50 protein-coding genes (1 of these 50 running past the window's edge) are annotated in these 57,398 nt (G+C 63.2%); 31 read left to right on the top strand and 19 right to left on the bottom strand.

Annotation, left to right across the window (positions count from 1 at the left end; genetic code table 11):
* Positions 1–310: the final stretch of a TonB-dependent receptor gene (locus tag INT12_RS22675; RefSeq protein ID WP_226926281.1), read on the top strand. The gene continues 1,778 nt to the left of window position 1, outside the view; only the last 310 of its 2,088 coding nucleotides appear in the window; the start codon falls outside the window, past its left edge; the stop codon is at positions 308–310.
* Positions 311–340: 30 nt separating this feature from the next.
* Here the strand turns inward: INT12_RS22675 and INT12_RS22670 are convergent, their stop codons facing one another.
* Positions 341–1,675 carry a sensor histidine kinase gene (locus INT12_RS22670; RefSeq protein WP_102617272.1) on the bottom strand — a complete coding sequence of 445 codons (1,335 nt, stop codon included), beginning with the start codon at positions 1,673–1,675 and terminating at the stop codon, positions 341–343.
* Complete coding sequence (locus INT12_RS22665; RefSeq protein WP_017848219.1) at positions 1,672–2,331, bottom strand: response regulator transcription factor; 660 nt, start codon at positions 2,329–2,331, stop codon at positions 1,672–1,674. The genes INT12_RS22670 and INT12_RS22665 overlap by 4 nt, the downstream gene beginning before the upstream one ends.
* A gap of 131 nt (positions 2,332–2,462) precedes the next feature.
* On the opposite strand from INT12_RS22665, the gene INT12_RS22660 reads away from it, so the two are divergent.
* The 5 genes from INT12_RS22660 (at position 2,463) to INT12_RS22640 (ending at position 7,239) form a co-directional block, all read left to right on the top strand.
* Positions 2,463–2,786, top strand: coding sequence for a PepSY domain-containing protein (locus INT12_RS22660; protein ID WP_017848220.1), 324 nt, complete (start codon positions 2,463–2,465; stop codon positions 2,784–2,786).
* A gap of 82 nt (positions 2,787–2,868) precedes the next feature.
* Positions 2,869–3,339 carry a DUF2271 domain-containing protein gene (locus tag INT12_RS22655; RefSeq protein WP_017848221.1) on the top strand — a complete coding sequence of 157 codons (471 nt, stop codon included), beginning with the start codon at positions 2,869–2,871 and terminating at the stop codon, positions 3,337–3,339.
* A gap of 25 nt (positions 3,340–3,364) precedes the next feature.
* Positions 3,365–5,545 carry a PepSY domain-containing protein gene (locus INT12_RS22650; protein WP_193039808.1) on the top strand — a complete coding sequence of 727 codons (2,181 nt, stop codon included), beginning with the start codon at positions 3,365–3,367 and terminating at the stop codon, positions 5,543–5,545.
* Positions 5,535–6,524, top strand: coding sequence for an FAD:protein FMN transferase (locus INT12_RS22645; RefSeq protein WP_193059022.1), 990 nt, complete (start codon positions 5,535–5,537; stop codon positions 6,522–6,524). Before INT12_RS22650 ends, INT12_RS22645 begins: the two co-directional genes overlap by 11 nt.
* Positions 6,525–6,537: 13 nt before the next feature.
* Positions 6,538–7,239 (top strand): VIT family protein, encoded by a 702-nt coding sequence (locus tag INT12_RS22640; RefSeq protein WP_193039822.1) that lies wholly within the window; start codon positions 6,538–6,540, stop codon positions 7,237–7,239.
* 43 nt (positions 7,240–7,282) lie between these two features.
* Here INT12_RS22640 and INT12_RS22635 read toward each other — a convergent pair whose 3' ends face one another.
* A complete protein-coding gene (locus INT12_RS22635; protein WP_193039809.1) occupies positions 7,283–7,945 on the bottom strand; it encodes a C39 family peptidase in 663 nt (220 codons plus the stop codon).
* Between the two features lie 211 nt (positions 7,946–8,156).
* Here INT12_RS22635 and INT12_RS22630 point away from each other — a divergent pair, with 211 nt between their 5' ends.
* On the top strand, positions 8,157–8,318 hold the full coding sequence (locus INT12_RS22630; protein ID WP_193039810.1) for a hypothetical protein: 162 nt from the start codon (positions 8,157–8,159) through the stop codon (positions 8,316–8,318).
* On the opposite strand, the gene INT12_RS22625 is transcribed toward INT12_RS22630, so the two are convergent.
* The gene (locus tag INT12_RS22625) at positions 8,315–8,725 is read right to left on the bottom strand and encodes a hypothetical protein (RefSeq protein WP_017848227.1); all 411 of its coding nucleotides are present in this window, start codon (positions 8,723–8,725) and stop codon (positions 8,315–8,317) included. The genes INT12_RS22630 and INT12_RS22625 overlap by 4 nt on opposite strands.
* Before the next feature lie 209 nt (positions 8,726–8,934).
* Here INT12_RS22625 and INT12_RS22620 point away from each other — a divergent pair, with 209 nt between their 5' ends.
* The 4 genes from INT12_RS22620 (at position 8,935) to INT12_RS22605 (ending at position 15,712) form a co-directional block, all read left to right on the top strand.
* The gene (locus INT12_RS22620; protein WP_128191756.1) at positions 8,935–12,156 is read left to right on the top strand and encodes an efflux RND transporter permease subunit; all 3,222 of its coding nucleotides are present in this window, start codon (positions 8,935–8,937) and stop codon (positions 12,154–12,156) included.
* A complete protein-coding gene (locus tag INT12_RS22615) occupies positions 12,146–13,315 on the top strand; it encodes an efflux RND transporter periplasmic adaptor subunit (RefSeq protein WP_017848229.1) in 1,170 nt (389 codons plus the stop codon). The genes INT12_RS22620 and INT12_RS22615 overlap by 11 nt, the downstream gene beginning before the upstream one ends.
* A complete protein-coding gene (locus INT12_RS22610; protein ID WP_057004475.1) occupies positions 13,299–14,717 on the top strand; it encodes an efflux transporter outer membrane subunit in 1,419 nt (472 codons plus the stop codon). Before INT12_RS22615 ends, INT12_RS22610 begins: the two co-directional genes overlap by 17 nt.
* 536 nt (positions 14,718–15,253) lie before the next feature.
* Positions 15,254–15,712: an REP-associated tyrosine transposase gene (locus tag INT12_RS22605; protein ID WP_046485627.1), complete on the top strand. Its 459-nt coding sequence runs from the start codon at positions 15,254–15,256 to the stop codon at positions 15,710–15,712.
* A 374-nt stretch (positions 15,713–16,086) separates the two neighbouring features.
* Here INT12_RS22605 and INT12_RS22600 read toward each other — a convergent pair whose 3' ends face one another.
* Together INT12_RS22600 and INT12_RS22595 are read right to left on the bottom strand one after the other, a co-directional pair.
* Positions 16,087–17,370, bottom strand: a complete 1,284-nt coding sequence (locus tag INT12_RS22600; protein ID WP_046382831.1) for a Zn-dependent hydrolase — start codon at positions 17,368–17,370, stop codon at positions 16,087–16,089.
* Positions 17,371–17,502: 132 nt separating this feature from the next.
* Positions 17,503–18,990: an NCS1 family nucleobase:cation symporter-1 gene (locus tag INT12_RS22595; RefSeq protein WP_046485631.1), complete on the bottom strand. Its 1,488-nt coding sequence runs from the start codon at positions 18,988–18,990 to the stop codon at positions 17,503–17,505.
* A 602-nt stretch (positions 18,991–19,592) separates the two neighbouring features.
* Here INT12_RS22595 and hydA point away from each other — a divergent pair.
* From hydA to preA, 3 genes are all read left to right on the top strand, one after another.
* Complete coding sequence (gene hydA / locus INT12_RS22590) at positions 19,593–21,032, top strand: dihydropyrimidinase (RefSeq protein ID WP_193039811.1); 1,440 nt, start codon at positions 19,593–19,595, stop codon at positions 21,030–21,032.
* 158 nt (positions 21,033–21,190) lie between these two features.
* Entirely contained in the window at positions 21,191–22,558 is a 1,368-nt protein-coding gene (locus INT12_RS22585) for an NAD(P)-dependent oxidoreductase (RefSeq protein WP_104904530.1), read from the top strand.
* A complete protein-coding gene (gene preA / locus INT12_RS22580; RefSeq protein ID WP_017847462.1) occupies positions 22,558–23,832 on the top strand; it encodes an NAD-dependent dihydropyrimidine dehydrogenase subunit PreA in 1,275 nt (424 codons plus the stop codon). The genes INT12_RS22585 and preA overlap by 1 nt, the downstream gene beginning before the upstream one ends.
* 766 nt (positions 23,833–24,598) lie before the next feature.
* On the opposite strand, the gene INT12_RS22575 is transcribed toward preA, so the two are convergent.
* Positions 24,599–25,219: a TetR/AcrR family transcriptional regulator gene (locus INT12_RS22575; RefSeq protein WP_017847463.1), complete on the bottom strand. Its 621-nt coding sequence runs from the start codon at positions 25,217–25,219 to the stop codon at positions 24,599–24,601.
* A gap of 115 nt (positions 25,220–25,334) precedes the next feature.
* Here INT12_RS22575 and copC point away from each other — a divergent pair, with 115 nt between their 5' ends.
* From copC to INT12_RS22530, 9 genes are all read left to right on the top strand, one after another.
* Positions 25,335–25,700 (top strand): copper homeostasis periplasmic binding protein CopC, encoded by a 366-nt coding sequence (gene copC / locus INT12_RS22570; RefSeq protein ID WP_017847464.1) that lies wholly within the window; start codon positions 25,335–25,337, stop codon positions 25,698–25,700.
* Positions 25,701–25,703: 3 nt separating this feature from the next.
* On the top strand, positions 25,704–26,561 hold the full coding sequence (gene copD, locus INT12_RS22565) for a copper homeostasis membrane protein CopD (protein ID WP_193039812.1): 858 nt from the start codon (positions 25,704–25,706) through the stop codon (positions 26,559–26,561).
* Between the two features lie 177 nt (positions 26,562–26,738).
* Positions 26,739–28,001: an OprD family porin gene (locus INT12_RS22560; protein WP_046485642.1), complete on the top strand. Its 1,263-nt coding sequence runs from the start codon at positions 26,739–26,741 to the stop codon at positions 27,999–28,001.
* A gap of 186 nt (positions 28,002–28,187) precedes the next feature.
* Entirely contained in the window at positions 28,188–29,009 is an 822-nt protein-coding gene (locus tag INT12_RS22555) for an NAD-dependent epimerase/dehydratase family protein (protein ID WP_193039813.1), read from the top strand.
* Positions 29,010–29,039: 30 nt separating this feature from the next.
* A complete protein-coding gene (locus INT12_RS22550) occupies positions 29,040–29,915 on the top strand; it encodes an SMP-30/gluconolactonase/LRE family protein (RefSeq protein ID WP_017847468.1) in 876 nt (291 codons plus the stop codon).
* Between the two features lie 51 nt (positions 29,916–29,966).
* Entirely contained in the window at positions 29,967–30,929 is a 963-nt protein-coding gene (locus tag INT12_RS22545) for a TRAP transporter substrate-binding protein (protein WP_193039815.1), read from the top strand.
* A gap of 66 nt (positions 30,930–30,995) precedes the next feature.
* A complete protein-coding gene (locus INT12_RS22540; RefSeq protein WP_046382821.1) occupies positions 30,996–31,523 on the top strand; it encodes a TRAP transporter small permease in 528 nt (175 codons plus the stop codon).
* Between the two features lies 1 nt (position 31,524).
* A complete protein-coding gene (locus tag INT12_RS22535; protein WP_193039816.1) occupies positions 31,525–32,805 on the top strand; it encodes a TRAP transporter large permease in 1,281 nt (426 codons plus the stop codon).
* Positions 32,805–33,713, top strand: coding sequence for an aldose 1-epimerase (locus INT12_RS22530; protein WP_193039817.1), 909 nt, complete (start codon positions 32,805–32,807; stop codon positions 33,711–33,713). Before INT12_RS22535 ends, INT12_RS22530 begins: the two co-directional genes overlap by 1 nt.
* A 500-nt stretch (positions 33,714–34,213) precedes the next feature.
* Here the strand turns inward: INT12_RS22530 and INT12_RS22525 are convergent, their stop codons facing one another.
* The 10 genes from INT12_RS22525 to pedF all read right to left on the bottom strand — a co-directional run bounded on the left by INT12_RS22525 (position 34,214) and on the right by pedF (position 46,171).
* Entirely contained in the window at positions 34,214–35,692 is a 1,479-nt protein-coding gene (locus INT12_RS22525; protein WP_017847473.1) for a DASS family sodium-coupled anion symporter, read from the bottom strand.
* Positions 35,693–35,772: 80 nt separating this feature from the next.
* Positions 35,773–37,143 carry a hybrid sensor histidine kinase/response regulator gene (locus INT12_RS22520; protein ID WP_017847474.1) on the bottom strand — a complete coding sequence of 457 codons (1,371 nt, stop codon included), beginning with the start codon at positions 37,141–37,143 and terminating at the stop codon, positions 35,773–35,775.
* Entirely contained in the window at positions 37,127–38,290 is a 1,164-nt protein-coding gene (ercA, locus tag INT12_RS22515; RefSeq protein ID WP_193039818.1) for an alcohol dehydrogenase-like regulatory protein ErcA, read from the bottom strand. Before ercA ends, INT12_RS22520 begins: the two co-directional genes overlap by 17 nt.
* A gap of 127 nt (positions 38,291–38,417) precedes the next feature.
* The gene (pqqA, locus tag INT12_RS22510) at positions 38,418–38,489 is read right to left on the bottom strand and encodes a pyrroloquinoline quinone precursor peptide PqqA (RefSeq protein WP_010209364.1); all 72 of its coding nucleotides are present in this window, start codon (positions 38,487–38,489) and stop codon (positions 38,418–38,420) included.
* A 1,067-nt stretch (positions 38,490–39,556) separates the two neighbouring features.
* On the bottom strand, positions 39,557–41,077 hold the full coding sequence (locus tag INT12_RS22505; RefSeq protein ID WP_193059021.1) for an aldehyde dehydrogenase family protein: 1,521 nt from the start codon (positions 41,075–41,077) through the stop codon (positions 39,557–39,559).
* 121 nt (positions 41,078–41,198) lie between these two features.
* Positions 41,199–42,974, bottom strand: a complete 1,776-nt coding sequence (locus INT12_RS22500) for a PQQ-dependent methanol/ethanol family dehydrogenase (RefSeq protein WP_017847477.1) — start codon at positions 42,972–42,974, stop codon at positions 41,199–41,201.
* A gap of 136 nt (positions 42,975–43,110) precedes the next feature.
* Positions 43,111–44,043, bottom strand: a complete 933-nt coding sequence (locus INT12_RS22495) for a quinoprotein relay system zinc metallohydrolase 1 (RefSeq protein ID WP_193041067.1) — start codon at positions 44,041–44,043, stop codon at positions 43,111–43,113.
* A 16-nt stretch (positions 44,044–44,059) separates the two neighbouring features.
* The gene (locus tag INT12_RS22490) at positions 44,060–44,821 is read right to left on the bottom strand and encodes a quinoprotein dehydrogenase-associated SoxYZ-like carrier (protein WP_057004484.1); all 762 of its coding nucleotides are present in this window, start codon (positions 44,819–44,821) and stop codon (positions 44,060–44,062) included.
* Positions 44,822–44,830: 9 nt separating this feature from the next.
* On the bottom strand, positions 44,831–45,706 hold the full coding sequence (locus INT12_RS22485; protein WP_046382816.1) for a substrate-binding periplasmic protein: 876 nt from the start codon (positions 45,704–45,706) through the stop codon (positions 44,831–44,833).
* 3 nt (positions 45,707–45,709) lie between these two features.
* A complete protein-coding gene (gene pedF / locus INT12_RS22480; RefSeq protein WP_017847481.1) occupies positions 45,710–46,171 on the bottom strand; it encodes a cytochrome c-550 PedF in 462 nt (153 codons plus the stop codon).
* Between the two features lie 255 nt (positions 46,172–46,426).
* On the opposite strand from pedF, the gene exaA reads away from it, so the two are divergent.
* Positions 46,427–48,334 carry a quinoprotein ethanol dehydrogenase gene (exaA, locus tag INT12_RS22475; RefSeq protein WP_079444253.1) on the top strand — a complete coding sequence of 636 codons (1,908 nt, stop codon included), beginning with the start codon at positions 46,427–46,429 and terminating at the stop codon, positions 48,332–48,334.
* Positions 48,335–48,412: 78 nt separating this feature from the next.
* On the top strand, positions 48,413–49,060 hold the full coding sequence (locus tag INT12_RS22470) for a pentapeptide repeat-containing protein (protein WP_177030490.1): 648 nt from the start codon (positions 48,413–48,415) through the stop codon (positions 49,058–49,060).
* 1,024 nt (positions 49,061–50,084) lie between these two features.
* On the opposite strand, the gene INT12_RS22465 is transcribed toward INT12_RS22470, so the two are convergent.
* Both INT12_RS22465 and INT12_RS22460 read right to left on the bottom strand, forming a co-directional pair.
* Positions 50,085–50,711: a response regulator transcription factor gene (locus INT12_RS22465; RefSeq protein ID WP_193041071.1), complete on the bottom strand. Its 627-nt coding sequence runs from the start codon at positions 50,709–50,711 to the stop codon at positions 50,085–50,087.
* Positions 50,708–51,970 carry a histidine kinase gene (locus INT12_RS22460; protein WP_079444256.1) on the bottom strand — a complete coding sequence of 421 codons (1,263 nt, stop codon included), beginning with the start codon at positions 51,968–51,970 and terminating at the stop codon, positions 50,708–50,710. Before INT12_RS22460 ends, INT12_RS22465 begins: the two co-directional genes overlap by 4 nt.
* A gap of 279 nt (positions 51,971–52,249) precedes the next feature.
* Between INT12_RS22460 and INT12_RS22455 the strand changes: the two genes are divergently transcribed.
* The 6 genes from INT12_RS22455 to INT12_RS22430 all read left to right on the top strand — a co-directional run bounded on the left by INT12_RS22455 (position 52,250) and on the right by INT12_RS22430 (position 57,291).
* On the top strand, positions 52,250–53,434 hold the full coding sequence (locus INT12_RS22455) for an ABC transporter substrate-binding protein (protein WP_193041072.1): 1,185 nt from the start codon (positions 52,250–52,252) through the stop codon (positions 53,432–53,434).
* A 34-nt stretch (positions 53,435–53,468) separates the two neighbouring features.
* Positions 53,469–54,428: a YVTN family beta-propeller repeat protein gene (locus tag INT12_RS22450; protein ID WP_046487263.1), complete on the top strand. Its 960-nt coding sequence runs from the start codon at positions 53,469–53,471 to the stop codon at positions 54,426–54,428.
* On the top strand, positions 54,425–55,165 hold the full coding sequence (locus INT12_RS22445; protein WP_017847489.1) for an ABC transporter ATP-binding protein: 741 nt from the start codon (positions 54,425–54,427) through the stop codon (positions 55,163–55,165). The genes INT12_RS22450 and INT12_RS22445 overlap by 4 nt, the downstream gene beginning before the upstream one ends.
* Positions 55,162–55,953 (top strand): ABC transporter permease, encoded by a 792-nt coding sequence (locus INT12_RS22440; RefSeq protein ID WP_017847490.1) that lies wholly within the window; start codon positions 55,162–55,164, stop codon positions 55,951–55,953. The genes INT12_RS22445 and INT12_RS22440 overlap by 4 nt, the downstream gene beginning before the upstream one ends.
* Before the next feature lie 108 nt (positions 55,954–56,061).
* On the top strand, positions 56,062–56,601 hold the full coding sequence (locus INT12_RS22435) for a PQQ-dependent catabolism-associated CXXCW motif protein (RefSeq protein ID WP_193041073.1): 540 nt from the start codon (positions 56,062–56,064) through the stop codon (positions 56,599–56,601).
* Positions 56,602–56,625: 24 nt separating this feature from the next.
* Entirely contained in the window at positions 56,626–57,291 is a 666-nt protein-coding gene (locus tag INT12_RS22430) for a response regulator transcription factor (protein WP_017847492.1), read from the top strand.
* Positions 57,292–57,398: the final 107 nt, after the last annotated feature.

Raw genomic sequence — 57,398 nt, 5'->3', positions numbered from 1 at the left:
GCATCACCTGTACAACGCTGGCGTCAGCTACAAGGCCACGCGGGCCCTGCAGTTGACGGCGTGGATGAACGGCCAGACGAATTACTACCTGGAACGCGAGAACACCAAGGGCACTTACGGCGGCTACGTCTTGATGAACCTCGGCGCGACTTACCAGGTGACCGAATCGGTCAGTGTCGACCTGCAGTTGAAAAACCTCACCAACCGCTACTACGAATACGTCTGGTATGACCCGGACGGCGCCCAGGCCTCGCTGCACTCACCCGGCGACGGGCGCGCGCTGTACACCGGCGTCACCGTCGACTTCTGATCGGCAGCGCCGCCGGGGCGCGATGAACGTTCAGGCCGGCAAGCGCAAAAACTGAACGTTCACTTCAAACCCGTCGTCCCGGCCTGTGGCCGGCGACGCCAGGGTCATGTGCGCCTTGACCCCATGGACGATGGTCTTGGCAATCGCCAGGCCCAACCCGCTGCCGCTGGCTTCGCTGCTGCCGCGCACGAAGCGTTCGGTCAGGCGCTGCAACACCGGCGCCGGCACGGCCGGTCCGCCGTTGACCACCCGCAGCAACGCATCGTCCGTGAGGCTGACGTCGACCGGTTGATCCGCCGCGCCGTACTTCAACGCATTCTCGATCAAGTTGCGCAGCAGGATGCCGAACGCGTCCGGGTCGATCGCGCAATACACGCTGCCCTCGCTCGGCAGTTGCAAGCGGATGCGCTGCCCGCTGCTGCGGTTCCACTCATCGACCCCATGGGCCAGTAAGGGAATCAGGTCCTGGGGTGCCTCGGACAACAGCCCGCCGCCCTCGGCCTTGGCCAGTTGCATGAGTTTTTCCGAAAGCCGCGCCAGTTCGCGCAAGGCGTGTTCGATCTTCGCTGCACGCACGCGCAACGGGCCTTCCGGCGCTTCCTGGCGCAAACGCTGGATCTGCGCCAGCGTCGCCGCCAATGGTGTGCGCAACTCGTGGGCGCTGTTGGCGGTGAAGCTGCGCTCGGCCTCCAAGGCCTTGCGCAAGCGCTCCAGCAGGTGGTTGACCGCGTCGGCCAACGGGTCGATTTCAGCCGGCAGCCGTGCCACGCTGATCGGCGACAAATCCCCCACACCACGGGCTTCCACGGCACGGCGATAAGCCAATACGCTGCGCAGGCTGAAGCGCACAAACAACCATGTGCCCAACAGGCTGATGGGGATCAGCGCCAATAACGGCATCAACAGGGCCAACAAGGCTTCCCGTGCCGCCTCACGGCGATGCCCCAGCGGCTCGGCGATCTCAATGAACAGCGTATCGCGCAGCGCACTCGCACCATACAGCCGGTATTTTCGGGTGGTGGAAAACCCTTCGCTCGGGTGTTCGCTGAAGATCTTCGGGTTGGCGTCATGGGACTGCATCAGAATCTGGCCCTGGGCATCGCGCACCAGGTACGTCAGGTATTCCTTGTGCATCTTCAGGGTGGCGACGTGCTGGGCAGTGCGCGGCTCTTCGCGGTTGCTGATTTCCAGCACGGCCAGGGGCAGGATGCGTTGCGCGGTCTCTTCCAGGGCGCTGTCGAACGCCTCGTTCAATTCGTGTTGCACCATCAGCCAGGCGCCGACAGTCGCCCCCAGCCAGAGCAAGGTCATGCCCAGGGTCAACCCGAGGCCGAGGCGCTTTTGCAGGCTGATCGGCGACTTCATCCGGCCATCAACCGATAACCCATGCCACGCACGGTTTCCAGCAGGTCGCGCCCGAGTTTTTTGCGCAGGCGGCTGATATAGACCTCGATGGTGTTGCTCTCGATTTCCGCACCGAAGGCGTACAGGCGCTCTTCGAGCTGCGACTTCGACAACAACGCCGTGGGGCGCTGCACGAACGCCTCGAACAGCGCCCATTCGCGCGCCGTCAGGTCGACGGTGATGCCGGCACGCTGCACGGTGCGCGCGTTCATATCGATCTGCAACTCGCCGAGTTTGATCTGCGGGTTGGGGTTACCGCTGTAACGGCGGGCCACGGCGGCCACCCGGGCCGACAGCTCGAACAGGTCGAACGGTTTGACCAGGTAATCGTCGGCCCCGGCGTTGAGGCCGGCGATACGATCGGATATCTGGTCCTGGGCGGTGAGGATGATCACCGGGGTCACATTGCCGGCCGAACGCTGCTGGCGCAGAAAGTCCAGCCCGCGACCGTCGGGCAGCATCAGGTCCAGCAGGATCAGGTCATACGGCGTGCTGCGCACGCTGTTGTTCGCATGCTCCAGGCGCTGCACCCAATCGACCGCATGGCCGTCGTCGGCAATCTGTTCGCGCACCGCCTCGCCCAGCCCGGGTGCATCCTCGACCAATAAAACCCGCATCTGGCACCTCCTGTGGTGGTTGTCGTGCCGCACCTTACCGCGCTTACCTGACGTGAATCTGAAGATTCAGCTGGTTGTCAGGAATGCTCGTTAGGGTAAGCCGCAAATGCCAATCCGGCCGGAGACAGATCATGAAATCAGCTTTTATTGTCAGCACCGCATTGCTGGGCGTCCTGCTCGGCGCAAACGCCTTGGCCGACGACGACTGCAGCGAGCCGGTCAGCGACTGGCAACCACGCGAAACCCTGCGCCAGCAAGTGGAACAGCAATACGGCTGGAGCGTGCAACGCATCAAGGTCGACGACGGCTGCTATGAACTCAGGGGCACCGACCGCAAAGGCAATGCGATCGAAGCCAGCTACGCACCCGCCTCGCTTCGTCTGCGCAAACTGGAAATCCATTTTGGCGCCAACGGCGACGCCCGGGATTACCTCAACCGCCCTGGATCGGAATGATCAGCGGTTTTTCCACGGCTTTCAGGTTGCTGTCAGCCAGCAGGTCCAGGCTCTCGCCATAACGTTCAACCAGGACATCATCATGAAAAAGATCATTGCTGCAACCTGCCTCGCCGGCGCCATTGCCCTGCCGGGGCTGGCCCAGGCCCGCGAAGTGACCCTGACCACCCAACTCAAGGACTACAGCGGCAACGGCGCGTACCTGGCGATCTATGTCACCGACGCCAACGGCCAGTACCAGAAAACCCTCTGGGTCGCCGGCAAAAAGGCCAAGTACTACCGGCACCTGAGCGACTGGGCGCGTGGCAGCGCCATGAAGCCGAGCGAGTTTGACGGCCTCAGCGGCGCCAGTGTCGGCAGCGGCCGCAGCCTCACCGTCAGCGTGGAACTGGCCGACACCTTGATCGACGCCGGGTATCAGATCCGTATCGACAGCGCCGTGGAAGACAAGCGCGACAGCCGCGCCGACGTCAGTGTCCCGCTGACATCGGCCGGGTCGGGCAAGCCGGTCAGCGGCAGCACTTATGTCGAGTCCTTTACCTACGACCTGTAACACCTGCGACTTCTGGAGGCTGAACATGCTTCGCCAGTTCCATTCACTGCCCGGTCTGATCGCCGCCCTGTTGGTCATGATATTGGCCATCAGCGGCGCAGTGCTGTCCGTCAATCCGGCTTTGGAACGCCTGCACGGCACGTCAACCGCGACTGGGCAGCTCAATGTCGGCCAGTTGGCGGGACGCATCGCCAACCACTTTCCGGGGGTGGAGCAGATCCAGCGCAGCGCCTCCGGAACAGTGATCATCTACTACAACCAGGACGGCCAGGCGGGTGCGCAAACCGTCGATCCACTGACCGGCCAGGGCCTCGGGCCCTATGAGCCATCCGCCGTTTCGCGCTGGGTAAAAGACCTGCACCGCTCGCTGTTCATGGGTACCACCGGGCATGGGATCGCAGGCGTCGGCGCACTCTTCATGTTGATGCTTTGCGTGTCCGGCGCGCTGTTGCTGGCGCGCCGCCTGGGTGGCCTGCGCAACCTGTTGCGGCCGCTGCGCGGCTCGTTCAGCCAGCGCTGGCACGCCGAAGTCGGGCGCCTTGCCGTGCTCGGGCTGCTGCTGTCGGCCTTGACTGGGCTGTACATGTGCGCCACGACCTTCGGTTTGATCGCCGACGGCAGTCAGGCTGAGCCGGCCTTCCCCGCGCATATCAGCGTCGGCGCGGCGCAGCCGGTGGCCAACCTGCAAGCCTTGCAGGCCATCGATCTGAACGACCTGCGCGAACTGGTTTACCCGAGCCCCGGTAACCCCGAGGACGTGTTTTCCCTGCGCACCGCCCAGGGTGACGGCTACGTGGACCCGGTCAGCGGCACGCTGTTGTCGTATCAGGCCCACGATTCAATGCACAACCTGTATCAACTGATCTATCAATTGCACACCGGCGAAGGCCTCTGGTGGCTGGGCTTGATCCTCGGGGTTTGCGCCCTCAGCGTGCCGTTGATGAGCGTGACCGGCATCCTGCTGTGGTGGCGCCGCCGCAAAGCCGCGCCGAAGATTCGCCATAACAGCCCGGCCCACACTGCCGACAGCGTGATTCTGGTGGGCAGTGAAACCAACAGCACCTGGGGTTTTGCCAATACCTTGCACGCGGCGTTGCACCGGGCCGGGCACCGGGTTCACAGCGCCGCGATGAGCGATTGGAAGGGCGAGTACCGCGCTGCCCAGCGCCTGTTCATCCTCACCGCCACCCACGGCGACGGCGATGCACCGGCGTCGGCCGCGCAGTTCCTGGCACGGCTGCAGCAAGTGGGCCTCAAACCCGGCCTGCCCTTTGCGGTACTCGGGTTTGGCGACCGGCAGTTTCCACGATTCTGTCAGTACGCCCATCAGGTGCAGGACGCGATGGTACAAGCCGGCGGCACGCCATTGCTGGGGCTGGAAACCGTGAACCGTCAATCCTCGCAGGAATTTGCGCGCTGGGGCGATGCGTTGGCGGCGCCACTGGGCCACGAGCTGCCGCTGATCCACACGGCGCAGCGCCCGCGCAGCCGTCGTCTGGAATTGACCGAGCGCATCGTCTATGGCGAAGCCGTGAACGCACCGACCCACGTCCTGCGCTTCAAGGCCGCGGGCGCGCTACCGAGCTTCCAGGCCGGCGATCTGGTCGGCATTTTGCCGCCGGACAACCCGGTGCCGCGCTTTTACTCGCTGGCCAGTTCCTCTGAAGACGGCACGCTGGAAATCTGCGTGCGCAAACACGAAGGTGGCCTATGCTCGGGGTTCCTGCATGAGCTGAAGATCGGCGGGTCGGTCGAAGCGTTCATCCAGCCCAATCCGCAATTTCGTCCGGCGTCGGGCGCGCACCCGGTGATTCTGATCGGTGCCGGCACCGGTATCGGGCCCCTGGCCGGTTTTATTCGCCATAACACCGCCAAACACCCGATGCACCTGTATTGGGGCGGACGCAACCCGGCTTCGGATTTTCTCTATGAACCGGAGCTCAAGCGTTACCTGGCCGACCGCCGCCTGACCGCATTGTGCGCGGCGTTCTCCCAGGTTCAGGAGCGCAGCTATGTGCAAGACCGGTTGCTCGGCGATGCCCTGGCGTTGCGCGCCCTGATCGAAAACGGCGCCCAAGTGCTGGTGTGCGGCAGCCGCGAGATGGCCAAAGGCGTGATGCAAGCGCTGGATAACGTGTTGGCCCCGCTGCACCTGAGTGTGCTGGCCCTGAAAGCACAAGGACGCTACCGTGAAGATGTCTACTGAGCCCCAACGCTACAGCCTGAACGGCGAGACCATGGGCACGCGCTATACCGCCGTGTTCTATGCCGAGGCCGGCGTCGACACCGACGCGATCAACCGCGGCCTGGCCCAGGCCGTGGGCCGGGTGGACCAGCAGATGTCCACCTGGAAGGCCGATTCCGACCTCAACCGCCTCAACGCCGGCCCCGAGCAAACATGGTTGCCGGTGCCCCAGGAACTGGCCACGGTGTTGGCCGCCGCGTTGCGGGTCAGCCAGCAATCCGGCGGGGCTTTCGACGTCGCCGTCGGTGATCTGGTGGACGCCTGGGGCTTCGGCCCCGGCACCCCCTCGGTCACCGAACAGACCATCGACGCCCTGCCGTCACGCAGCGGTCTGTCGGCCACTGCGGCGTTGACGGTGGACACGCAACGCCACCAAGTGCGCAAACGCGCGCCGCTGCACCTCAACCTCAACGGGATCGCCAAAGGCTTTGGCGTCGACGAACTGGCGCGCTGCCTGGACGGCTTCGGGCTGACCCGCTACCTGGTCGGCATCGATGGCGAAATGCGTGCCCGCGGCGTCAAGCCGGCTGCTCAACCGTGGGTCGTGGCCATTGAAAAACCAAGCCGTGGCCAGCGTGAAGTGATGGGGGTCATGGAACTCAGCGACGCCGCCATCGCCACCTCCGGCGACTACCGACACTGGATTGACGTGAAAGACCGACACTATGCTCACACCATGAACCCGGCCACCGGCGCCCCGCTGTGCAATACCGTCGCCGCCGTCACGGTGGTGGCCGCCTCGTGCATGCTCGCCGATGCCTGGGCCACGGCGTTGATGGTGCTGGGCGAAATCGAAGGCCCACGCCTGGCGCAGGCACGCGGGATGGACGCGTTGTTCGTGCTGCGCGAGGGTGAACAACTCAAAGAAATATCGATTGTCGGCGGTATTCTGCAGGCGCAGATTGAAAGCCGTCCGCCCCAACCCCGTCCACGAACGTGAGTCCCGCACACCGATGAAATTCATGCACCGGCACACCGAATCCCACCGCAGTGACCGTATCGGCTGGCTGCGCGCCGCGGTCCTGGGCGCCAATGACGGCATCGTCTCCACCGCCAGCCTGTTGATCGGTGTCGCCGCCGCCAACGCCAGCCACGCCTCGCTGATCGTCACCGGCATGGCCGGGCTGGTGGCGGGGGCGATGTCGATGGCGGCCGGCGAATACGTTTCGGTGCATTCCCAGGCCGATACCGAGCACGCCGATCTGGCCCGAGAGCGAGCGGAACTGGCGAGTAACCCGAAAGCCGAACACCGCGAACTTGCCAACATCTACATGCAGCGTGGTGTATCACCCGAATTGGCTCATCAGGTCGCCGACCAATTGATGGCGCACGACGCCTTGGGGGCTCACGCCCGGGACGAGCTGGGCATCAGCGAAGCCCTCGCCGCCAAACCGCTGCAAGCGGCGCTGGCCTCGGCGGCGAGTTTCGTGGTCGGTGCCGCGTTGCCGCTGGCGGTGACGCTCATCGCGCCAGAGCACAGCGTGGTGCCGTGGATCTGCGGCATGTCCCTGCTGTTTCTTGCCAGCCTTGGCGCCGTGGCGGCCAGGGCCGGCGGGGCGAAAGTCTTCGTCGGCGCCTGGCGCGTAACCCTGTGGGGCGTGCTGGCCATGGGCATTACGGCCAGCGTCGGGGCATTGTTCGGCGCTGTGGCGTAGCGCGAAAACACACCGCGCTCCAACGTGGCGGGCGCGGTGTGTCTTACTTTCTTTCGGCCAATACCTTGAGTGCCTGCGCCGCAGCCTGCTCTTGCCCGGCCTGCGCGGTGGCATTGGCCGCTTCGCGCCAGCGCTGCGTGTCCACATTGGCCGGCAACTGGCTCGGGCGCTGGGTGAGGATTGCCCAGTGACCGGCGCTGCTCCACTTCGACTCAAAGTCACTGAAGCTCATCAACAACCGCCGATCCATGCCTGAGCGCAGCAGCACCGTGCTTTTCTGCTGGTTGAAACCCACCACGACCACGTAGTGCGTGCTGGACAACAGGCCGCCGCCGATCCGCGCCATCACCGGGTAACCCGCGCTCACCTGCGCCAGCACCGAGGTGAGCTTGGCGTCGAGCGGATACACCATCAACCCGTATTCACGGGCCAGCACCTGCATGTTGCGCTCCAGGTTCGCTTCGTCGCCCGGCAAGTGCAGCGGCTTATCCAGCAACCCCGGTGTCATGACAATGCCTTGTTGCGACAGCATGCTGGCTAACGCCGTGGGACCGCTTTGATAAGCGTCGCTGCGAAACGTCGGCACGCCATTGAGCTCGACACGCTCCGGCAGGCCCGGCAGTTTCGACGGCTGCCCGGAACAGGCCGCGAGCCCCAGGGTGCAGGCCAGCAGCAAGGACCTTGTAACGTTGGACCGTAACCGCAATTTTCTACCCTCTTGATCAACTGCCGGTAAGGGCCCTGATCATAGGACGCTCTTCCGCTCGGGTATAGCCTTGAACCGCAGTAAAACGCCCAGGATAGAGCAAAGAAGTTGGATCGACACGACCATTGGTCAATAGCAGGCAACCGTCATCTGACTAGACTGTCCATTGAGAAGACTGTGTGTGCGCCCTGCTGGGCGAAAGGAGGCCAGAATGAGCCTTGCAACGACGATTGTCCTGTTGATCTGCGGTTGGCTCGCGGTGGCCGCCGCCATGTTGTGGGGGGTGTTGCGCATTACCCGTCGGCACCATCACCCCCACGTCAAACCGGCTGCATCCGCCAAGCCGCACAAGACGACGGTGCATCACGCCTAGCCAGGCATGCAATTGAAGTCCTGCGTTGCCGCGACTTCCTTACCGTGACCATCCAAGAGCGATGCGCGCACGGTGGTGCCCAGGCTGGATTCGATCAGGGTGTAGTGTTCACCCGCCTTGAAGTCTTTGTACTCCACGCGGCCCTGGCAGTCCTGCTGGTTTTCGTCGCCCGGCTCTTCCTCGAACAACGTCACATCCAAACGATGGGCTCCCGGCGGCACTTCGAAAAAGCGCCCGTCATCCACGCGTTTGCCGTCGACGCGCTCGGCCATCAGGTCATTCGGCGCTTCTTCTTTCAATCCGATCCAGGCTTCGCTGGGGTCGGCTTTGGGCATCGGGCCGGCGCAGGCCGACAGTAACAACACAGCGCTCAAGGCGGGAATCAGCAATAAAGGTTTGAGTGACATGGCAGAACTCCAAAGGATTTCAGTTAAAAGACGCATCGCATCCGATGGGTCACAAGCTTGGAGAGCCGCCCTTTGTAGAACAAATGAATACACATGAAACGATCTTCAGCCCATACCTAAATCTTCCTTCACCTGGCTGAAAGGTGCGTGTTAGGTGGGTCGGGCAAGACTGCCGGGGTTTGCAATCCTGCTCCCTCGGAGGTTCACGCATGCTCGGGCTGGTAAAGACCGCACTGCAAAAGCCGTACACGTTTATCGTGTTGGCCATATTCATCTGCATCATCGGGCCGATGGCGGCCCTGCGAACCCCCACTGATGTATTCCCCGATATCGGCATCCCCGTCGTTGCAGTGGTCTGGCAGTACAACGGCCTGTCGCCGGACGCCATGGCCGGGCGGGTGATCTACACCTACGAACGCTCCCTGAGCACCACCGTCAACGACATCGAACACATCGAATCGCAATCCCTGCCGGGCATGGGCATCGTCAAGATCTTCTTCCAGCCCGGCGTCGACATCCGCACCGCCAACGCCCAGGTGACAGCGGTGTCACAAACCGTGCTCAAGCAAATGCCCCCCGGCATCACGCCGCCGCTGATCCTCAATTACAGCGCATCGACGGTGCCGATCCTGCAAATGGCGTTCTCCAGCCCGACACTGTCGGAAGCCAAGATCCGCGACCTGGTGCAGAACAATATCCGCCTGCCCCTCAGCGCCCTGCCCGGCCTGGCCATGCCCACGCCCATGGGTGGCAAGCAGCGGCAGATCACCCTCGACCTCGACCCGCAGGCGCTGGCCGCCAAAGGCTTGTCGGCGCAGGACGTGGGCAATGCCCTGGCGTTGCAGAACCAGATCATCCCGGTGGGCACCGCCAAGCTCGGCCCCAACGAATACACGATCCTGCTCAACAACAGCCCCAAGGCCATCGATGAACTCAACGACCTGCCGATCAAGACCGTCGACGGTGCGCTGATCACCATCGGCCAGGTGGCCCACGTGCGTGACGGTTCGCCACCGCAGACCAACATCGTGCGCGTCGACGGCCATCGCGCGGTGCTGATGCCGGCGTTGAAAAACGGCAGCATCTCCACCCTGTCGATCATCGACGGCATCCGCCAGATGCTGCCGCGCATCAACGAAACCCTGCCGCCGTCGCTGAAGACCTCATTGCTCGGCGATGCGTCGGTGTTCGTCAAACAATCGGTGGGCAGCGTGGCCCAGGAAGGCATCATCGCCGCGCTGCTGACCAGCGCGATGATCCTGCTGTTCCTCGGCAGCTGGCGCTCGACGCTGATCATCGCCGCCTCGATCCCCCTGGCGGTGCTGTCGGCCATCGCGCTGCTGGCGGTCAGCGGGCAAACCCTCAACGTGATGACCCTCGGCGGGCTGGCGTTGGCCGTAGGGATTCTGGTGGACGACGCCACGGTGACCATCGAAAACATCAACTGGCACCTGGAACAGGGCAAGACGGTGAAGGCTGCGATCCTCGACGGCGCCGCGCAGATCGTCGGCCCGGCGTTCGTCTCGCTGCTGTGCATCTGCATCGTGTTCGTGCCGATGTTCTTGCTGCAAGGCATCGCCGGGTACCTGTTCCGGCCGATGGCCCTGGCGGTGATCTTCGCCATGGCCAGCTCGTTCATCCTCTCGCGCACCCTGGTGCCGACATTGGCGATGTACCTGCTCAAGCCGCACGCGCCGGAACCGGGCACCGGCCACCACCCAGAAGATGCGTTCATCAACCACCACGAAGGCGAGCAGCACACCAAACCACGCAATGCCGTGCTGCAGTCGGTGCTGAATTTCCAGCAGGGTTTCGAGCGGCACTTCTCGAACATCCGCGACACCTACCATGGCCTGCTGACGTTGGCCCTGGGCAATCGCAAGCGCTTCATCGTCGGCTTTTTAGCCTGTGTGCTCGCCTCGTTTTTGCTGCTGCCCAGCCTGGGCCAGGATTTCTTCCCGGCCACCGACGCCGGGGCGCTGGCGCTGCATGTGCGTTTGCCGCTGGGTACGCGGATCGAGGAAAGCGCTGCGGCGTTCGACCGGATCGAGGCGCGGATACGCGAAGTGATCCCGGCCGACGAACTCGACACCATCGTCGACAATATCGGCATTCCGCTGAGCGGCATCGACATGGCCTACAGCAGCAGCGGCACCATCGGCCCGCAGGACGGCGATATCCAGGTCAGCCTGAAACAACACCACGCGCCCACCGCCGACTACGTGAAAAAACTGCGTGAGGCGTTGCCGCAAAGTTTCCCTGGCAGCCACTTTGCGTTCCTGCCGGCGGACATCAGCAGCCAGATCCTCAACTTCGGCGCGCCGGCGCCGCTGGACGTGAAAATCTCCGGGCGCAGCGATGCCGAAAACCGCGCCTACGCCGTGGAACTGGAACGCCGTCTGCAACACGTACCGGGCATCGCCGACCTGCGCATCCAGCAGTCCACCGGCTACCCGTCGCTGCAAGTGAATGTCGACCGCCTGCGCGCCAACGGCCTGGGCATCACCGAGCGCGATGTGACCAACAGCATGGTCGCGTCGCTGGCCGGCAGCTCGCAAACCGCGCCGACGTTCTGGCTCAACCCGGCCAACGGCGTGTCCTATTCCATCGTCGCCGCCACCCCGCAATACCGCCTCGACAGCCTGCCGGCGCTGGAAGCGCTGCCGGTGACCGGTGCCGATGGTCAATCGCAAATCCTCGGCGGCGTGGCCAGCATCTCCCGCGTGCAAAGCCCGGCGGTGGTGACCCACTACAACATCGAGCCGACCCTGGACCTCTACGCCAACGTGCAAGGCCGCGACCTCGGTGGCGTGGCCCGCGACGTGCAGAAAGTGCTGGACGACACCGCGTCCATGCGCCCCAAAGGCGCGACGATCAGCCTGCACGGGCAGATCGATGCGCTGCATGAAGCCTTCAGCGGTTTGAGCGTCGGCCTGCTCGGCGCGGTGGTGCTGATCTACCTGCTGATCGTGGTCAACTTCCAGTCGTGGGTCGACCCGTTCGTGATCATCACCGCATTGCCGGCGGCATTGGCGGGGATCGTGTGGATGCTGTTCCTCAGCGGCACGTCGTTGTCGGTGCCGGCGTTGACCGGGGCCATCCTGTGCATGGGCGTGGCCACCGCCAACTCGATCCTGGTGGTGAGCTTCTGCCGGGAACGCCTGGCCGAACATGGCGATGCGCTCAAGGCCGCACTGGAAGCCGGCTACACGCGCTTTCGTCCGGTGTGCATGACCGCCCTGGCGATGATCATCGGCATGCTGCCGCTGGCCTTGTCCGAGGAGCAGAACGCGCCGCTCGGCCGCGCCGTGATCGGGGGCCTGATCCTCGCCACCACCGCCACCCTGTTATTTGTTCCCGTGGTCTTCAGCCTGGTCCACGGTCGTCAGCCTACTCGCGCAACTGTTGGAGAAACGCCCCATGTCGTCTGATCACAAACCCTCGCGCAAGCGTCTGATGCTCATGGGTGTCGGCGGCCTGACCCTGGCCGCCCTGCTGGTCGCCAACGGCCTGTACGCCCGCACAATGCACGAACGCGCCGTCACCGCCTGGACCGAAACCGCCGCCGTGCCGCAGGTGATGGTGTTCCAGCCGCTGCAGAACGTGGCCGGTGACACCCTGCGCCTGCCCGCTCACCTTGAAGCCTGGAGCAAGGCGCCGATCCATGCGCGGGTCAGCGGCTACTTGAAGGACTGGAAAGTCGACATCGGCAGCCAGGTCAAAGCCGGGCAAATCCTCGCCGAAATCGACAGCCCCGATCTCGATCAACAACTGGCGCAGACCCATGCGCGCCTGGTGCAGCAACAGGCCAATGCGCGGCTGGCTGCCACCACCGCGACACGTTGGCAAAACCTGCTGGCCAGCCATTCGGTGTCGCGCCAGGAGGCCGATGAAAAAACCTCCAACGCCGCAGCGGCCAAAGCCAACGCCGAAGCCGCCGCTGCCGATTACGCACGCTTATCGGCGCTGGAAAGCTACAAGACTATCCGCGCGCCGTTCGCCGGCACCATCACTGCGCGCAACACCGACATCGGCCAGTTGATCAAGGCCGACACCGACAGCGACCCGGAGCTGTTCAACATCGCCGACACCCACCAGTTGCGCCTCTACGTGCCGGTGCCGCAGAACTACGCGGCCGTCATCCACCCCGGGCTTGAAGCCGAGCTGAGTGTTCCCGAGCACCCCGGCGAACACTTCAAGGCGCACCTGATCGGCGACTCCACCGCCATCGACCGTCGCTCCGGCACCCTGCTCGCGCAGTTTGTCGCCGACAACCCCAACGGCGAGTTGCTGCCGGGCGATTACGCCGAAGCGACCCTGCCGATTCCGGCAGACACCCATGGCGTGAGTATCCCAGCCAGCGCGCTGATCTTCCGTGCCCAAGGCACCCAGGTCGCGGTGCTGGATGCGCAAAACCACATACACCTGCAGGCCATCCATATCGGCCTGGACCTGGGCGAACGCCTGGTGATCGACCAGGGCCTGAAACCCGCCGACCGCGTGGTCGACAACCCACCCGACGCCCTGCGCGAAGGCGACCCCGTGCAACTGGCCGACGCCTCCGGAGGTGCCCATGCGCCCAAGGCTTAAACCACTTGCCGCGGTGATGCTGCTGGCGTTGCAAGGTTGCTCGCTGGCACCGACCTACAACGTGCCGGCGATCGACCTGCCGGCCAACTATCGCGAACAGACCAGCGATGGCCCCTGGCACAGCGCGCAGCCGTCCGACCAACTGGCGCCGCAGTGGTGGACGCTCTACCGCGAACCGCGCCTGGATCAGTTGCAACAGCAATTGCTCAAGGCCAACCCGGACCTGGCGGCAGCGCTGGCGCACTTCGATGCATCCCAGGCGTATGCCAGCCAATTGCATGCCGGGCTGTTCCCGCAAATCACCGCCAGCGCACAACCGCTGCGTCAGCGCCAATCCGACTCGCGTCCGCTGCGCAGCACCACGCAGCCGTCGGTTTACAACAGCAACACGGCGGGGTTTTCGTTGAGCTACGACTTGGACCTGTGGGGCAAAATCCGCAACCAGGTGGCGGCGGGTGATGCGCAGGCGCAAGCGTCGGGCGACGATCTGGCAGTGGCGCGCTTGAGCTTGCAGCATCAGTTGGCGACCTTGTACGTGCAGCTCAATGGGCTGGATGCGCAAAGTCGGATTCTCAACAGCTCGCTGGAAGATTTCAGCCAGGCCCTGCAACTGACGCGCAGCCGCTACGAGGGCCAGATTGCTTCGGAACTGGACCTGACCCGCGCGCAAAACCAGCTCGCCCAAGCCAAGGCGCAACTGGATGAAGTACGCGGGCAACGCAACCTCACCGAGCATGCCATCGGTGAACTGGTCGGCGTGGCGGCCAGCGACTTCACACTGCCGGCGAGCCAACAACTGATCGCCCTGCCGGGGATTCCGTCGCAACTGCCGAGCCACCTGCTGCAACGTCGCCCGGATATTGCGGCGGCAGAGCGCCGAGTGTTTGCGGCCAACGCAAATATCGGCGTGGCCAAGGCCGCGTGGTACCCGGACTTCAGTCTGACCGGGTTGATTGGCGGGCAGACCCAAGGCGTGGGGAATTTACTGTCGGCGGGCAATCGGTATTGGGCGCTGGGGCCGCTGATGAACTTGCCGATCTTCGATGGCGGTCGCTTGAGCGCCAACGAACGCCAGGCCAAGGCCGAGTTCGAACAAGCCTCGGCACAGTACCGCAGCCAGGTACTGAAAGCCGTGCGCGAGGTCGAAGACAACCTGGCACAGCTAAGGGATTTGCAGCAGGAGGCGCAGGATGAACAAGCCGCGGCAGATGCGGCGCAGCATACGCAAGCGTTGGCAATGAACAGCTACCAGGCCGGCGCGGTGAGCTATCTGGATGTAGTGACCGCACAGACAGCGGCGTTACAGGCACAGCGGACCTTGCAGGCGGTGCAGACACGGCAGTTGCAGGCGAGTGTGGGGCTGGTCACCGCGCTGGGCGGCGGCTGGCAACCTGGCGCCTGACGCTTTTTTTGTGCAAACCAGCTCAAAGGTGGGAGCTGGTTTGGCTTTGATGAGGCTGGATCAGCCAGACATCACCGACTGATCCAGCGCACATTCAGTCTTCCGGCCGACTGTTGAGAAACACGGTCACTGCTGTGTAATCACTGTCATTGGCGTGTCGGTACGCGGTATTGCTGTGATAGCGGCGGCGTCAGTTCCGGCCTCATCGGGGGCAAGCCCCCTCCCACACTGGTCCGGCGCTAGACACACAATGCATGAACACCGCAGAGCCCATGTGGGAGGATTCAAGCCCATCCCACACTGGTCCGGCGCTAGACACACAATGCATGAACACCGCAGATCCCATGTGGGAGGATTCAAGCCCATCCCACACTGGTCCGGCGCTAGACACACAATGTATGAACACCGCAGAACCCATGTGGGATGGGGCTTGCCCCCGATAGCGTTCGCACAGACACATCCTGCCAAAAGCCTGCCCTTCAACCTGCAGTTCACCCATCTAGCCTCTCAAAACACACCCAGAGAGAGGCCAGGGAATGCCCGACCTACCCGCTTCACACCGCCTGCGTATCGGCCGATTCAGCGAACCCAACCGTATCTACCTCATCACCACCAACACCCACGAACGCATCCCGATATTCAAGAATTTCCATCTCGGTCGCTTGGTGGTCTGGCAGTTTCGGTCAGCCCAGTATCAGGGGCTGGCGAACTCCCTGGCATGGGTGATCATGCCGGACCATTTCCATTGGCTGCTCGAACTGAAAAAAGGCTCGCTGGCTGACCTGATGCGCCAGGTGAAGTCCAAAAGCACACGGAGCGTCAACGGTGCGAGCGGACGCAAGGGGCGGCTTTGGCAGGAAAGTTTCCATGACCGGGCACTGCGCAAGGAAGACGACTTGGTGAAAATGGCCAGGTATGTGGTGGCCAATCCATTGCGGGCGGGATTGGTTAGCCGGATTGGCGACTACCCGTTGTGGGATGCCATTTGGGTATAGACACAGTTCAACTGTGGAAGGGGGGGCTTGCTCCCGATGGCGGTGGGTCAATCACATATGTGTCGGTTGAACCACTGCTATCGGGAGCAAGCTCCCTCCCACACTGATCCTGCGCCAGACACACAATGTATGAACACCGCAAAACCCATGTGGGAGGGGGCTTGCTCGCGATGGCGGTGGGTCAATCACATGTGTATCGGCTGAACCACTGCTATCGGGAGCAAGCTCCCTCCCACACTGATCCTGTGCCAGACACACAATATATGAACACCGCAAAACCCATGTGGGAGGGAGCTTGCTCCCGATAGCAGTGGTTCAGCCAGCTCATCTGTAACTGACCGGAGCAAGCCCCCTCCCACAGGTTCTACCGCGTTTCAAGCCGCTCGTTTGCCGCTGGCAATGGCGGCCGAGGCGGCCACCATGGCCCGCAACAACACCGCACACCCCGCCGCCAGGTCATCCGGCGCGGCGTTTTCGATTTCGTTGTGGCTGATGCCGCCTTCGCATGGCACGAAGATCATCCCCGCCGGGCCGAGTTCGGCGACGAAGATCGCGTCGTGCCCTGCCCCGCTGACGATGTCCATGTTCGACAACCCCAACCCATTCGCCGCATCGCGCACTGCATCGACGCAACCCTTGTCGAAATACAGCGGCGGGAAGTCGGCGGTGGGTGTCATTTCAAAACTCAACCCATGCTTGGCGCAGGTCTCGTCGATCACCTGGCGTACCTGGGCGATCATCGAATCCAAGCGCGCTGGTTCCAGGTGGCGGAAGTCGAGGGTCATACGCACTTCACCCGGGATGACGTTGCGTGAGCCCGGATAAGCCTGCAAGCAACCGACAGTGCCACACGCATGCGGCTGATGCCCCAACGCCGCCGCATTCACCGCCGCGACCACGGCGGCTGCGCCGACCAGGGCGTCCTTGCGCAGGTGCATCGGCGTCGGCCCCGCGTGGGCTTCAACGCCGCGCAGGGTCAAGTCGAACCACTTTTGCCCGAGGGCACCGAGCACCACGCCGATGGTTTTCTTTTCATCCTCAAGAATCGGCCCCTGTTCGATATGTGCCTCGAAATAGGCGCCGACTTTGTGCCCACTCTCCGGCCGCGTCCCCGCATAGCCGATCGCATTCAGTGCCGCGCCGACGCTGATACCCTGCGCATCGACCTTGGCGAGGGTGTCGGCCAGGCTGAATTTCTCGGCAAACACCCCCGAGCCCATCATGCACGGCGGGAAGCGCGAGCCCTCTTCGTTGGTCCACACCACCACTTCCAGCGGCGCCTCGGTTTGCACCTTGAGGTCGTTGAGGGTGCGCAACACTTCCACACCGGCCAGCACGCCGAAGCAGCCATCGAACTTGCCACCGGTGGGCTGGGTGTCGATATGGCTGCCCGTCATCACTGGCGGCAGGTCGGGGTTACGCCCGGGGCGACGGGCGAAGATGTTGCCGATACCGTCGACGGTCACGCTGCACCCGGCCTCTTCGCACCATTGCACGAACAGGTCGCGGGCCTGGCGGTCGAGGTCAGTGAGGGCCAGGCGGCACACGCCGCCCTTGGCGGTGGCGCCGAGCTTGGCCAGCTCCATCAACGACTGCCACAAACGGTCGCGGTTGATGTGCTGATGGGTCGATTGCAGAACGTCCAGGGCAGCGTTCATGGGGATCTCCTCAGGCTACATGTTATGAATGGAATGCAATTCAAAGGTGGGAGGGGGCTTGCTCCCGATTGCAGTGGGTCAGTCACCCATGCATTAGTGGAATGACCACCTGTTTGACTGCATGCCATTGCGTTACAGCAGGGATTTGGCCGGCATCGGCGTCAGGCCACGCCTGGCATTCAGGCCGTAATACAACACGCCGCCCAACGCCGAACCGGTAAACCAGCCATAGCTGTAGAACCAGCTGAACACGTCGCTGCCCAATGACAGCAAGGTCAGCACCACCGGCACGCCAAACGCGACAAACCCGCTCCAGTTCCACGCTGGGTACACGTCGTCACGGTACAAACCGGCGAGGTCCAGGCGCTGTTTGCGCGTGATGAAGTAGTCCACCACCATGATCCCGGCGATCGGCCCCAGCAGGCTGGAATAGCCGAGCAACCAGTTGGAATACACCGTTTCCAGGCTCACATCGGAAACGATCAGCCCGAGCTTCTTCAGCAGCTCGTGGCCCATCAACACCAACCCCACCAGGCCGGTGAGAATCACTGCCGAAGTGCGGTTGATCAGCTTGGGCGCGATGTTCTGGAAGTCGTTGGTGGGCGACACGATGTTCGCCGCCGTGTTGGTGGACAAGGTGGCGACGATGATCAATGCCATGGCCACGGCGACCCACACCGGGCTCTGGATATGCCCGATCAGCGTCACCGGGTCGGACACGCTGACACCCACCAGTTTCACCGAAGCGGCGGTCATGATCACACCGAGGGCGGCGAACAGGAACATGGTCAGCGGCAGGCCGAAAATCTGCCCGAGGATCTGGTCCTTCTGGCTCTTGGCGTAGCGGCTGAAGTCGGGAATATTCAGCGACAAGGTGGCCCAGAACCCCACCATCGCGGTCAGGCCGGCCATAAAGTAACCGGTCAGGCTTGCACCTTCGGGGCGTTTGGGCGGGATCGCCATCAACTCGCTGAGGGACACGTTCGGCATCGCCCACACCAGCAGGCCAATGCCCACCGCCACCAGCAGCGGTGCCGACAGGGTTTCCAGGCGCTTGATCGACTCGGCGCCGCGCAGCACCACCCACAGGTTGAGGGTCCAGAAGATCATGAAGCCGATCACCTCACCGGTGCCGCCCAAGGCCTTCCACCCCTCGAAAATCGAGCCCAGGAACAGGTGAATCGCCAGCCCGCCGAACATGGTCTGGATGCCGAACCAGCCGCACGCCACCAGCGCTCGGATCAGGCACGGCACGTTGGAACCGAGGATGCCGAACGACGAACGCAGCAACACCGGGAACGGAATGCCGTACTTGGTACCGGGGAAGGCGTTGAGGGTCAGCGGGATCAGCACCACGATATTGGCCAGGAGGATCGCCATCAGCGCCTCGCCCACCGACAAACCGAAGTACGCGGTAAGCACCCCGCCCAGCGTGTAGGTGGGCACGCAGATCGACATGCCGACCCACAGCGCGGTGATGTGCCACTTGTTCCACGTGCGTTCATGCACCTTGGTCGGTGCCATGTCGTGGTTGTAGCGAGGGCTGTCGAGGACGTCGGGGCCGGCGTCGAGTTCGTACAGGCCGTTGCGTTCAATAACTTGCGATCTGTTCTGTTGCATGGCCGCTCCACGGTTTTTTCGAATTATTGTTGCTCACCTGCAAGGTCGGTGCAGGTGGCCGGAGTACCTCGTAAACAACATGACATCAAGGGTCCGGCCAGCCGCCACTGCACTCAATAAACGTGCCGACAACCCGCCCTGACCCTGCACCGCATATATAACTCGCTGATGTTTATCAGCTTTATTTCAAACGCCGATGAGTCCTTCGGTACTTGCCGCGTGACGCAGGCTGGATAACGCGCAAGTTGTCCGAACGTTCAGGACTCAATCTGGTGCAACACAATTATTTTTATTTACCGCCGCCGTCAAGCGGCATGTCTCAAGCGCCTGATTTGCAATAAGAAATGTTGTTCATATTTGGAACCTGTCAAGTGCGTCAAAATGGTGATCAGTCGCCACATTTTGGTGATTTTAATTTTTTATCCTTATATTTCAATTAGTTAAAACACAACTAAGCGTAGGAAAAATCTTCTTGCTCATTCTAAAAACACCGGCTAGTTTCTATTCCTGTCACCGATGACAGGTTTTTACCAAGCCTGCGCTGAAAACAACTACAACACTTAGAACTGGCACCAGCCGGTCAAGCCTGTGAGGAACTCGACATGTCGCTGTTGATCCGTGGCGCCACCATCATTACCCACGACGAAAGTTACCGCGCCGATGTTTTATGCGCAGACGGTCTGATTCGCGCGATTGGCACGGGCCTGGATATTCCCGCTGGCACCGAAGTACTCGATGGCAGCGGCCAATACTTGATGCCCGGCGGCATCGACCCGCACACCCATATGCAACTGCCCTTCATGGGCACCGTGGCCAGTGAGGATTTTTTCAGCGGCACGGCGGCGGGTCTGGCGGGGGGCACCACCTCAATCATCGACTTTGTGATTCCCAACCCGCAGCAATCCTTGCTCGAAGCCTTTCACCAATGGCGCGGCTGGGCGCAGAAGTCGGCGGCCGACTATGGCTTTCACGTGGCGATCACCTGGTGGAGCGAGCAGGTCCGCGAGGAAATGGCCGAGCTGGTCAGCCATCACGGCGTCAACAGCTTCAAGCATTTCATGGCCTACAAGAACGCGATCATGGCGGCCGACGACACCCTGGTGGCCAGCTTCGAACGCTGCCTGGAGCTGGGCGCGGTGCCCACCGTGCATGCGGAAAACGGCGAGCTGGTGTATCACCTGCAACGCAAGCTGATGGCCCAGGGCATCACCGGGCCGGAAGCGCACCCGCTGTCGCGTCCGTCCCAGGTCGAGGGCGAAGCGGCCAGCCGCGCGATCCGTATCGCCGAGACCATCGGCACGCCGTTGTACCTGGTACACGTCTCGACCAAAGAGGCGCTGGATGAAATCACCTATGCGCGCGGCAAGGGCCAGGCGGTGTACGGCGAAGTGCTCGCCGGGCACTTGCTGCTGGACGACAGCGTCTACCGCCACCCCGACTGGCAGACCGCCGCCGGCTACGTGATGAGCCCGCCGTTCCGCCCGCGCGGGCATCAAGAGGCGCTGTGGCATGGCCTGCAATCCGGCAACCTGCACACCACCGCCACCGACCACTGCTGCTTCTGCGCCGAGCAGAAAGCCGCCGGGCGTGACGATTTCAGCAAGATCCCCAACGGCACCGCCGGTATCGAAGACCGCATGGCGCTGTTGTGGGATGAAGGGGTCAACACCGGGCGCCTGTCGATGCAGGCGTTCGTCGCGCTGACCTCCACCAACACCGCGAAGATCTTCAACCTCTACCCGCGCAAAGGCGCAATCCGCGTCGGTGCCGATGCCGACCTGGTGCTGTGGGACCCCGAGGGCACGCGCACGATTTCCGCCAAGACCCACCACCAGAACGTCGACTTCAACATCTTCGAAGGCAAGACCGTGCGCGGCGTGCCGAGCCACACCATCAGCCAGGGCAAGCTGGTCTGGACCGACGGCGACCTGCGCGCCGAACGCGGTGCCGGGCGGTATGTGGAACGGCCGGCGTATCCGTCAGTGTTCGAGCAGTTGAGCAAGCGGGCTGAGCGTTCCAGGCCGGTTGCTGTGAACCGCTGAGACCGCTATCGGGGGCAAGCCCCCTCCCACAATTGACCGCATGCTTTCAGACACAATGCGATCACTGTGGGAGGGGGCTTGCCCCCGATGAGGCCAACCCAGGCAACAAAAATGCCCGCCAGAGGCAATCCGAAAAAAAAAACCGTGAGGCCCACACCGTGATCCAGACCCTGACCCACCTCCCCCATCCCCATGAAGACGGGGCGACCCTCGCCAGTCATTTCACCGACCTGGCACCGCCCCTCAACGCTCGCCAGGCGCAACTGGAAGCCTCGCGATGCCTGTATTGCTACGACGCGCCGTGCGTGAATGCGTGCCCCAGCGAAATCGACATCCCATCGTTCATCCGCAACCTCCACACCGACAACGTGCAAGGCGCCGCGCAGAAGATTCTCTCGGCCAATATCCTCGGCGGCAGCTGCGCCCGGGTCTGCCCCACCGAGATCCTGTGCCAGCAAGCCTGCGTGCGTAACCACGGCGAAGAATGCGCGCCGGTGCTGATCGGCCTGTTGCAACGCTACGCCATCGACAACGCGCACTTCAGCGAACACCCGTTCCAGCGCGCCGCCACCACCGGCAAGCGCATCGCCGTGGTCGGCGCCGGGCCGGCCGGCCTGGCCTGCGCCCATCGCGCCGCGTTGCACGGCCACGATGTGGTGATCTTCGAAGCCCGGGAAAAAGCCGGCGGCCTGAATGAATACGGGATCGCCAAGTACAAACTGGTGGATGACTTCGCGCAGAAGGAGCTGGAGTTCCTGCTACAGATCGGCGGCATCGAGATCCGTCACGGCCAGCGCCTGGGCGACAACCTGTCGTTGAGCGAACTGCATCAGCACTTCGATGCGGTGTTCCTCGGCCTCGGCCTGGCCGCCAGCAAGCAACTCGGCCTGCCCCATGAAGACGCACCCGGCCTGCTCGCCGCCACCGACTACATCCGCGAACTGCGCCAGGCCGACGACCTCACCCAATTGCCCCTGGCCGACCGCTGCATCGTGCTCGGTGCCGGCAACACCGCCATCGACATGGCCGTGCAAATGGCCCGCCTCGGCGCCCGCGACGTCAACCTGGTGTATCGCCGGGGCCTGGCGGACATGGGCGCCACCAGCCATGAGCAGGACATCGCCAAGGCCAATCAGGTTCGCCTGCTGACCTGGGCCCAGCCGGAGGAAGTGCTGCTGGACGAGCAAGGCCATGTGCGCGGCATGCGTTTCGCCCGCACGCACCTGGACAACGGGCGCCTGCAACCCACCGGCGAAACCTTCGAACTGGCCGCCGATGCGATCTTCAAGGCCATCGGCCAAGGTTTCGACAACGCCGCACTGCACGACCCGCTGGCCCAGCAACTGCAGCGAGTCGGCGAACGCATCTTCGTCGACGAACACCTGCGCACCAGCATCCCCGGCGTGTATGCCGGCGGCGACTGCGTCAGCCTCGGCCAGGACCTCACCGTGCAGGCGGTGCAACACGGCAAGCTGGCGGCAGAAGCCATGCATGCCCAACTCATGCTCAACGTGGAGGCTGCGTAATGGCCGATCTCTCGATTGTCTTCGCCGGTATCAAAGCCCCCAACCCGTTCTGGCTGGCCTCCGCGCCGCCCACCGACAAAGCCTACAACGTGGTCCGCGCCTTTGAAGCGGGCTGGGGCGGCGTGGTCTGGAAAACCCTCGGGGAAGACCCGGCGGCGGTCAACGTGTCGTCGCGTTACTCGGCGCATTACGGCGCCAACCGCGAGGTGTTGGGCATCAACAACATCGAGCTGATCACCGACCGCTCTTTGGAGATCAACCTGCGCGAAATCACCCAGGTCAAAAAGGACTGGCCGGACCGCGCGCTGATCGTGTCGTTGATGGTGCCGTGCGTCGAAGAGTCCTGGAAAAACATCCTGCCGCTGGTAGAAGCCACCGGCTGCGACGGCATCGAGCTGAACTTCGGCTGCCCCCATGGCATGCCCGAGCGCGGCATGGGCGCGGCGGTCGGCCAGGTGCCAGAGTATGTGGAGCAAGTGACGCGCTGGTGCAAGACGTACTGTTCGCTGCCGGTGATCGTCAAGCTCACGCCGAATATCACCGACATCCGGGTGGCGGCGCGTGCGGCGTATCGCGGCGGTGCGGATGCGGTGTCGCTGATCAACACCATCAACTCCATCACCAGCGTGGACCTGGAGCGCATGGTCGCCCTGCCGACGGTCGGCACCCAGAGCACCCACGGCGGTTACTGCGGTTCGGCGGTCAAGCCGATCGCGCTGAACATGGTCGCCGAAATCGCCCGCGACCCGCAGACCCACGGCTTGCCGATCTGCGGCATTGGCGGCATCGGCAACTGGCGCGATGCGGCGGAATTCGTCGCCCTCGGCTGCGGCGCCGTGCAGGTGTGTACGGCGGCGATGCTGCATGGCTTTCGCATCGTCGAAGAAATGAAGGACGGCCTGTCGCGCTGGATGGACAGTCAGGGTTACACCAGCCTGCAGGATTTTTCCGGGCGCGCCGTGGGCAACACTACGGACTGGAAGTACCTGGATATCAACTACCAGGTGATCGCCAAGATCGATCAGGCCGCCTGCATCGGCTGCGGGCGTTGCCACATTGCCTGCGAAGATACGTCGCACCAGGCCATCGCCAGTTTGAAACAGGCGGACGGCACGCATAAGTACGAAGTGATCGATGACGAATGCGTGGGCTGCAACCTGTGCCAGATCACCTGCCCGGTGGCCGATTGCATCGAGATGGTACCGGTGGACACCGGCAAGCCGTTCTTGAACTGGACCCAGGACCCGCGTAATCCCTATCGGGAAGCGGTGTAGTCCAGTAGAGCGCTATCGGGGGCAAGCCCCCTCCCACAGTTGACCGCATTCTTTCAGACAAAATGCAGTTCATTGTGGGAGGGGGCTTGCCCCCGATGGGCCCTCAGCCTCACCACAAGTCTCAAGTCTCAAGTCTCAAGTTTCAAACAGTTGACCGCATTCTTTCAGACAAAATGCAGTCAATGTGGGAGGGGGCTTGCCCCCGATGAGGCCCTCAGCCTCACCACAAGCCTCAAGGCTCAAACAGTTGACCGCATTCTTTCAGACAAAATGCAGTCAATGTGGGAGGGGGCTTGCCCCCGATGAGGCCCTCAGCCTCACCACAAAACTCAAGACTCAAACAGTTGACCGCATTCTTTCAGACAAAATGCAGTCAATGTGGGAGGGGGCTTGCCCCCGATGAGGCCCTCAGCCTCACCACAAAACTCAAGGCTCAAACAGTTGACCGCATTCTTTCAGACAAAATGCAGTCAATGTGGGAGGGGGCTTGCCCCCGATGAGGCCCTCAGCCTCACCACAAGCCTCAAGCCTCAAGCCTCAAGCCTCAAGCCTCAAACAGTTGACCGCATTCTTTCAGACAAATGCAGTCAATGTGGGAGGGGGCTTGCCCCCGATGAGGCCCTCAGCCTCACCACAAGCCTCAAGGCTCAAGGCTCAAGGCTCAAGGCTCAAACAGTTGACCGCATTCTTTCAGACAAAATGCAGTTCATTGTGGGAGGGGGCTTGCCCCCGATGAGGCCCTCAGCCTCACCACAAGCCTCAAGCCTCAAGGCTCCAACCCAATCCCGCGCAAAATCACACTGGTCACCGTCTGAATCGCCCTCTCGAACTGCATATCCGACAACGGCTGGTGATCGTTCAGAATCTTCACCTGATGATCAAAGTCGGCGTAGTGCTGGGTCGAGGCCCAGATCATATACAGCAGGCTCGCCGGCTCGACCGGCAGGATGCGTTTGTCTTCCACCCATTGGCGAATCTTCGCTTCCTTCATCTTGGCCCAGTCGTACAGGCTTTCATCCAGCGCCTCACCGAGCGTCGGCGCGCCGTGGATGATTTCGTTGGCCCAGACTTTCGACCCATACGGCCGCGTGCGCGAGCGTTGCATCTTGGCGCGGATGTAGCTGCTGAGCACCACTCGCGGGTCATCGAAGGTTTCGAAGCTCAGGGCATCCTGCTTCCACACTTCCAACAGATCGAACAGCACCGCGCTGTACAGCTCGCTCTTGGTGGTGAAGTAGTAATGCAGGTTGGAACGCGGCAATTGCACTTCGGCGGCAATATCGGCCATGGCGGTGCTGCCATAGCCCTTCTCGGCGAAGATTTTTTCCGCCGCCAGCAGGATTTTTTCGACGTTGACCCGACGAATTCCGATCTTGTGCTTGCCCATAAGGGCTCCCTGACAAAGACATAACGGAAAGACTACCACCCGCTCTAGATCGGGGCGACAGGAGGAGCCGAAACTTCGTACACTGCCCGTCCTATCCTTTGATTGGTATTGCTCAATGTTGATCAAGAAAACCCTGACCACCGTCGCTCTGCTGGCCTCGCTGCTGGGCGCTTCGGCGGCGTTTGCCCATGCTCACCTCAAGAGCGCGACGCCTGCGGCAGACAGCAGCGTCGCCGCACCGAACGATGTGCGCCTGACCTTCAGCGAAGGCGTGGAGGCGACCTTTTCCAAGGTTTCCCTGAGCAAGGACGGCACCGAAATCGCAATCAAGGGCCTGGCAACGCCGGATGCCGACAAGAAAACCCTGGTGGTGACGCCCGCCGCGCCTCTGGCAGCCGGCACCTACAAAGTGGTGTGGAACGCGGTCTCGGTCGACACCCACAAGAGCAACGGCGAATACAGCTTCAAGGTCGGCCAATAACCTATGGCGACGCTGCTGGTGCTGTGCCGTTTCCTGCATTTCATCGTCGTCTTGTTGATGTTCGGGGCCTGTGTATTCAGGCCCTGGCTGATGGGCAATGCACCGCAGCCGGCGCTGGACCGGCAAGTGCTGCGAATCAGCCGAGCACTGGCCTGGCTCGGGCTCGGCTCCGGCGTGGCCTGGTTGCTGCTGATCACGGTCAGCATGGCCGGCAGTTGGGACGCCGCACTGCAACCGGCCACTGTGCAATTGGTGCTGGGCAAGACCTTTTTCGGCCAAGTGTGGCTCTGGCATCTGCTGCTCAACGTGCTGCTGTTGATCGCCTTGATCAAACCCTGGTCGGCGTTGCGCCTGCCCTTGATCGGCCTGCTGCTGGCGACCCTGGCCCCGGTCGGTCACGGCGCCATGCTCAACGGGCTCAGCGGCCAGTTGCTGATCCTCAATCAGGTCGTCCACCTGGCATGCGTGGGCGCCTGGCTTGGCGGTCTGCTGCTGTTGGTATTGATCCTGCGCCAACCGCAGCGTCATGGGCTGGAGCCGATTCTGCGGCGTTTCAGCGGCGCGGGTTATGGCCTGGTCGCCGGCTTGCTGGTCACCGGCTTGATCAACGTGCGTGTATTGACCGGGCAACTGTGGCCCACCCCGCTGTTCAACGGTTTCGCCCTGATTCTGCTGATCAAGGTGATGCTGGTGCTGGGCATGTTGGCCCTGGCGCTGCTGAACCGCTTGCGTATCGAGCGCTGCGAACAACGACTGGAGACCTTGAAGGCCAGTGTGACGGCTGAATGGTTACTAGGTATTTCAGCGGTAGCCGCCGTCTCCCTCCTCGGCACGCTGCCCCCGATGGCGATGGCCGGCTGAATCCATAGTCGACACGATCCAACTCCCACACTGAACCACGGCCGCTTTTGCTCAGCGAAGCCTGGTCATCGTATAACTTCTGATTGACAAGCCACAAAAACCCCGCAAATATCACCCTTATGTTGTACGACGACGTATAACAAATAATAAAAACAACAAACCCAAGGGAGCGTCACTGTGCGTCCATCCGCCCGCAATTCCTCCTCGCATCTCGGCCTTATCGGCCTCGGCAGCCTGGCTTTCACCCTGCCCCTCATCGCCCAGGCCGAAGGGTTTGTCGACGACGCCAAGGCCACGCTCAACTTACGCAACGCCTACTTCAACCGCAATTTCACCAACCCGTCCAACCCCCAGGCCAAGGCCCAAGAGTGGACGCAGAACTTCATCCTCGACGCCAAATCCGGCTACACCCAGGGCACCGTGGGCTTCGGGATTGATGTGCTGGGCCTGTACTCGCAAAAGCTCGACGGCGGCAAAGGTACCGCCGGCACCCAGTTGCTGCCGGTTCACGACGACGGTCGCCCCGCTGACAACTTCGGGCGCCTGGGCGTGGCGCTGAAAACCAAGCTGTCGAAGACCGAACTGAAAGTCGGCGAATGGATGCCCGTGCTGCCGATTTTGCGTTCCGACGATGGCCGTTCCCTGCCGCAAACCTTCCAGGGCGGCCAGGTCACCTCCAATGAAATCGCCGGCCTGACCCTCTACGGCGGGCAGTTTCGCGGCAACAGCCCGCGCAACGATGCGAGCATGGAAGACATGTTCATGAACGGCAAAGCCGCCTTCACCTCAGACCGCTTCAACTTCGGCGGCGCCGAATACACCTTCAACGACAAGCGCACCCAGGTCGGCCTGTGGTACGCCGAACTGACCGACATCTACCAACAGCAGTACCTCAACCTGACCCACAGCCAGCCGCTGGGCGACTGGACCCTGGGCGCCAACCTCGGCTTCTTCAACGGCAAGGAAGACGGCAGCGCCCTGGCCGGCGACCTCGACAACAAAACCGCATTCGCCCTGTTCTCGGCCAAATACGGCGCTAACACCTTCTACGTCGGCCTGCAGAAACTCAGCGGCGACAGCGCATGGATGCGGGTCAACGGCACCAGCGGCGGCACCCTGGCCAACGACAGCTACAACGCCAGCTACGACAACGCCAAGGAGAAATCCTGGCAACTGCGCCACGACTTCAACTTCGCGGCGCTCGGCGTTCCGGGCCTGACCCTGATGAACCGCTACATCAGCGGCAGTAACGTCCACACCGGCACGATCACCGATGGCAAGGAATGGGGCCGCGAATCGGAACTGGCCTACACGGTGCAGAGCGGTGTCTTGAAGAACCTCAACGTGCGCTGGCGCAATTCGACCATGCGCCGGGACTTCAGCAATAACGAGTTCGATGAGAACCGGGTCTTCGTCAGCTACCCGATTTCGTTGCTTTAAAGATCTAAAACCCGGGCACATCCATTGTGGGAGGGGGCTTGCTCCCGATGACGGTGTATCAGGCAATGTCTCTGTGACTGACCCACAGCCATCGGGGCAAGCCCCCTCCCACATTGACAAGCGGGGACTCTCTAACAATACTTCGGCATAGTCATACGACAACTTACAACAACAATGGAACACACCATGACCACCACCGCCACGCCTCCCGTTCCATTCAACCGCCTGCTGCTCACTGGTGCCGCCGGCGGCTTGGGCAAAGTGCTGCGCGAACGCCTGCGGCCATATGCCCAGGTGCTGCGCCTGTCGGATATCGTCGACATGGCCCCCGCCGGCGCCAATGAAGAAGTGCAGCCCTGCGACCTGTCCGACAAACACGCGGTACATCACCTGGTCGAAGGCGTCGACGCCATCCTGCATTTCGGTGGCGTATCCGTGGAGCGCTCGTTCGAAGAAGTCCTCGGCGCCAATATCTGCGGGATTTTTCACATCTACGAAGCCGCCCGCCGCCATGGCGTCAAGCGCGTGATTTTCGCCAGCTCCAACCATGTGATCGGCTTCTATCAACAGGGCGAGCACCTCGACGCCCACTCGCCGCGTCGCCCGGACAGTTACTACGGGCTGTCCAAGTCCTACGGCGAAGACATGGCCAGCTTCTACTTCGACCGCTACGGCATCGAGACCGTGAGCATCCGCATCGGCTCGTCGTTCCCCGAGCCGCAGAACCGCCGGATGATGCACACCTGGCTGAGCTTCGATGACCTGACCCAACTGCTCGAACGCGCGCTGTACACGCCGAACGTCGGCCACACCGTGGTCTACGGCATGTCGGCCAACCTCGACACCTGGTGGGACAACCGCTACGCCGCGCACCTGGGCTTCACCCCCAAAGACAGCTCCGAAGTATTCCGCGCCCAGGTCGAGCGCCAGCCGCCGCTGGCCGCCGACGACCCGGCCAAGGTCTACCAGGGCGGTGCGTTCTGCGCCGCCGGGCCGTTCGGTGACTGACGTCACACTAACCCAAGGGAGTGAGTTGCCATGACCGCTGAATTGATTGTCGACGCCCGCAACGCCGTAGGCGAATGCCCGGTGTGGGTGCCCGAAGAAAACGCCCTGTACTGGGTGGATATTCCCAACGGCGGCCTGCAACGCTGGAGCGCCGCCACCGGCCATATCGACGCGTGGAAAGCCCCGCAGATGCTCGCCTGCATTGCCCGCACCGATGCGGGCAACTGGGTCGCCGGGATGGAAAGCGGCTTTTTCCAGCTCACCGCGCACAACGACGGCAGCCTCGACACCACGCCCCTGGCCGAGGTCGCGCACCCGCGCGCGGACATGCGCCTGAACGATGGGCGCTGCGATCGCCAGGGCCGGTTCTGGGCCGGCAGCATGGTGCGGGACATGAGCGCAAATGCGCCCGCAGGCATCCTCTACCGTTACGCGTCGGGCGCGGCGGCGCATGCGCAACTGGACGGCTTTATCACCCTCAATGGCCTGGCCTTCAGCCCCGATGGCCGCACGATGTATGTCTCGGACTCGCACCCGCTGGTGCAACAGATCTGGGCCTTCGACTACGACACCGACACCGGCACACCGTCCAACCGCCGCGTGTTTGTCGACATGCAGCTACACCAAGGCCGCCCCGATGGCGCGGCCGTGGATGTCGACGGCGGCTACTGGATCTGCGCCAACGACGCCGGCCTGATCCACCGCTTCACCCCCGACGGTCGCCTGGACCGCTCCCTGCGCGTGCCGGTGAAAAAACCCAGCATGTGCGCCTTTGGCGGCAGTCGCCTGGACACCCTGTTCGTCACCTCGATCCGTGACGACCAGAGCGAGCAGTCGCTGTCCGGCGGCGTATTCGCCCTCAACCCCGGCACGACAGGACTGCCCGAACCCCGCTTCGCCCTCTAGCTGCATCGCTGTGCCTTGAATACAACAATAACAAGACAGGAGTGACCGCTCATGGACTTCAAACGCACCTTGCTCGCCGCCGCAATCTTCACCCTCAGCAGCGCCGCCCACGCGCTGGAAATCAAATTCGCCGACATCCACCCCGCCGGCTACCCCACCGTCGTGGCCGAAGAGAACATGGGCAAGGCCCTCACCCAAGAAAGCAACGGCGAACTGACCTTCAAGTACTTCCCCGGGGGCGTCCTGGGTTCGGAAAAAGAAGTCGTCGAACAAGCCCAGGTCGGCGCGATCCAGATGACCCGGGTCAGCCTCGGCATCGTCGGCCCGGTGGTGCCGGACGTGAACGTGTTCAACCTGCCATTCGTGTTCCGCGACCAGGCGCATATGCGCAAAGTCATCGACGGCGAGATCGGCGATGAAATCCTCGCCAAGATCACCGACTCCGAATTCGGCCTGGTCGCCCTGGCCTGGATGGACGGCGGCACGCGCAACCTCTACAGCAAAAAACCGGTGCGCAAGATCGAAGACCTCAAGGGCATGAAGATTCGCGTGCAGGGCAACCCGCTGTTCATCGATGCCTTCAACGCCATGGGTGCCAACGGTATCGCCATGGACACCGGCGAGATCTTCAGTGCCTTGCAGACCGGGGTGATCGACGGTGCCGAGAACAACCCACCCACCCTGCTGGAACACAACCACTTTCAGAACGCCAAGTACTACACCCTCACCGAGCACCTGATCCTGCCCGAGCCGATCGTGATGTCGAAAATCACCTGGAACAAGCTCACCCCCGCGCAACAGCTCATGGTGAAAAACGCCGCCAAGGCCGCCCAGGCCGATGAGCGTGTGCTGTGGGATAAAAAATCCGCCAGCAGCGAGGAAAAACTCAAGGCGGCCGGCGTGGAGTTCATCCGCGTCGACAAACAGCCCTTCTACGACGCCACCGCCGCGGTTCGCGCCAAGTACGGCGCGCCTTACGCCGATATCATCGCGCGCATCGACGCCGTTCAATAACCCGCCCTGCCTCTCGCATAAGGCCCGGCGCGGTCGGCATCGACGCGCCCGGTCACGGTGAACGCCATGAAGAATCTAGTGCTGCGCATCAACGACCGCCTCTACATGACCTGCATCTGGGTCGCCGGCCTCTCGGTCCTCGGGGTCGCGCTGATCATCCCCTGGGGCATCTTCGCCCGCTACATCCTCGGCACCGGCTCCAGCTGGCCGGAGCCCACCGCCATCCTGCTGATGCTGGTGTTCACCTTTATCGGCGCCGCCGCCAGCTACCGCGCCGGGGCGCATATGTCGGTGGCGATGGTCACTGACCGCCTGCCTGCGCGCCAACGCCAGGTCGTCGGCATCCTCTCGCAACTGCTGATGGGCACCATCTGCCTGTTCATGACCATTTGGGGCAGCAAGCTGTGCCTGTCCACCTGGAACCAGTTCATGAGCGCCATCCCTACCCTGCGCGTGGGCATCACCTACATGCCGATCCCGATCGGCGGGTTGCTGACCCTGGTCTTCGTGGTGGAAAAACTCGTGCTCGGTGACCAGAGCAACCGACGGGTCGTGCGCTTCGATCTGGTTGAAGAAAGCGAAGGGGCTGCCTGATATGGACGCATTGATTCTGTTGGGCAGCTTTGTCGGCTTGATCCTGATCGGCATGCCAGTGGCCTATGCCCTGGGCCTGTCGGCGTTGATCGGCGCGTGGTGGATCGACATTCCGTACCAGGCCCTGATGATTCAGATCGCTGGCGGGGTGAACAAGTTTTCGCTGATGGCGATTCCGTTCTTCGTGCTGGCCGGCGCGATCATGGCCGAGGGCGGCATGTCGCGGCGACTGGTGGCGTTCGCCGGGGTGCTGGTGGGTTTTGTGCGCGGCGGTTTGTCCCTGGTGAACATCATGGCCTCGACGTTTTTCGGCGCGATCTCCGGCTCCTCGGTGGCCGACACCGCCTCGGTCGGCTCGGTGCTGATCCCGGAAATGGAGCGCCGTGGCTACCCCCGGGAGTTCGCCACGGCGGTGACCATCAGCGGTTCGGTGCAGGCGCTGTTGACCCCGCCCAGCCACAACTCGGTGCTCTACTCCCTGGCGGCGGGCGGTACGGTGTCGATCGCCTCGCTGTTCATGGCCGGCGTGGTCCCGGGCCTGCTGATGAGCGCGTGCCTGATGGTGCTGTGCCTGATCTTCGCGAAGAAGCGCGACTACCCCAAGGGCGAAGTCATCCCGCTCAAGCAAGCGCTGAAAATCTGCGCCGACGCACTGTGGGGCCTGATGGCCATGGTGATTATCCTCGGCGGCATCCTGTCGGGCATCTTCACCGCCACCGAGTCCGCTGCGATCGCGGTGCTGTGGGCATTCTTCGTGACCATGTTCATCTACCGCGACTACAAATGGAACGAGCTGCCCAAGCTGATGCACCGCACGGTACGCACCATTTCCATCGTGATGATCCTGATCGCCTTCGCGGCCAGCTTCGGCTACATCATGACCCTGATGCAGATCCCGGCGAAGATCACCACGCTGTTTCTGACCCTGTCGGACAACCGCTACGTGATCCTGATGTGCATCAACGCCATGCTGCTGTTGCTCGGCACGGTGATGGACATGGCGCCGCTGATTTTGATCCTCACGCCGATCCTGCTGCCGGTGGTGCTCGGCATCGGCGTCGACCCGGTTCACTTCGGCATGATCATGCTGGTCAACCTCGGCATCGGCCTGATCACTCCACCGGTCGGCGCGGTGCTGTTCGTGGGGGCGGCGGTGGGCAAGGTGAGTATCGAGAACACCGTGAAGGCGCTGCTGCCGTTCTATGGCGTGCTGTTTTTGGTGCTGATCGCGGTGACTTACATTCCGGCGTTATCGCTGTGGCTGCCAGGGCTGATGCTGTGATGCTGATTGAACTGGAAGATCACCTGACCCACCTCACCCTCGCCCCGGCCGTCGGCGGCAGCATCGTCAACTGGCGCGTGCGCGCCAGCGGCCAGCCCCTGCTGCGGCCTAGCGATCAAGCGGCGCTGGACACCGGCCTGCCCGGCAAACTGGCCTGCTATCCCCTCGCGCCGTGGTCCAATCGCATTGCCAACGGCGGTTTCGATACGCCGGCCGGCTGGCTGGCACTCACGCCCAACAGCGCGACCGATCCGCTGCCGATTCACGGTTCGGCCTGGCAACAGGCGTGGCGCGTGGTCAGCCAGTCGGCGGATGAAGTGCTGCTTGCGCTGGAATGCGCCACGCCGTTCGCCTATCGCGCCGAGCAGCGGTTTGGGTTGAGCAACGGCGTGTTGAGTATCGGGCTGAGCGTGACGCATCTGGCCGAAGCCGCCGCGTGGCACGGTTTGGGCTTGCATCCTTACTTCCCGCGCCGGGCGGGTACGCGGTTGCAGGCCAAGGCTGGGCAAGTGTGGATGAGTGATGCGTCCAAGCTGCCGACGGCGCTGGCACCCGTACACGCCGATTGGGATTTCCAACAGCTCAAGGGATTGCCCCAAGCGTTGGTCGACAACGGTTTTTGCCAATGGGACGGGCATTGCCGGATCGAACAGCCGGAGCTGGGTTACACCCTGGAATGCCAGGCCACGGGCGCCGATTACTTCCTGCTGTACTGCCCGCCGGGGTTGGGGTTCTTCTGCATCGAGCCGGTGAGCCATCCGGTGAATGCCCATCACTTGCCGGGCAGGCCGGGCCTGAAACTGCTGGAACACAACCAGTCGACCCAACTCAATTTCACCCTGAAATACATTCCAACTGTGGGAGGGGGCTTGCCCCCGATAGCAATATGTCAGCCACTACATGCATGACTGACCCACCGCCATCGGGGGCAAGCCCCCTCCCACATTTTTGACTGGGTTCGGCTTCCAGGATCAGGTCGGCTATAAGGCAGCCTCGCTTTTGCTTTTGCTTTTGCTTTTGCTTTTGCTTTTGATCTTAGGCGCCCCGTAAAACCACGCTGGCCGAACGCAGGCTTGAATCCGTGGGCAACCCGGCAGGACGCCGGGTTAGCCGTCCTGGGCCAGGGATGGCCCATGACGGCGGCCCACGGATTCAAGCGGGAGTGAGGGCATGCCGAGCCTAGGCGAGGCACCGAGTGGTGGGGCAAGAGCCCTTTGGTTACTTTGGGGCTTTTCCAAAGTGACCCGCCGTAAGGGCGGAACCCATAGCAGCCGTGACCGCAACAATGGATATGTACTCAACCCAAAAAGCTGGTCAGCCCAGAGGCCGCCATCGGGGGCAAGCCCCCTCCCACATTGGATCTCCTTTGTATTGGCGACCCCATGTGTATTGGAGACCACACGCCCTATCAGATCCAGCCAAGCCAACTCCAGTACGTCGCCGCAAACACCAACATCAACAAGTAACCCATCAGCGTCACCAACACCCCCACCTTGGCAAACTGCCGCGCCGTGAATGTCCCGGTCCCCAGGCACACCATGTTCTGCGGCGCATTGATCGGCAGGATAAACCCGTAGCTCACCACAAACCCCAACAGCATGGTCATCCCCAACCGGTTGAACTCCCCCGGCAAGGTCTGCAACACCGCAATCAGGATCGGCAACAACGCCGAGGTCAACGCCGTCGCACTGGCAAACCCCAAGTGGATCACGATCAAAAACGCCCCGAGGATGGCAAACACGCCCAGCGGCCCGACCTGGTCCAGCCCGGTGTGCGCCACCACTTGCGAACCCAGCCACTGCCCGGCCTGGGTGGTCAGCAACGCCGTGCCGAGGCTGATGCCGACGCCGAACACAATCACCGTGCCCCACGGAATCCGCGACTGCACATCCTTCCAGGTCATCACGCCGATCCCCGGCAACAGCAGGAACACCAGCCCGGCGTAGGTGGTCGAGGTGGTGTCGAAATTGTGCAGGCGCCCTTCGGTAGCCCACGCCAACAGCAACAGCACCGACACGGCAAGCAGGCGTTTTTGCGGGCCGGTCATCGGGCCGATGTCCACCAGCGACTGGGCCACGGCTTCTTTGCCGCCGGGGATGCTGTCGCTTTCCGGCGGCAGCAGTTTGATCACCAGGAACAGCAACACCGCCGACATGATCAGCGCCCATGGCGCGCCGGCAATCAACCAGTCGATCCACGACACGCGCTGGCCGAGCATCTTGTCCATGAACCCAACGGTCAGCAGGTTCTGCGCGGCGGCGGTCTGGATGCCGACGTTCCAGATGCTAGTGCCCTGGGCCACCACGATCATCAGGCCGGCGGCGATGTTGGAGCGTTTATCGACGCCAAACGCCGCCACCACGCCCATCATGATCGGCACCACGCAGGCACTGCGCGCGGTGGCGCTGGGTACGACGAGGCTCAGGAGGATAGTCACCGCGATCGCCCCCAGCAGAATGCCGCGGGTGCTGGTGCCGACCCGGGTCAGCGTGACCAGGGCGATGCGCCGATCCAGGCCGGTGTGGGTCATGGCGGCGGCGATGAACAACGCCCCCGCCACCAGCGCCAGCGCCGGGTTGGAGAAGCCGGTCAGCGCCATGCCGATGGCCGGGCTGGAGCCGATCAGGTGCGCGGGGTCTTGCAGCGACGGCGCGGTGCCGAGCAAGAACGCCATGAGCGAGGTGATCATGATCGCGCTGGCCTCATAGGACACTGCCTCGCTGATCCACACCACCACCGCAAACGCGAGGATCGCCAGCATGCGATGCCCGGCCACCGGCAAATCCGCGGGCAGCGGTAACAGCAGCACCCCGACCATCACCAGTACAGCGACGACCAGGCCCAAGGGCAACTTGAATGATGCAGCGGTTGTTGCGGGGGCGCTCATGGGGGAGTCTCCGTCGGCGTCAAATCAGGCTGGGAGCATGGCGCAAAATGCCGCACGCGGTGTTGACAGGTATCAAACCTCTAGGCCAATAACTGACTCAACACCGCCCGCAACTTCCCGGGCTTGACCGGTTTGTTCAACAACGGTGCGTCCAGCCGCCGCAGGATGCGCCGGCACTGGTCGGTGCGGTCGGCGCTGATGATCACGGCGGGAATCGTCTGGGCAAAATGCTCGCGCAGGTACTTGACCACCTCACAGCCCACCACGCCGTGGTCCAGGTGATAGTCCGCCAGGATCAGTTCCGGCGCCCTGCCCTGCAACGCCAGCAACGCGCCGGCCTGGTCGGTGGCCGTGACCACCTCGCAGCCCCACTGCCCGAGCAGCGCGCTCATGCTTTCGAGGATGCTGACTTCGTTGTCCAGCACCAGCAAACGCCGCCCCGGCAGCGGGTTGCCGGTGGTCGGTTGCGTGGGCAGTTGGCTGATGGCCAACGGCATTTCTTCGCTGATCGGCACTTCGAGGCTGAACATCGACCCGCGTCCCGGCCACGAGCGCACCGCCACCGGGTAACCGAGGATCTCAGCGATCCGCTCGACAATCGCCAGCCCCAGGCCCACGCCCTTGCGGTCCGAGGCGCGGCCGACGTCCAATTGGTTGAATTCGAGGAAGATCGCGTCGAGCCGGTCGGCCGGGATGCCGCGCCCGGTGTCCCACACTTCCAGGCGCAGGTGATCGCCGCGACGACGGGCGCCGAGCAGGATGCAGCCGTCGTCGGTGTAGCGGCAGGCGTTGCTGAGGAAATTACGCAAAATCCGCGTCACCAGGCGCAGGTCGGTCCGGATCGCGTAATGGCCGGTGTGTGCGCGTAGATTCAGTCCGGCGGCCAGGGCGACGGACTGGAATTCGGAGACCAGCGGCGCAAACAACTCATCCAGGCGATACAGCGCCACGTCCGGCTTGACCGCTGCCTGGTCGAGCCGCGAGATATCGAGCAAGTCGGTGAGCAAATCCTCGGCACCTTCCAGGGCCTGGTGCGTGCGCTCCACCAGCACCTGTTCGACGCTCGGCAACGACCGTTCGCGCAGGGTGGCGATCAGCAGCCGTGCGGCGTTGAGCGGCTGCAACAGGTCATGGCTGGCGGCGGCGAGGTACTTGTCCTTGCTGCGGTTGGCGGCCTCGGCGGCGTCGCGGGCGTCGCGCAGCTCCTGTTCGACCTGTTCGCGCTGGGCGACCTGCTGTTGCAGGTTGCGGTTGGCTTCGAGCAGTTCATCGGTGCGCGCCGCCACCCGCTGCTCCAGCTCATCGTTGAGGCGGATGTAGCGGTTGCGCTCGGCCTCCAGCTCATCGAGGCGGGCCGTGAGTTCCGGGTAGTGGCTCTTGCGCGCAGACTGGTCGCCCAACCCCAGCAGCCCGGCCAGGGCGCGCTGCTGGTCGTCAGAGAGCTTCGCCATAGACGACCTCGACGTCACGCTGGCTCGATTCGCGGGGGTTGGTGAGGATGCACGGGTCGTGCATGGCATGCTGGGACAGGAACGGAATGTCCGCCACCCGCACGCCGTGCAGGCCGAGGGTTTCGTGGAAGCCGATGGCACGCTTCAGCGCGATCAGATGCTCGACCAGCCGCCCGCAGATCTGCGGATGAGTCAGGCCGCGGCAGTCGATGCCGAACGTCTCGGCAATCACCTTGAAGCGCTCCGGCGCCGAGTTGTAGTTGAACGCCACCACATGCTCCACCAGCACCGCGTTGCACAGGCCGTGAGGCAGGTCGAGGAAGCCGCCGAGGCTGTGGGACATGGCATGCACCGCGCCGAGGATCGCATTGGAGAACGCCAGCCCCGCCTGCATGCTGCCGAGCATGATCTTCTCGCGCAGGGCGATGTCCGCCGGGTTGGCGATCATCTGCACCAGGTTGCCGTTGATCAGGCGCATGGCTTCCAGCGCGTGGGGGTCGGTCAGCGGGCCGTGGCCGGTGGAGACGAACGCCTCGATCGCATGCACCAGCGCATCGATGCCGGTGCAGGCGGACAGGAACGGGTCCATGCTCGCCGTGGTTTCCGGGTCGATCAGCGACACGTCCGGCACCACCGCCTTGCTGACGATGGAGAACTTCATGCGCTCCTGCTGGTTGGAAATGATCACGAACTGCGAGACATCCGCCGAAGTGCCGGCGGTGGTGGGGATCAGGATCAGCGGGGGGCTGGGCACGCGAATGGTGTCCACGCCTTCGAATTCGAGGATGTTGCGCCCATGGGCGACCACGATGCCGATGGCCTTGCCGCAGTCCATCGGGCTACCGCCGCCGATGGCCACGATCACGTCGCAATGGTTGTCGCGGTACACTTCGGCACCGAGCATGACTTCTTCGACGCGGGGGTTGGGCGAGACGCCGCTGTACAGGCAGTAATCGATGCCGATGGCCTGCAGGCTGGCTTCCACGTCGGCGACCCAGCCGGCGGCGATCACACCGGGGTCGCTGACCACCAGCACTTTGCGCGCACCAAAGGTCTTGGCGTAATTACCGACGTTGTGCCGGCAGCCGGCACCAAAGATGATTTCAGGCGAAACGAACTTACGCAGAAGGCTGAGATTTGGGCTCATTGGAAAGCCTGTTTTTATTATTTTTGAGAGATGCGCTCCACACTAACCCATCCGCGCGCGAATGCAATCAGACCAAAGAGTCATTCCCCAAACGACCCCGGCCAGCGCGAGGCTGGCCGGGGGTGAATCAGCGGCTGGCGAAGTACATGGTCACTTCAAAGCCGATACGCAGGTCGGTAAACGCGGGTTTAGTCCACATGGGGCGATCCTCTTGTTGTGCCGGAAGATTCCGGTAATGGCATTAATGCATGGGGGGATGGGGGTGCGAATGCTACTTTCGAACGAGCCTGAAGCATGCCTTGGTAGCAGATGTACACCGATCAAAAATGTGGGAGGGGGCTTGCCCCCTCCCACAGTTGGTTGCATGTCAAGTCGGGGTTAGAAGAAGCCCAGGGGGTTAGTCTGCAGGTAGTGATCCAACAGGCAAAGCCCGCTTACTGTGCCGGAACGGGTGTACGCCGATCAAAATGTGGGAGGGGGCTTGCCCCCGATGGCGGCTTGTCAGCCAAGACATGCATGACTGACCCACCGCTATCGGGGGCAAGCCCCCTCCCACAGTTGGTTGTATTTCAAGTCGGGGTTAGAAGAAGCCCGGGGGGTTGGTCTGCGGGTAGTGATCCAACAGGCAAAGCCCTCTTGTTGTGCCAGAACGGGTGTACGCCGATCAAAATCTGGGAGGGGGCAAGCCCCCTCCCACATTGGGTTGTATTTCAAGTCGGGGTTAGAAGAGGCCCAGGGGGTTGGTCTGCAGGTAGTGGTCCAACAGGCAAAGCCCTCTTGTTGTGCCGGAACGGGTGTACGCCGATCAAAATGTGGGAGGGGGCTTGCCCCCGATGGCAGTGTGTCAGCCAATACATACCTGACTGAGCCATCGCTATCGGGGGCAAGCCCCCTCCCACATTGGGTTGTATTTCAAATCGGGGTTAGAAGAAGCCCAGGGGGTTGGTCTGTGGGTAGTGATCCAACAGGCAAAGCCCTCTTGCTGTGCCGGAACGGGTGTACGCCGATCAAAATGTGGGAGGGGGCTTGCCCCCTCCCACATTGGGTTGTATTTCAAGTCGGGGTTAGAAGAGGCCCAGGGGGTTGGTCTGCGGGTAGTGATCCAACAGGCAAAGCCCTCTTGTTGTGCCGGAACGGGTGTACGCCGATCAAAATGTGGGAGGGGGCTTGCCCCCGATGGCGGCTTGTCAGCCAAGACATGCCTGACTGATCCACCGCTATCGGGGGCAAGCCCCCTCCCACATTGGGTTGCATTTCAAGTCGGGGTTAGAAGAAGCCCAGGGGGTTGATGTCGTAGCTCACCAGCAGGTTCTTGGTCTGTTGGTAGTGATCCAACATCATCTTGTGGTTCTCACGCCCCACGCCGGACTTTTTGTAGCCGCCAAACGCGGCGTGCGCCGGGTACAGGTGGTAGCAGTTGGTCCACACGCGGCCGGCCTTGATCGCCCGGCCCATGCGGTAGGCGCGGTTGATGTCGCGGGTCCACAGGCCGGCACCCAGGCCGAACTCGCTGTCGTTGGCAATGGCCAGGGCTTCGGCTTCGTCCTTGAAGGTGGTGATACCCACCACCGGGCCGAAGATTTCTTCCTGGAACACGCGCATTTTGTTATGGCCCTTGAGCAGGGTCGGCTGGATGTAGTAACCGCTGGACAGGTCACCCTCCAAACGCTCGGCCGCGCCGCCGGTGAGCAGTTCGGCGCCCTCTTCCTGGGCGATTTTGAGGTAGGACAGGATCTTGTCGTATTGCTGCTCGGACGCCTGGGCGCCGACCATGGTTTCGGTGTCCAGCGGGTTGCCACGCTTGATCTTGACGATCTTTTTCATCACCACTTTCATGAAGTCGTCGTAGATCGACTCCTGCACCAGCGCCCGCGACGGGCAGGTACACACTTCGCCCTGGTTGAAGAACGCCAGCACCAGGCCTTCGGCGGCTTTCTCGATGAACTGCGGCTCTGCATTCATGATGTCTTCGAAGAAGATGTTCGGCGACTTGCCGCCCAGCTCCACGGTCGACGGAATGATGTTCTCGGCCGCGCAATGCATGATGTGCGCGCCGATTGGGGTAGAGCCGGTAAAGGCGATCTTGGCGATGCGCTTGCTGGTGGCCAGCGCTTCGCCGGCTTCACGGCCAAAGCCCTGGACCATATTCAGCACGCCCGCGGGCAGCAGGTCGTTGATCAGTTCGGCAAACACCATGATCGACAGCGGCGTCTGCTCGGCCGGCTTGAGCACGATGCAGTTGCCGGCGGCCAGGGCCGGGGCGAGTTTCCAGGCGGCCATCAGCAGTGGGAAGTTCCACGGAATGATCTGCCCGACCACGCCCAGCGGCTCGTGGAAGTGGTAGGCGGCGGTGTGTTCGTTGATCTCGGCGGCGCCGCCTTCCTGGGCGCGGATGCAGCCGGCGAAGCAACGGAAGTGGTCGGCGGCCAGCGGCACGTCGGCGTTGAGGGTTTCACGCACGGCTTTGCCGTTGTCCCAGCTTTCGGTGACGGCCAGCACTTCGAGGTTCTGTTCGATGCGGTCGGCGATTTTCAGCAGCACCAGGGCGCGATCCTGGGCCGAGGTCTTGCCCCAGGCGTCAGCGGCGGCGTGGGCCGCGTCGAGGGCCTTGTCGATGTCGGCGGCGTTGGAACGCGGGAACTCGGCGATCACTTCACCGGTCACCGGCGAGGTGTTGGTGAAGTATTCACCGCTGATCGGCGCAACGAATTCGCCGCCGATGAAGTTGCCGTAGCGTGACTTGAAGCTGACGATGGCGCCAGGGGTGCCAGGTTGTGCGTAGATCATGTTAAAGCCTCTGTCTGGGTCCGGGCCTGTCGGTCAACAGGCGATGACCCGATAGTAAAGAGCCCCCGCTGCCGGGCGAATGCGCCGTTGGCAGGAGGGCTCTTGTCATTTGGTCGTAGATTCAGTGTTTGGCGACCAGTTCTTTAGGCAATTTGAAGGTCCAGAGCATGCCGCCCTGGTTGAAGTCCTTGATGCGCTTGGCCACTTCACCGCCCCACAACGGCACCGCGCCGCCCCAGCCGGAGAGCACCGAGACGTACTGCTCGCCGTCCATTTCCCAGGTCACAGGCGAGCCGAGCACGCCGGAGCCGGTCTGGAATTCCCAGACCTTCTCGCCGGTCTTGGCGTTGAACGCCTGCAGGAAGCCTTCCGGCGTACCGGTGAACACCAGGTTGCCCTTGGTGGTCAGGACCCCGCCCCACAGCGGCGCGAAGTTCTTGTGGCGCCAGACTTCCTTGCCGGTTTTCGGGTCGATGGCGCGCAGCACGCCGATGTAGTCTTCGTTCAGCGGCTTGATGGTGAAGCCCGCACCGAGGAACGCCGCACCTTTTTTGTAGGTGATGCCTTCGTTCCACATGTCCATGCCCCATTCGTTGGACGGCACGTAGAACAACCCGGTGTCGCGGTTATAGGCCATCGGCATCCAGTTTTTCGCGCCGAGGAACGCCGGTGCGACGAACACCGAAGTGCCCTTGGCTTCGTTGCCTGGCGCGCCGGGGCGGCTGGCTTCGTTGTAGATCGGCCGACCGTCTTTATCCAGGCCGGTGGCCCAGGTGATCTTGTCGACGAACGGGAAGCCGCGGATGAACTTGCCGTTGGTGCGGTCGAGCACGTAGAAGAAACCGTTACGGTCGGCGGTGGCCGCCGCTTTGATCTCTTTGCCGCCTTCGGTGTAGTTGAAGGAGACCAGCTCGTTCACGCCGTCGTAGTCCCAGCCGTCATGGGGCGTGGTCTGGAAGTGCCACTTGATGGTGCCGTCATCCGGGTTCAGCGCCAGACGCGAGGACGAGTAGAGGTTGTCGCCAGGGCGCAAGTGCGAGTTCCACGGTGCCGGGTTGCCGGTGCCGAACAGCAGCAAGTTGGTTTCCGGGTCGTAGTAGCCGCCCAGCCACGGTGCCGCGCCGCCGGTTTTCCACAAGTCGCCAGGCCAGGTCTTGCCCGCCTCGCCGCCGGAAATGCCGTTTTCCACGGCCTTGCCGTCCTTGTAGACGTAGCCCATGTGACCTTCGACAGTCGGACGGGTCCACAGCAGGTCACCGTTTTTCGGGTCGTAGGCTTCGATCTTGCCCACCACGCCGAATTCGCCGCCGGCCACGCCGGTAATCAGCTTGCCGTTGATCACCAGGGGCGCGGCGCTGATCGAGTAGCCTTCCTTGTGGTCGGCGACTTTCTTGCTCCACACCACTTTGCCGGTGTCTTTGTTCAGGGCCACCAGCTTGGCATCGAGGGTGCCGAAGAACACCAGGTCGCCGTACAGCGCCACGCCGCGGTTGATCACGTCACAGCACGGGCGGATGTCATCGGGCAGACGCGCATCGTACTGCCAGAGCTTCTTGCCGGTGCGTGCATCCACCGCGAACACCCGCGAGTAGGACCCGGTGAGGTACATCACCCCGTCCTTGATCATCGGCTGTGCCTGCTGGCCGCGCTGTTTCTCGCCGCCAAAGGAGAACGCCCAGACCGGGCGCAGGTCCTTGACGTTGTCCACATTCAGGGTATCGAGCGGGCTATAGCGCTGGCCTTGGACGCCCAGACCGTTGGTGACGATCTGCCCCGGGTTTTTCGGGTCCTGGAGAATCTCCTGATCGGTCACGGCCGCCATGGCCTGGCCGGATAACAGAATGGCACCGAGCAACACACTCAAGGCGAAGGGTTGGCGGCGTGCGGGTTGGGTCATGACGGCTACCTCTGCGGTTTTTTTGTTATACCCGGGAAATTTTCCCGGTCTGGTACAGATTCTTGGGCGCAGGGGCGGTTGTCACAATTGACCGCAGTATCGAGATTGCTAGTTCCTTAGTAGCGGGTCCGGTCCGTCAGCGCGCCGAATCCACACGCTGCATCTGCTCGCGCTCGTAACGCGGGTACAGGTGGCTGACACTACGGATCAGTTCATAGCGGCTCAGGTTGATCGCGGCGAAGCGCTCGGGGATGGGGCTGCGGATCATCTCGGCCATGTCGCTGCCGTGGGCGGCGCCGTCGCGCAGCAGTTGGTCGAGCCAGGTCAGGTAGTCGCGCATCTGCGCGAACGGCTGTGCATCGTTGGCCACCGGGCCATGGCCGGGCACGACCAGGGTCCAGGGCAAGGCCTGTAGGGTGTCGATGTCCGCCAGCCACGCCGCCAGCCCGGGGCTGTTGGGGGTGGTGAGGGCGCGTTGGTAGAACACCAGGTCGCCGGCAAACAGCACGCCGGTAGTCTGGTCGAGGATGGCCAGGTCGGCGTCGGTGTGGCCGGTCAGCGCGAGCAGGCGCAGGTCGTGGCGGCCAAAGCTGAGCACACCGGGTTCGAGCACTTGCGTGGGCAATTGCACTTCGGTGCCGCGCATCCAGTCGCCGACCATGCGGTAGAGGTTCTCCGCCATGCCGTCGCCCTGCTCATGCAGCAGGCGCGTGGTGCCGGCCAGGGCGCCGATGGGCACGTCCTTGAAGGCCTGGTTGCCCAGCGCATGGTCGGGGTGGTGGTGGGTCAGCAGCACCTGGATCACCGGTTTGTCGGTGACGCTGGCGATCGCCCGGCGCAGGGCTTCGCCGTAGCGCCGCGACGGCCCGGTGTCGATCACCACCACGCCGGTCTCGGTGACGATGAACGCGGTATTGACGATATTGCCGCCGTTGTCCTTGGCGAAATTGTCGGTGCTGCCTTCCAGCAGCCAGGTGTCGTCGGCGATCAGTCGTGGCTTGAGGGCGTAGTCGAGGTCGGCCACGGCGGGCAGGCTCAAGCTCAGGCACAACAATAGAATCCAGCGCATGCCGCGCTCCTTCTGGTCAGGGAATGGCTGCGTCGAATTCATTGCCGCTGTTGTCGCGCAGCACCAGGCGCGTCGGCCCGGGTGCGTCGATGTCAAAAGCCAGGTTGGGGTTTTCGCTGACCGCCGGGAACAGCACCAGCTCGGCCAGCACCTGGCCGTCCTGGCCACGCAGTTGCGCGTGGTTGAGATAGAACTCGGGGATGCCGCTGACCATGCCGTTATCCATCGGGTGCGCCACCTGTACGCGCACCCGGCTGAATTCGCCGCGTGGGTAACGCCCGCCGAGGACTTCGCCGATATGCTCTTCCCAACCCGGCTGGGTGCGGACCACGCTGGGCGCGGTGCAACCGCCGCCGGCCGCGTCGATCAGGGTCGAGCCGACGTGCCACAGCCCGTCATCGGTGAGCACCGCCGCACGCAGGGGCGTGGCCTGTTCGATGCGGATACGGATCGACAGCCAGGGCAGCACCCCGGCCTTGGGCTGAAAATCGACAATCCTGGGCAACGGGTTGAGTTCGGCCCAGGCGAGGATCTTTACCACGTGCCCCTTGAACGCCCGCGCGTCGATTTCCAGGGGCACCTGGCGCGCATCTTCGGCGAACGGCGGCGCCAGCAGCTTGACCCGCTCATCGAACACGAACGGCGCATCGGCCAGCAACTGCTTGTGGTAGAACGCCCACATCACCGACGGCACCGGGTCCGTGCCCGGTTCGACCGCCGCGGCGTGGGCCGCCAACGGTAACCAGCAGGCCAACATGCAGTTCAGTCGCCAGTTCATCGCCTGCTCCTATTGGTACATTTCGGGCACTTCGTACTGCAGGCCGTAATGGCTGTAGATGGTTTGCAGCGAACCGTCGCGGATCAGGCCTTCCAGCGCCTCTTCCACCGCATAGGCCAACTGGCGATTGCTTTCGTGTACCGCCATGCCGATCTCCCAGCGCTGCCGGCCCATGCTCGGGTAAGCGTTTTGCGCCAGGGCCAGTTGCGGATCGCGTGCCTGATGCACCTGCCAGTCGATCTCGCCGCGCATCGCCATCACCGCGTCGACTTCACCGGCCTTCATCGCCGCGAACGCCTGGGGTACACCGGGGTAGTGATGGGTCTGGCGGGCGAGCATGCCGTTGAACACCGAGGTCAGGTAGAACGACGGCACGCTGTCGACTTCGACGCCGATCGGGTGCTCCTCGAACACCGCCACGCTGGCGACCTTGTCCAGGCGGCGGCGGTCGTAGGCCACCTGCCATTGTTCGTTCTGGTACGGCCCGAACATCACCACATGACCGTTTTCCAGTTCGCCCTGATCGTTACGCCTTTGCGCGTAGTCGTGGTCGTAGGGTGCGCGCATCATCAGGTCGGCCAGTTGCTGGTTATGCAACTGGCTGCCGCGCCAGATGTAGTCGCGCAGGTCGTCGTCGAGTTTTTCTCCGGCCGGCGCCCAGATCAATTTGAGCTGCACCCCCAGCGCCTTGGCCAGGGCCTCGGCCAGCTCCACGTCGACCCCGCGCGGGGTGGCACCGTCTTCGAAACTGTAGGGGGCAAAGTCCTTGTACACCGCCACTTTCAACTCACCGGCGGCGATCATCTGGTCATAGCTGCGCACCTGCGCCTGTGCCGTCTGGCAACACAGCAGGGCCAGGCCGAGCACATAAGCGAACAGGCGCATGGCTTACTCCTCGACGTGAACGCTGTCCAGGTAGGTGCGTACCGCCCACAAGGCTTCCTGGCTCAGGTAATCGGCCATTTTCGGCATATATACCCGGCCGTCGCGCACCGCGCCGTGACGCACGCGCTGCACAAACCACTCATCACCGGCCTCGCCCACATCCAGCATGCGCAAGTCGGGGGCGATGCCGCCGGACTTGGCTTCCAGGCCGTGGCAGGCGGCGCAGTTCTGATTGTAGGCGGACGAACCGATTTCCAGGGCTCGGTCGTGTTCAGGCGACGTGCGGTAAGGGTTCACTGCCGCCCAGCCGTCCTCGTCGACCGGCACGCCGGCGTCCTTGATCGAGGTCAGGCCCTTGGTTTCCACTGCTTGCGGGACCACGTTGCCGTGGGCCCAGGCCGAGCCTGCACCGATCACACCGGCCAACAGCCCGGCGACGAGCAAGGCATTGCGTTTTGTTGTCATTATTTTTGCCCTCAGGATTGCACGCAAAACCTCATTGCAGAGGTTATGGCAACCATCTTAGAAACCCTGGGGCATAGGCCGTATGCTGCTTTGGTGGCCGGCTTGTCCTCCCTTGGTAGTAGGGCTTGTGGGGCACGCCTAAAACAGCGGCGCTTCGGGAAGTCTTCCCGGCAACAGCGGGACTTTTTCCGTATCCGCGCAGCGCCCTGGCGCTCCACCCTGTGCAGGCCAAAACCTCCACTGGGAACTGCAACCATGATAATAAGATCGCTACCCGCCCGTTCGCCGCTGAGCCTTGCCGTGCAGGCTTTCCTGCTGGTCGGCAGCCTGTCCTTGAGTGCGGCCAGCTTCGCCGCCGCCGACCCTGCCGCGCCGTCCACCGCAAAGGCGACGCGCAACGTCACCTGGGAAGACATCGCCAACGACCACCTGAGCACCAAGGACGTGCTGCAATACGGCATGGGCACCAACGCCCAGCGCTGGAGCCCGCTGGCCCAGGTCAACGACAAGAACGTGTTCAAGCTCACCCCGGCCTGGTCGTACTCGTTCGGCGATGAGAAGCAGCGCGGCCAGGAATCCCAGGCCATCGTCAGCGACGGCGTGGTCTACGTCACCGGCTCCTACTCCCGCGTGTTCGCCCTCGACGCGAAGACCGGCAAACGCCTGTGGACCTACAACCACCGCCTGCCCGAAAACATCCGCCCGTGCTGTGACGTGGTCAACCGCGGCGCGGCGATCTTCGGCGACAAGATCTACTTCGGCACCCTCGACGCGCGCCTGATCGCCCTCGACAAGAACACCGGCAAAGTGGTGTGGAACAAGAAGTTCGGCGACCACGCCGCCGGTTACACCATGACCGGCGCCCCGGTGCTGATCAAAGACAAGGTCAGCGGCAAGGTGCTGCTGATCCATGGCAGTTCCGGCGATGAGTTCGGCGTGGTCGGCCAGCTGTATGCGCGCGACCCGGACACCGGCGAAGAAGTGTGGATGCGCCCGTTCGTCGAAGGCCACATGGGCCGCCTGAACGGCAAGGACAGCACCCCGACCGGCGACGTCAAAGCGCCGTCGTGGCCGGATGACCCGACCACCGAAACCGGCAAGGTCGAGGCCTGGAGCCACGGCGGCGGAGCACCTTGGCAGAGCGCGAGTTTCGATGCCGAGACCAACACCATCATCGTCGGCGCCGGCAACCCCGGCCCATGGAACACTTGGGCGCGCACGTCCAAGGACGGCAACCCGCACGACTTCGACAGCCTCTACACCTCGGGCCAGGTCGGTGTCGACCCGAGCACCGGCGAAGTGAAATGGTTCTACCAGCACACCCCGAACGATGCCTGGGACTTCTCCGGCAACAACGAGCTGGTGCTGTTCGACTACAAGGACAAGGACGGCAAAGTGGTCAAGGCCACCGGTCACGCCGACCGCAACGGGTTCTTCTACGTGGTCGACCGCAACAACGGCAAGCTGCAGAACGCCTTCCCGTTCGTCGACAACATCACCTGGGCCAGCCATATCGACCTGAAGACCGGTCGTCCGGTGGAAAACCCGGGCCAGCGTCCGGCCAAACCGCTGCCCGGTGAAACCAAGGGCAAGCCGGTGGAAGTCTCGCCACCGTTCCTCGGCGGCAAGAACTGGAACCCCATGGCCTACAGCCAGGACACCGGCCTGTTCTACATCCCGGGCAACCAATGGAAAGAGGAATACTGGACCGAAGAGGTCAACTACAAGAAGGGCTCGGCGTACCTGGGCATGGGTTTCCGCATCAAGCGCATGTATGACGACCACGTCGGTACGCTGCGGGCGATGAACCCGACCACCGGCAAGGTGGTGTGGGAGCACAAGGAAGCCCTGCCACTGTGGGCCGGCGTACTGGCGACCAAGGGCAACCTGGTGTTCACCGGCACCGGCGACGGTTTCTTCAAGGCCTTCGACGCGAAAACAGGCAAGGAGCTGTGGAAGTTCCAGACCGGCAGCGGCATCGTCTCACCGCCGATCACCTGGGAACAGGATGGCGAGCAGTACATCGGCGTCACCGTCGGCTATGGCGGCGCGGTGCCGTTGTGGGGCGGCGACATGGCCGAGCTGACCAAGCCGGTGGCACAGGGTGGGTCGTTCTGGGTGTTCAAGATCCCGAGCTGGGATAACAAGACCGCCCAAAAATAACCCGTCCCCAGCCCCGTCGTAGCAGCTGGCGCTCGACAGCTGCTACGTCACGGGGTTGTTTCGTCTGGAGGTTCCAAGATGAACTATCTGCCCTTGTTACTCCTGCTCGCCCTGCCCCTGGCCCACGCCGATGACGGCGACGACACCCCGCTGGTCATCAACGGCTGCACCCTCGCCGAACACAGCCAATGCCCCGGCGCCAACCTCAGGGGCGCCAACCTGAGCAACCAGGACCTCAGCAAAATGAACCTGGCCGGCGCCGACCTGCGCGATGCGGACTTGCGCCACGCCAACCTCGACCTGGCCAACCTGGAAAAAGCCCAGTTGCAGGGCGCCAACCTGACCCGCGCCAGCCTGCAACAAAGCAACCTGCGCCTGGCCGATTTCACCGGCGCCACGCTGATGGCGATCCAGGGTTGGGGCCTGTTCGCCCAGGGAGCGCAGTTTGAAAACGCCAACCTGAGCGCGGCCTACCTGCAATTCGCGCGGCTGTCCGGGGCAAAAATGCGCAAGGCCAACCTGCGCGCCGCCGACCTGGAAATGACCTGGCTGAGCAAGGCCGACCTGCGAGGGGCGGATCTGAGCGATGCGAATCTGCAAGAGGCCAAGTTCGGTGAGAGCAACCTGGAACAGGCCACCCTCACGGGCAGTCGCCAGCACTACGCGAACTTCCAGGATGCCAACATGGAAGGCTGCAAGGACTGCCCCACCACCTGGAATCGTTAGCACACCGCCATTTGAATGTAGGAGCGAGCTTGCTCGCGAAAAACCGGAGACCGCCGCGGGGAATCTGGTTTTCCGCGTTATCGTTGACGGTTTTCGCGAGCAAGCTCGCTCCTACAGTGGGGTCTAGGTGCCCCGCTAGGCATGGGCACTGACCGGTAACTTTTGTAGGCGCGAGCTTGCTCGCGAAAAACCCGGGACCGCTGCGGGGGGTCTGGTTTTTCGCGTTATCGTTGACGGTCTTCGCGAGCAAGCTCGCTCCTACAGTGGGGTCTAGGTGCCCCGCTAGGCATGGGCACTGACCGGTAACTTTTGTAGGAGCGAGCTTGCTCGCGAAAAACCCGAGAGCGCCGCGGGGGGTCTGGTTTTCCGCGTTATCGTTGACGGTCTTCGCGAGCAAGCTCGCTCCTACAGTGGGGTCTAGGTGCCGCGCTAGGCATGGGCACGGACCGGTAACTTTTGTAGGAGCGAGCTTGCTCGCGAAAAACCCGAGAGCGCCGCGGGGGGTCTGGTTTTTCGCGTTATCGTTGACGGTTTTCGCGAGCAAGCTCGCTCCTACAGTGGGGTCTAGGTGCCCGCGCTAGGCATGGGCACTGACCGGTAACTTTTGTAGGAGCGAGCTTGCTCGCGAAAAGCCCGAGACCGCCGCGGGGAATCAGGTTTTTCGCGTTATCGTTGACGGTTTTCGCGAGCAAGCTCGCTCCTACAGGGGGGTCTAGGTGCCGCGCTAGGCATGGGCACTGACCGGTAACTTTTGTAGGAGCGAGCTTGCTCGCGAAAAACCCGAGAGCGCCGCGGGGAGTCTGGTTTTTCGCGTTATCGTTGACGGTCTTCGCGAGCAAGCTCGCCCCTACAGTGGGGTCTAGGTGCCCCGCTAGACATGGGCACTGACCGGTAACTTTTGTAGGAGCGAGCTTGCTCGCGAAAAACCCGAGAGCGCCGCGGGGGGTCTGGTTTTTTGCGTTATCGTTGACGGTCTTCGCGAGCAAGCTCGCTCCTACAGTGGTAACAGGGGTACATGGGGGGATCAGCCCGCTACGCGTACCACGCCGAGGTCGATTCCCAGGTGGACCAGTTCAGCATGGGAACTGACCTGCAATTTGCTCTTGAGCAAGGTCAGGTGGTTGGACACGGTCTTGCTGCTGATATTCAACTGGTCGGCAATCACTCGGGTCGGCGTGCCTCTGGCCAGCATCAGGAAAATCTCCAGCTCACGCGGGGTCATGCCTAGCAAGCGCTGGTCGCTTGGCGTGTAGGCCAGTTGGGTGGCGAGGGACTGTTCGATATAGGCGTGGCCGTCGAGGACGCGCCGCACCGCTTCGATCAACACTTCGGGCGCCGAGCTTTTGGTCAGGTAGCCCGAGGCGCCGGCTTCCAGGGCCTGGCGCACCAGCGGCAGTTCGTCGTGCATGCTGAAGAACAGCACGCGCAGTTGCGGCAGGCGCTGGCGCAGGCGGCGCGTGGTTTCCAGGCCGCTGATGCCGGGCAGGCCGAAGTCCATGATCACCAAATGCGGCAGTGCTTCCTGGACCCGGCTCAAGGCCTCTTCGCCGCTGGCCGCTTCGCGCACTTCGATGGCCGGCAACAATGCGCGCAACAGGCTGGCATAGCCCTGGCGCACCACCGCATGGTCGTCCACCAACAGAATATTCATGAGGCCTCCAATGGCATGTTCAACGCCAGCGCCCAACCGGCGCCGGGGTGGCTGAGGATTGTCAGTTCGCCGCCCAGGCAGCGCGCGCGTTCGTACATCGAATACAGGCCGACGCCGGGACGCTGCGGCGTTTGCGCGCCGCAGCCGTTATCGCGCACCCACAGGCGCAGGCGCGAACCGTGACGATGCAGGCGCACGCGCACCTGGCTGGCATCGGCATGCCGCACGATATTGGTCAGGGCTTCCTGCAGCAGGCGATAGAGGTGCGTCTTGCTCGCCCCGGACAACGCCGGCAGGTCCGCGCTGACCCGCAGCCGGCAATCGATGCCATGGCTGGCCTGCCACTGCGTCACCAGCATCGCGAACGCCTCGGCCAGCGGCAGGTGCTGCAGGGCCACCGGGTACAGGTCGTGGACCAGTGCGCGAAAGCCTTGCTGCAAGTGATCGCAGTGATCCTCCAGCTGCGCCACCGTGCGCGCGAGCAATTGCGGTTGGTCGGTGACCAGACGCAACAGGCAGGCCTGGGCGCGAATGCCGGCCAGGTATTGGCCGAGGTCATCGTGCAGGGTCTGGGCCAGGTGGTTGCGCTCCTGCTCTTGCACCGCCATCAGGGTTTGGGTCAGTTGGGTATTGTCGGTGTGCGCCTGCTCCAGGGCGTCGGTCATGCGGTTGAAATGCAGCGCCAGTTGCCGCGCTTCGGGCGAACCGGCGCTGCGCAGGCGCACATTGAGCTGGCCGGCGCACACCTGTTGCAAGGCGCGCAGCAGTTCGTCGAGCACGCCCATGCCACGGCGCACCGCCCAGCGGATAGTCAGCAGGCTCAGCGCCAGGGCCAGGGCGCACAGGCTCAACAGTTGTTGCAGGGAGTCCCAGACTTCATCGATCTCATCCCGCGGGTCGACGGCGATGGACACGCGGCGGCCGTCCGGCAGGTCCAGCACCTGGGCACTGCGCCGCGCCTCGGCAAACAGCAGGCGCCCGAGCCAGGCGTCCAGGCCGGACGGTAGCGGCGCCGGCAAAGTCTCGTCGGGGGCCAGCCAATGCACGCGCACATGGCGCAGGCTGGCGGTGAGATGCGGTTGCAGGCTGGCCGGGTCGCGCTCGGCGGTTGCGCTGAGGTAATGCACCACCGCTTCGGCCGATTGCAGCTCACGCTCCACATCCGTCAGGGCCTGATGCAGCAACAGCGCGGTGCAGGCGCAGGTGACCAAGGCGAAGAAACCGCACACCCACAGGTTGATGCGCCACAGTGCCGACATACCTAGTGCGCCACGCTGGCGGGCACGCTCAGCGCCGGGCGTGGCGCGTGCAGCTTGTCGACGCCGATCAGGCTCACGATCAGCAGGAACGGCAAAAGCAGCGCCTTGAGGATTTGCATGATCGTTCATCTCCCGGATGGACACGGTGGGGGTAACCCATGCTAAGACCGCGCCACCTGCGCGGGGCTACTACCTTGGTACTGGCTCAGCGGTACTTTCTGCATATTTGCAGCAGACATAAGGCTTCCTATGCTGGCGCTACCTGACATGGAGTGCCTTATGCGCCAGCTCGCCCCCTACGCCGTGCTCTACCTGCTGGCGATTGCCTGCGCCGCCGGGGTGGCCACTGCCAGCCAGGCCGCCGAGGCGCCGTTGGCGGTGCAGATCGGCTACCTGGGCTATCGGCCCGACCCTGGGCCGCTGCTGTCGAACGTGATCCCCGAGCCCACCGACGCCGGGCAACGCGGTGCGGAACTGGCGATCATCGACAGCAACAGCACCGGCGCCTTTCTCAACCAACGCTACAGCCTGACCAGTGCCACGGTGGACAGCCCCGACGCCCTGCTCGCCGCCGCCCAGGCCCAGCACGCCCAGGGCCTGCGCCTGTTCGTGGTCAACGCCCCCGCCGCCAGCCTGCACCAGCTCAGCGCGGCCCTGCCCGACAGCCTGCTGTTCAACGCCGGCAGCCCCGATGACAGCCTGCGCAGCACCAACTGCCTGGGCAACGTGCTGCACACGCTGCCCAGCCGCGCCATGCTCGCCGATGCCCTGGCGCAATTTCTGGTGGTGCGCAAATGGCAGAAGGCGCTGCTGATCGTCGGCCCCACCGAGGATGACCAGGCCTACGCCGCCGCCCTGCGCCGCGCCGCCAAGCGCTTCGGCGTGCATCTGGTGGCGGAGAAAGCTTGGCGCTTCGATAACGACCAACGCCGCAGCGCCCAGGCAGACATGCCGCTGTTCACCCAGACCGCCGAATACGACGTGGTGCTGGTGGCGGACGAGCGCGGCGACTTCGGCGAGTACGTGCCCTACCAGACCTGGTACCCGCGCCCCGTCGCCGGCACCCAGGGCCTGACGCCCACCGGCTGGCACAAGACCGTCGAGACCTACGGCGCCGCGCAACTGCAAAAACGCTTCGAAGCCCTGGCCGGGCGCTGGATGAACGACCGCGACTTCGCCGCCTGGATGGCCGTGCGCAGCGTTGCCAGTGCGGTGAACAAGCTGCGCCAGGTCGACCCCATGACCATCCGCCAACTGGAGATCAGCGAGCAACTGCCGCTGGACGGCTTCAAGGGCCGCAAGCTCAGCTATCGCGCGTGGAACGGCCAACTGCGCCAACCGATTCCGATCGTGCAGCCCCGCGCGCTGGTCAGCACCTCGCCCCAGGAAGGTTTCCTGCACCCCTTCAACGAAATGGACAGCCTGGGCTACGACAAACCCGAGGTGACCTGCCACTTCCCTTGATCGCTCCCCTACTCACAATAATAAGGAATCCGCCATGCGCCGCACCCTGCTCTCATGCGCCCTGCTGCTTGCCGCCGGGCACGCCGTGGCCAGCACCGCCTGGGTCTCCAACGAGAAAGACAACACCCTCAGCCTGATCGACATGCAGACCCTGCAAGTCACCGACACGCTCAAGGTCGGCCAGCGCCCGCGGGGCCTGCTGCTGTCCCATGACAAAAAGCTGCTGTACATCTGCGCCAGCGACTCGGACCGCGTGCAGGTGATGGACGTGGCCACGCGCAAGATCATCAAGGAGCTGCCCTCCGGCAAAGACCCCGAGCAGTTCGCCCTGCACCCCAATGACCGCTGGCTGTATGTGTCCAACGAAGACGATGCACTGGTCACGGTGATCGACACCGAGACCTCCAAGGTGCTCGGCCAGATCAACGTCGGCGTAGAGCCCGAAGGCATGGCCGTGAGCCCGGACGGCAAGTGGGCGGTGAACACCAGCGAAACCACGAACATGCTGCACTGGATCGACACCAGCACCCAGACCCTGGTCGACAGCACCCTGGTGGACCAGCGCCCGCGCTTCGTCGAGTTCAACCACGATGGCTCGCAGTTGTGGGCCTCGGCGGAGATCGGCGGCACCGTGACCATCCTCGATGTGGCCAGCCGCGCGGTCCTCAAAACCCTGACGTTCAAGATCAAGGGCGTCCACCCGGACAAGGTGCAACCGGTGGGGATCAAGCTCAGTTCCGACGGCAAGTACGCCTTTGTCGCCCTGGGCCCGGCCAACCATGTGGCGGTGATCGACGCCAAGACCTTCGAGATCCTCGACTACCTGCTGGTGGGCCGCCGCGTGTGGCAGATGGCATTTACCCCGGACGAAAAACAGTTGCTGGCCACCAATGGCGTCAGCGGCGATGTGTCGGTGATCGATGTGGACAGCCTCAAGGTGCTCAAGTCGGTGAAGGTCGGGCGTTATCCATGGGGCGTGGTGGTCACGCCATGAACGCCCTGGAGGTGCGCGACCTGAGCTTCGCCTATGGCGCGCGCCAGGCCTTGCACGAGGTGAGCTTCAGCCTGGCACCGGGGCGCTTTGCCGCGTTGCTGGGGCCCAACGGCGCCGGCAAGTCGACCTTGATCGCCCTGCTCACGCGCTTGTACGACCTGCAAAGCGGCGACATCCGCGTCGGCGGCCACTCCCTGCGCGATGCACCGCGCGCGGCCCTCACGCAACTGGGGGTGGTGTTCCAGCAAAGCACCCTGGACCTGGACTTGAGCGTCGAACAGAACCTGCGTTATCACGCCGCGCTGCACGGTTTGTCGCGGCGCCAGACCGACGTGCGCGTCGCCGCCGAGCTGGCGCGCCAGGCCCTCACCGAGCGGCGCCGCGAAAAAGTCCGCGAGCTCAACGGCGGGCACCGGCGCCGCGTGGAAATCGCCCGGGCGTTGTTGCATGAACCGCGCTTGCTGCTGCTGGATGAAGCCAGCGTCGGCCTCGACCCCGCCAGCCGCCTGGCGCTGAACCAGCACGTGCGCAACCTGTGCCTTGAGCAAGGCATCAGCGTGCTGTGGACCACCCACCTGCTCGATGAAGTGCAACCCGACGATGCGTTGATGATCCTGCACCAGGGCCGCTTGGTGGCCAGCGGGCAGGTCGATGCGCTGATCCTCGAACAGGGTGGCGACCTCGGCAGCGTCTTTGCGCGCCTGACCCGCCCCACAACGACGGGAGCCCCGGCATGAACGCTTACTGGCAATGCTTGCGCGGCATCGTGCTGCGCGAGTGGCTGCGCTTTGTATTGCAGCGCACGCGGTTTCTCAGCGCCCTGGTGCGCCCGCTGTTGTGGCTGCTGGTGTTCGCCGCCGGGTTCCGCGCCGCGCTGGGTATCTCGGTGATCGAACCCTACGACACCTACATTCCCTATGAGGTCTACATCATCCCGGGGCTGGCTTGCATGATCCTGCTGTTCAACGGCATGCAGGGTTCGCTGTCGATGGTCTACGACCGCGAGATGGGCAGCATGCGCGTGCTGCTGACCAGCCCGCTGCCGCGCACGTTTTTGCTGTGCAGCAAGTTGCTCGCCACCGCGCTGATTTCGCTGTTGCAGGTGTACGGGTTCCTGGCGATCGCCTGGGTCTATGGCGTGCAACCGCCGGCCATGGGGCTGTTGATCGCCCTGCCGGCCTTGCTGCTGGTGGCCTTGATGCTGAGCGCGCTGGGTTTGCTGCTGTCGAACGCGATCCGCCAACTGGAGAACTTTGCCGGGGTGATGAATTTCGTGATCTTCCCGCTGTTTTTCATATCGTCGGCGCTGTACCCGTTGTGGAAGATGCGCGACTCCAGCGAGTGGTTGTATTGGCTGTGCGCAATCAACCCCTTCACCCACGCCGTCGAGCTGGTGCGCTTTGCCCTGTATGAACGCTTCGCCGGCCTGGCCCTCGCGGTGTGCCTGGGCTTGACCGTATTGTTCGCGGTGTTGGCGGTGTTGACCTTCAACCCCCAGCATGCAGCGTTGCGCAAAAAAGGCTGAGGGCGGCAAAAACTACTACTTTAGTACTGGTTTTCCTGTCTATCGTCGCATTCCCAAGGGCTCGGGACTCACGTGTAATGGGCGCATAACGATAAGGATCGCCCTGCCATGCTGCCTGCCCGACTGCCCTTGTTGGCGCTGCTGTGCCTGTTTGCCGCCAACGTACAGGCCGATACGCCATTGTTTTCCGCCGACGGCTATCGCATCAGCCTGTATCGCAGCCCCACGCCCGATCATGTGCAGGGCGCGACGATCATCGACACCCCTGCCCTGCAAGCCCTGCTGACCCAAACCCCAGCCCCGGTGCTGATCGATACGTATCGCCGCCAGTGGCTGCAAGGCCGCTTCATCGAAGACCAGCCCCACGCCAACCTGCCCGGCAGCCGTTGGCTGGCCAACACCGGCGACGGCGACCTCACGCCGGAGTGGCAAAGCTATTTCGTGCGCCACCTGTACACCTACAGCGGCGGCAACCTGGCACGACCATTGGTCTTCTATTGCCGCTCCGATTGCTGGCTGAGTTGGAACGCGGTAAAACGTGCCGCCAACCTGGGCTATACCTCTGTGTATTGGTATCGCGATGGCCTGGATACCTGGGAAGCGGCGAAGCTGCCGGTGTCGGTGGCGCAACCCGAGCCATTTGAATAACCACAATAAGAAAGGTGAACGGCCATGTACAAAATCCTGATTGCCGATGATCACCCACTGTTTCGCGAAGCGATTCATAACGTCATCAGCGATGGTTTCCCCGGCAGCGAAGTGATGGAGACCGCCGACCTGGACAGCGCCCTGGCGCTGACCCAGGAACACGACGACCTCGATCTGATCCTGCTCGACCTGAACATGCCCGGCATGCACGGTCTCAATGGCCTGATCAACCTGCGCAACGAATCGCCGACCATCCCGGTGGTGATCGTGTCCGCCGAGCAAGACAAGCAAATCGTGCTGCAGGCCATCACCTATGGCGCCGTCGGTTTTATCACCAAGTCGTCGCCGCGCCAGCAAATGACCGAGGCAATCCAGCAGATTCTCAACGGCAATGTGTACCTGCCGCCGGACATCATCCGCACCCAGAAACCCGGCACCCACCGGCGCCTGAACGAAAACCCGGGCTTCGCTCCGGAATTGCTGCAGGCGTTGACCCGCAAGCAGTTGCTGGTGCTGGAGCGGATGACCAAGGGCGAGTCGAACAAGCAGATTGCCTACACCCTGGAGATCGCCGAGACCACGGTGAAGGCCCATGTGTCGGCGATTTTGCGCAAGTTGAATGTGCATAATCGGGTGCAGGCGATTTTGAGCGCGGGGGATATTGATTTTGGTTCTTATCTGCGTCGCTGATCTTTCGGAAAGCGCATAGAACGCTTGTGGGATGGGGCTTGTGTGGGGTTTGTGTGGGGCTTGTGTGGGAGGGGGCTTGCCCCCGATAGCGGTGGATCAGTTATAGG

This window comes from Pseudomonas sp. K8 (assembly GCF_014889455.1).
GTDB lineage: Bacteria > Pseudomonadota > Gammaproteobacteria > Pseudomonadales > Pseudomonadaceae > Aquipseudomonas > Aquipseudomonas veronii.
The sequence above is the reverse complement of the archived record's forward strand: the minus strand, read 5'-3'. Positions and strand labels throughout refer to the sequence as shown.

What these genes read in the sequence shown, in the direction of transcription:
- INT12_RS22670 (WP_102617272.1), bottom strand. Translation starts at nt 1,675, where the DNA reads ATGAAGTCGCCGATCAGCCTGCAAAAGCGCCTCGGCCTCGGGTTGACC.
- INT12_RS22665 (WP_017848219.1), bottom strand. Translation starts at nt 2,331, where the DNA reads ATGCGGGTTTTATTGGTCGAGGATGCACCCGGGCTGGGCGAGGCGGTG.
- INT12_RS22660 (WP_017848220.1), top strand. Translation starts at nt 2,463, where the DNA reads ATGAAATCAGCTTTTATTGTCAGCACCGCATTGCTGGGCGTCCTGCTC.
- INT12_RS22655 (WP_017848221.1), top strand. Translation starts at nt 2,869, where the DNA reads ATGAAAAAGATCATTGCTGCAACCTGCCTCGCCGGCGCCATTGCCCTG.
- INT12_RS22650 (WP_193039808.1), top strand. Translation starts at nt 3,365, where the DNA reads ATGCTTCGCCAGTTCCATTCACTGCCCGGTCTGATCGCCGCCCTGTTG.
- INT12_RS22645 (WP_193059022.1), top strand. Translation starts at nt 5,535, where the DNA reads ATGTCTACTGAGCCCCAACGCTACAGCCTGAACGGCGAGACCATGGGC.
- INT12_RS22640 (WP_193039822.1), top strand. Translation starts at nt 6,538, where the DNA reads ATGAAATTCATGCACCGGCACACCGAATCCCACCGCAGTGACCGTATC.
- INT12_RS22630 (WP_193039810.1), top strand. Translation starts at nt 8,157, where the DNA reads ATGAGCCTTGCAACGACGATTGTCCTGTTGATCTGCGGTTGGCTCGCG.
- INT12_RS22625 (WP_017848227.1), bottom strand. Translation starts at nt 8,725, where the DNA reads ATGTCACTCAAACCTTTATTGCTGATTCCCGCCTTGAGCGCTGTGTTG.
- INT12_RS22620 (WP_128191756.1), top strand. Translation starts at nt 8,935, where the DNA reads ATGCTCGGGCTGGTAAAGACCGCACTGCAAAAGCCGTACACGTTTATC.
- INT12_RS22615 (WP_017848229.1), top strand. Translation starts at nt 12,146, where the DNA reads ATGTCGTCTGATCACAAACCCTCGCGCAAGCGTCTGATGCTCATGGGT.
- INT12_RS22610 (WP_057004475.1), top strand. Translation starts at nt 13,299, where the DNA reads ATGCGCCCAAGGCTTAAACCACTTGCCGCGGTGATGCTGCTGGCGTTG.
- INT12_RS22605 (WP_046485627.1), top strand. Translation starts at nt 15,254, where the DNA reads ATGCCCGACCTACCCGCTTCACACCGCCTGCGTATCGGCCGATTCAGC.
- INT12_RS22600 (WP_046382831.1), bottom strand. Translation starts at nt 17,370, where the DNA reads ATGAACGCTGCCCTGGACGTTCTGCAATCGACCCATCAGCACATCAAC.
- INT12_RS22595 (WP_046485631.1), bottom strand. Translation starts at nt 18,990, where the DNA reads ATGCAACAGAACAGATCGCAAGTTATTGAACGCAACGGCCTGTACGAA.
- hydA (WP_193039811.1), top strand. Translation starts at nt 19,593, where the DNA reads ATGTCGCTGTTGATCCGTGGCGCCACCATCATTACCCACGACGAAAGT.
- preA (WP_017847462.1), top strand. Translation starts at nt 22,558, where the DNA reads ATGGCCGATCTCTCGATTGTCTTCGCCGGTATCAAAGCCCCCAACCCG.
- INT12_RS22575 (WP_017847463.1), bottom strand. Translation starts at nt 25,219, where the DNA reads ATGGGCAAGCACAAGATCGGAATTCGTCGGGTCAACGTCGAAAAAATC.
- copC (WP_017847464.1), top strand. Translation starts at nt 25,335, where the DNA reads ATGTTGATCAAGAAAACCCTGACCACCGTCGCTCTGCTGGCCTCGCTG.
- copD (WP_193039812.1), top strand. Translation starts at nt 25,704, where the DNA reads ATGGCGACGCTGCTGGTGCTGTGCCGTTTCCTGCATTTCATCGTCGTC.
- INT12_RS22555 (WP_193039813.1), top strand. Translation starts at nt 28,188, where the DNA reads ATGACCACCACCGCCACGCCTCCCGTTCCATTCAACCGCCTGCTGCTC.
- INT12_RS22550 (WP_017847468.1), top strand. Translation starts at nt 29,040, where the DNA reads ATGACCGCTGAATTGATTGTCGACGCCCGCAACGCCGTAGGCGAATGC.
- INT12_RS22545 (WP_193039815.1), top strand. Translation starts at nt 29,967, where the DNA reads ATGGACTTCAAACGCACCTTGCTCGCCGCCGCAATCTTCACCCTCAGC.
- INT12_RS22540 (WP_046382821.1), top strand. Translation starts at nt 30,996, where the DNA reads ATGAAGAATCTAGTGCTGCGCATCAACGACCGCCTCTACATGACCTGC.
- INT12_RS22535 (WP_193039816.1), top strand. Translation starts at nt 31,525, where the DNA reads ATGGACGCATTGATTCTGTTGGGCAGCTTTGTCGGCTTGATCCTGATC.
- INT12_RS22530 (WP_193039817.1), top strand. Translation starts at nt 32,805, where the DNA reads ATGCTGATTGAACTGGAAGATCACCTGACCCACCTCACCCTCGCCCCG.
- INT12_RS22525 (WP_017847473.1), bottom strand. Translation starts at nt 35,692, where the DNA reads ATGAGCGCCCCCGCAACAACCGCTGCATCATTCAAGTTGCCCTTGGGC.
- INT12_RS22520 (WP_017847474.1), bottom strand. Translation starts at nt 37,143, where the DNA reads ATGGCGAAGCTCTCTGACGACCAGCAGCGCGCCCTGGCCGGGCTGCTG.
- ercA (WP_193039818.1), bottom strand. Translation starts at nt 38,290, where the DNA reads ATGAGCCCAAATCTCAGCCTTCTGCGTAAGTTCGTTTCGCCTGAAATC.
- INT12_RS22505 (WP_193059021.1), bottom strand. Translation starts at nt 41,077, where the DNA reads ATGATCTACGCACAACCTGGCACCCCTGGCGCCATCGTCAGCTTCAAG.
- INT12_RS22500 (WP_017847477.1), bottom strand. Translation starts at nt 42,974, where the DNA reads ATGACCCAACCCGCACGCCGCCAACCCTTCGCCTTGAGTGTGTTGCTC.
- INT12_RS22495 (WP_193041067.1), bottom strand. Translation starts at nt 44,043, where the DNA reads ATGCGCTGGATTCTATTGTTGTGCCTGAGCTTGAGCCTGCCCGCCGTG.
- INT12_RS22490 (WP_057004484.1), bottom strand. Translation starts at nt 44,821, where the DNA reads ATGAACTGGCGACTGAACTGCATGTTGGCCTGCTGGTTACCGTTGGCG.
- INT12_RS22485 (WP_046382816.1), bottom strand. Translation starts at nt 45,706, where the DNA reads ATGCGCCTGTTCGCTTATGTGCTCGGCCTGGCCCTGCTGTGTTGCCAG.
- pedF (WP_017847481.1), bottom strand. Translation starts at nt 46,171, where the DNA reads ATGACAACAAAACGCAATGCCTTGCTCGTCGCCGGGCTGTTGGCCGGT.
- exaA (WP_079444253.1), top strand. Translation starts at nt 46,427, where the DNA reads ATGATAATAAGATCGCTACCCGCCCGTTCGCCGCTGAGCCTTGCCGTG.
- INT12_RS22470 (WP_177030490.1), top strand. Translation starts at nt 48,413, where the DNA reads ATGAACTATCTGCCCTTGTTACTCCTGCTCGCCCTGCCCCTGGCCCAC.
- INT12_RS22465 (WP_193041071.1), bottom strand. Translation starts at nt 50,711, where the DNA reads ATGAATATTCTGTTGGTGGACGACCATGCGGTGGTGCGCCAGGGCTAT.
- INT12_RS22460 (WP_079444256.1), bottom strand. Translation starts at nt 51,970, where the DNA reads ATGTCGGCACTGTGGCGCATCAACCTGTGGGTGTGCGGTTTCTTCGCC.
- INT12_RS22455 (WP_193041072.1), top strand. Translation starts at nt 52,250, where the DNA reads ATGCGCCAGCTCGCCCCCTACGCCGTGCTCTACCTGCTGGCGATTGCC.
- INT12_RS22450 (WP_046487263.1), top strand. Translation starts at nt 53,469, where the DNA reads ATGCGCCGCACCCTGCTCTCATGCGCCCTGCTGCTTGCCGCCGGGCAC.
- INT12_RS22445 (WP_017847489.1), top strand. Translation starts at nt 54,425, where the DNA reads ATGAACGCCCTGGAGGTGCGCGACCTGAGCTTCGCCTATGGCGCGCGC.
- INT12_RS22440 (WP_017847490.1), top strand. Translation starts at nt 55,162, where the DNA reads ATGAACGCTTACTGGCAATGCTTGCGCGGCATCGTGCTGCGCGAGTGG.
- INT12_RS22435 (WP_193041073.1), top strand. Translation starts at nt 56,062, where the DNA reads ATGCTGCCTGCCCGACTGCCCTTGTTGGCGCTGCTGTGCCTGTTTGCC.
- INT12_RS22430 (WP_017847492.1), top strand. Translation starts at nt 56,626, where the DNA reads ATGTACAAAATCCTGATTGCCGATGATCACCCACTGTTTCGCGAAGCG.